General features: G+C 71.1%; 53 protein-coding genes and 1 tRNA gene (2 of these 54 running past the window's edge). 12 read left to right on the top strand and 42 right to left on the bottom strand.

What is annotated here, in order from left to right:
• The 4 genes from Q0P88_RS04560 to Q0P88_RS04575 all read right to left on the bottom strand — a co-directional run.
• Positions 1 to 711 carry the 5' portion of a 5-(carboxyamino)imidazole ribonucleotide synthase gene (locus tag Q0P88_RS04560; protein WP_295011542.1) on the bottom strand. Its footprint begins 414 nt before the window's first position, so only the first 711 of its 1125 coding nucleotides appear in the window; its start codon is at positions 709 to 711; its stop codon lies beyond the left edge, outside the window.
• Between the two features lie 100 nt (positions 712 to 811).
• Positions 812 to 1363 carry a PH domain-containing protein gene (locus Q0P88_RS04565; RefSeq protein ID WP_295011544.1) on the bottom strand — a complete coding sequence of 184 codons (552 nt, stop codon included), beginning with the start codon at positions 1361 to 1363 and terminating at the stop codon, positions 812 to 814.
• 72 nt (positions 1364 to 1435) lie between these two features.
• Complete coding sequence (locus Q0P88_RS04570; protein ID WP_295011546.1) at positions 1436 to 2104, bottom strand: O-methyltransferase; 669 nt, start codon at positions 2102 to 2104, stop codon at positions 1436 to 1438.
• A gap of 51 nt (positions 2105 to 2155) precedes the next feature.
• Entirely contained in the window at positions 2156 to 3115 is a 960-nt protein-coding gene (locus Q0P88_RS04575) for a CPBP family intramembrane glutamic endopeptidase (RefSeq protein WP_295011548.1), read from the bottom strand.
• 276 nt (positions 3116 to 3391) lie between these two features.
• On the opposite strand from Q0P88_RS04575, the gene Q0P88_RS04580 reads away from it, so the two are divergent.
• Positions 3392 to 3883 carry a DUF4442 domain-containing protein gene (locus Q0P88_RS04580; protein WP_295011550.1) on the top strand — a complete coding sequence of 164 codons (492 nt, stop codon included), beginning with the start codon at positions 3392 to 3394 and terminating at the stop codon, positions 3881 to 3883.
• Here Q0P88_RS04580 and Q0P88_RS04585 read toward each other — a convergent pair.
• Positions 3843 to 4640, bottom strand: a complete 798-nt coding sequence (locus tag Q0P88_RS04585; RefSeq protein WP_295011552.1) for a helix-turn-helix domain-containing protein — start codon at positions 4638 to 4640, stop codon at positions 3843 to 3845. The two genes, Q0P88_RS04580 and Q0P88_RS04585, sit on opposite strands and share 41 nt — an antisense overlap.
• A 96-nt stretch (positions 4641 to 4736) precedes the next feature.
• Here Q0P88_RS04585 and Q0P88_RS04590 point away from each other — a divergent pair, with 96 nt between their 5' ends.
• Positions 4737 to 5273 carry a glyoxalase/bleomycin resistance/extradiol dioxygenase family protein gene (locus Q0P88_RS04590; RefSeq protein ID WP_295011554.1) on the top strand — a complete coding sequence of 179 codons (537 nt, stop codon included), beginning with the start codon at positions 4737 to 4739 and terminating at the stop codon, positions 5271 to 5273.
• Here Q0P88_RS04590 and Q0P88_RS04595 read toward each other — a convergent pair.
• The 4 genes from Q0P88_RS04595 to nhaA form a co-directional block, all read right to left on the bottom strand.
• The gene (locus Q0P88_RS04595; RefSeq protein WP_295011556.1) at positions 5254 to 6135 is read right to left on the bottom strand and encodes an SGNH/GDSL hydrolase family protein; all 882 of its coding nucleotides are present in this window, start codon (positions 6133 to 6135) and stop codon (positions 5254 to 5256) included. The genes Q0P88_RS04590 and Q0P88_RS04595 overlap by 20 nt on opposite strands.
• Before the next feature lie 78 nt (positions 6136 to 6213).
• Positions 6214 to 7494 carry a HisS family protein gene (locus Q0P88_RS04600; protein WP_295011727.1) on the bottom strand — a complete coding sequence of 427 codons (1281 nt, stop codon included), beginning with the start codon at positions 7492 to 7494 and terminating at the stop codon, positions 6214 to 6216.
• A 67-nt stretch (positions 7495 to 7561) separates the two neighbouring features.
• Positions 7562 to 8254, bottom strand: coding sequence for a MazG family protein (locus Q0P88_RS04605; protein WP_295011558.1), 693 nt, complete (start codon positions 8252 to 8254; stop codon positions 7562 to 7564).
• Complete coding sequence (nhaA, locus tag Q0P88_RS04610) at positions 8244 to 9449, bottom strand: Na+/H+ antiporter NhaA (protein WP_295011560.1); 1206 nt, start codon at positions 9447 to 9449, stop codon at positions 8244 to 8246. The genes Q0P88_RS04605 and nhaA overlap by 11 nt, the downstream gene beginning before the upstream one ends.
• A gap of 146 nt (positions 9450 to 9595) precedes the next feature.
• Between nhaA and Q0P88_RS04615 the strand changes: the two genes are divergently transcribed.
• Positions 9596 to 12196 (top strand): phosphoenolpyruvate carboxylase, encoded by a 2601-nt coding sequence (locus Q0P88_RS04615; RefSeq protein ID WP_295011729.1) that lies wholly within the window; start codon positions 9596 to 9598, stop codon positions 12194 to 12196.
• 111 nt (positions 12197 to 12307) lie between these two features.
• Here Q0P88_RS04615 and Q0P88_RS04620 read toward each other — a convergent pair whose 3' ends face one another.
• The 7 genes from Q0P88_RS04620 to mfd form a co-directional block, all read right to left on the bottom strand.
• Positions 12308 to 13741, bottom strand: a complete 1434-nt coding sequence (locus tag Q0P88_RS04620) for an APC family permease (RefSeq protein WP_295011562.1) — start codon at positions 13739 to 13741, stop codon at positions 12308 to 12310.
• 131 nt (positions 13742 to 13872) lie between these two features.
• Positions 13873 to 16839: an aminotransferase gene (locus Q0P88_RS04625; protein ID WP_295011564.1), complete on the bottom strand. Its 2967-nt coding sequence runs from the start codon at positions 16837 to 16839 to the stop codon at positions 13873 to 13875.
• 37 nt (positions 16840 to 16876) lie between these two features.
• Complete coding sequence (locus tag Q0P88_RS04630; RefSeq protein WP_295011566.1) at positions 16877 to 17473, bottom strand: gamma carbonic anhydrase family protein; 597 nt, start codon at positions 17471 to 17473, stop codon at positions 16877 to 16879.
• Positions 17474 to 17501: 28 nt separating this feature from the next.
• Positions 17502 to 17660, bottom strand: coding sequence for a hypothetical protein (locus Q0P88_RS04635; RefSeq protein WP_295011568.1), 159 nt, complete (start codon positions 17658 to 17660; stop codon positions 17502 to 17504).
• A 61-nt stretch (positions 17661 to 17721) separates the two neighbouring features.
• Positions 17722 to 18492, bottom strand: coding sequence for a class I SAM-dependent methyltransferase (locus tag Q0P88_RS04640; protein ID WP_295011570.1), 771 nt, complete (start codon positions 18490 to 18492; stop codon positions 17722 to 17724).
• 59 nt (positions 18493 to 18551) lie between these two features.
• A complete protein-coding gene (locus tag Q0P88_RS04645; RefSeq protein WP_295011572.1) occupies positions 18552 to 19112 on the bottom strand; it encodes an NUDIX hydrolase in 561 nt (186 codons plus the stop codon).
• Complete coding sequence (mfd, locus tag Q0P88_RS04650; RefSeq protein WP_295011574.1) at positions 19109 to 22696, bottom strand: transcription-repair coupling factor; 3588 nt, start codon at positions 22694 to 22696, stop codon at positions 19109 to 19111. The genes Q0P88_RS04645 and mfd overlap by 4 nt, the downstream gene beginning before the upstream one ends.
• 89 nt (positions 22697 to 22785) lie before the next feature.
• Here mfd and Q0P88_RS04655 point away from each other — a divergent pair, with 89 nt between their 5' ends.
• Positions 22786 to 23325: a hypothetical protein gene (locus Q0P88_RS04655; protein ID WP_295011576.1), complete on the top strand. Its 540-nt coding sequence runs from the start codon at positions 22786 to 22788 to the stop codon at positions 23323 to 23325.
• A gap of 43 nt (positions 23326 to 23368) precedes the next feature.
• Here the strand turns inward: Q0P88_RS04655 and pth are convergent, their stop codons facing one another.
• Positions 23369 to 23950, bottom strand: a complete 582-nt coding sequence (gene pth, locus Q0P88_RS04660) for an aminoacyl-tRNA hydrolase (protein ID WP_295011578.1) — start codon at positions 23948 to 23950, stop codon at positions 23369 to 23371.
• A 107-nt stretch (positions 23951 to 24057) separates the two neighbouring features.
• Complete coding sequence (locus Q0P88_RS04665; RefSeq protein ID WP_295011580.1) at positions 24058 to 24678, bottom strand: 50S ribosomal protein L25/general stress protein Ctc; 621 nt, start codon at positions 24676 to 24678, stop codon at positions 24058 to 24060.
• 205 nt (positions 24679 to 24883) lie between these two features.
• Between Q0P88_RS04665 and Q0P88_RS04670 the strand changes: the two genes are divergently transcribed.
• Positions 24884 to 25009 (top strand): hypothetical protein, encoded by a 126-nt coding sequence (locus Q0P88_RS04670; protein ID WP_295011582.1) that lies wholly within the window; start codon positions 24884 to 24886, stop codon positions 25007 to 25009.
• A gap of 63 nt (positions 25010 to 25072) precedes the next feature.
• Here the strand turns inward: Q0P88_RS04670 and Q0P88_RS04675 are convergent, their stop codons facing one another.
• The 11 genes from Q0P88_RS04675 to Q0P88_RS04725 all read right to left on the bottom strand — a co-directional run bounded on the left by Q0P88_RS04675 (position 25073) and on the right by Q0P88_RS04725 (position 36485).
• Positions 25073 to 25780 carry an ABC transporter ATP-binding protein gene (locus tag Q0P88_RS04675; protein ID WP_363316498.1) on the bottom strand — a complete coding sequence of 236 codons (708 nt, stop codon included), beginning with the start codon at positions 25778 to 25780 and terminating at the stop codon, positions 25073 to 25075.
• Positions 25773 to 26681, bottom strand: a complete 909-nt coding sequence (locus tag Q0P88_RS04680) for an ABC transporter ATP-binding protein (protein WP_295011586.1) — start codon at positions 26679 to 26681, stop codon at positions 25773 to 25775. The genes Q0P88_RS04675 and Q0P88_RS04680 overlap by 8 nt, the downstream gene beginning before the upstream one ends.
• Positions 26678 to 27877, bottom strand: a complete 1200-nt coding sequence (locus Q0P88_RS04685) for a branched-chain amino acid ABC transporter permease (RefSeq protein ID WP_295011588.1) — start codon at positions 27875 to 27877, stop codon at positions 26678 to 26680. The genes Q0P88_RS04680 and Q0P88_RS04685 overlap by 4 nt, the downstream gene beginning before the upstream one ends.
• Positions 27874 to 28890, bottom strand: a complete 1017-nt coding sequence (locus tag Q0P88_RS04690; protein ID WP_295011590.1) for a branched-chain amino acid ABC transporter permease — start codon at positions 28888 to 28890, stop codon at positions 27874 to 27876. The genes Q0P88_RS04685 and Q0P88_RS04690 overlap by 4 nt, the downstream gene beginning before the upstream one ends.
• A 99-nt stretch (positions 28891 to 28989) precedes the next feature.
• Positions 28990 to 30207: a branched-chain amino acid ABC transporter substrate-binding protein gene (locus Q0P88_RS04695; protein ID WP_295011592.1), complete on the bottom strand. Its 1218-nt coding sequence runs from the start codon at positions 30205 to 30207 to the stop codon at positions 28990 to 28992.
• A 179-nt stretch (positions 30208 to 30386) separates the two neighbouring features.
• On the bottom strand, positions 30387 to 31418 hold the full coding sequence (locus Q0P88_RS04700) for a zinc-binding dehydrogenase (RefSeq protein WP_295011594.1): 1032 nt from the start codon (positions 31416 to 31418) through the stop codon (positions 30387 to 30389).
• Between the two features lie 67 nt (positions 31419 to 31485).
• On the bottom strand, positions 31486 to 32214 hold the full coding sequence (locus Q0P88_RS04705; RefSeq protein ID WP_295011596.1) for a fumarylacetoacetate hydrolase family protein: 729 nt from the start codon (positions 32212 to 32214) through the stop codon (positions 31486 to 31488).
• Positions 32214 to 33005 carry an SDR family oxidoreductase gene (locus Q0P88_RS04710; RefSeq protein WP_295011598.1) on the bottom strand — a complete coding sequence of 264 codons (792 nt, stop codon included), beginning with the start codon at positions 33003 to 33005 and terminating at the stop codon, positions 32214 to 32216. Before Q0P88_RS04710 ends, Q0P88_RS04705 begins: the two co-directional genes overlap by 1 nt.
• Positions 33002 to 34414 carry an MFS transporter gene (locus tag Q0P88_RS04715; RefSeq protein WP_295011600.1) on the bottom strand — a complete coding sequence of 471 codons (1413 nt, stop codon included), beginning with the start codon at positions 34412 to 34414 and terminating at the stop codon, positions 33002 to 33004. The genes Q0P88_RS04710 and Q0P88_RS04715 overlap by 4 nt, the downstream gene beginning before the upstream one ends.
• A gap of 188 nt (positions 34415 to 34602) precedes the next feature.
• Complete coding sequence (locus Q0P88_RS04720; protein ID WP_295011602.1) at positions 34603 to 35400, bottom strand: IclR family transcriptional regulator; 798 nt, start codon at positions 35398 to 35400, stop codon at positions 34603 to 34605.
• A gap of 23 nt (positions 35401 to 35423) precedes the next feature.
• Positions 35424 to 36485: a D-2-hydroxyacid dehydrogenase gene (locus Q0P88_RS04725; protein WP_295011604.1), complete on the bottom strand. Its 1062-nt coding sequence runs from the start codon at positions 36483 to 36485 to the stop codon at positions 35424 to 35426.
• Positions 36486 to 36597: 112 nt separating this feature from the next.
• On the opposite strand from Q0P88_RS04725, the gene Q0P88_RS04730 reads away from it, so the two are divergent.
• Positions 36598 to 37503: an NAD(P)-dependent oxidoreductase gene (locus tag Q0P88_RS04730; RefSeq protein ID WP_295011606.1), complete on the top strand. Its 906-nt coding sequence runs from the start codon at positions 36598 to 36600 to the stop codon at positions 37501 to 37503.
• Positions 37504 to 37597: 94 nt separating this feature from the next.
• The gene (gene gndA, locus Q0P88_RS04735; RefSeq protein WP_295011731.1) at positions 37598 to 39001 is read left to right on the top strand and encodes an NADP-dependent phosphogluconate dehydrogenase; all 1404 of its coding nucleotides are present in this window, start codon (positions 37598 to 37600) and stop codon (positions 38999 to 39001) included.
• Positions 39002 to 39072: 71 nt separating this feature from the next.
• On the opposite strand, the gene Q0P88_RS04740 is transcribed toward gndA, so the two are convergent.
• Positions 39073 to 39777: an ABC transporter ATP-binding protein gene (locus Q0P88_RS04740; protein WP_295011607.1), complete on the bottom strand. Its 705-nt coding sequence runs from the start codon at positions 39775 to 39777 to the stop codon at positions 39073 to 39075.
• A gap of 49 nt (positions 39778 to 39826) precedes the next feature.
• Complete coding sequence (locus Q0P88_RS04745) at positions 39827 to 41380, bottom strand: ABC transporter permease (RefSeq protein WP_295011609.1); 1554 nt, start codon at positions 41378 to 41380, stop codon at positions 39827 to 39829.
• Positions 41381 to 41549: 169 nt separating this feature from the next.
• Between Q0P88_RS04745 and Q0P88_RS04750 the strand changes: the two genes are divergently transcribed.
• A complete protein-coding gene (locus tag Q0P88_RS04750) occupies positions 41550 to 42284 on the top strand; it encodes a response regulator transcription factor (protein ID WP_295011611.1) in 735 nt (244 codons plus the stop codon).
• A gap of 4 nt (positions 42285 to 42288) precedes the next feature.
• The gene (locus Q0P88_RS04755; RefSeq protein WP_363316496.1) at positions 42289 to 43893 is read left to right on the top strand and encodes an ATP-binding protein; all 1605 of its coding nucleotides are present in this window, start codon (positions 42289 to 42291) and stop codon (positions 43891 to 43893) included.
• 72 nt (positions 43894 to 43965) lie between these two features.
• On the opposite strand, the gene Q0P88_RS04760 is transcribed toward Q0P88_RS04755, so the two are convergent.
• The 6 genes from Q0P88_RS04760 to Q0P88_RS04785 all read right to left on the bottom strand — a co-directional run bounded on the left by Q0P88_RS04760 (position 43966) and on the right by Q0P88_RS04785 (position 49458).
• Entirely contained in the window at positions 43966 to 45495 is a 1530-nt protein-coding gene (locus tag Q0P88_RS04760; protein ID WP_295011613.1) for an FAD-dependent oxidoreductase, read from the bottom strand.
• On the bottom strand, positions 45492 to 46364 hold the full coding sequence (locus Q0P88_RS04765; RefSeq protein WP_295011615.1) for an FAD:protein FMN transferase: 873 nt from the start codon (positions 46362 to 46364) through the stop codon (positions 45492 to 45494). Before Q0P88_RS04765 ends, Q0P88_RS04760 begins: the two co-directional genes overlap by 4 nt.
• Entirely contained in the window at positions 46365 to 46850 is a 486-nt protein-coding gene (locus Q0P88_RS04770) for an FMN-binding protein (protein WP_295011616.1), read from the bottom strand. It lies immediately after the preceding gene.
• A 56-nt stretch (positions 46851 to 46906) separates the two neighbouring features.
• On the bottom strand, positions 46907 to 47944 hold the full coding sequence (locus Q0P88_RS04775) for a ribose-phosphate diphosphokinase (protein ID WP_295011618.1): 1038 nt from the start codon (positions 47942 to 47944) through the stop codon (positions 46907 to 46909).
• A gap of 10 nt (positions 47945 to 47954) precedes the next feature.
• Positions 47955 to 49385 (bottom strand): bifunctional UDP-N-acetylglucosamine diphosphorylase/glucosamine-1-phosphate N-acetyltransferase GlmU, encoded by a 1431-nt coding sequence (gene glmU / locus Q0P88_RS04780; protein ID WP_295011620.1) that lies wholly within the window; start codon positions 49383 to 49385, stop codon positions 47955 to 47957.
• A 1-nt stretch (position 49386) separates the two neighbouring features.
• Positions 49387 to 49458 (bottom strand) — tRNA-Gln (locus Q0P88_RS04785).
• Between the two features lie 114 nt (positions 49459 to 49572).
• On the opposite strand from Q0P88_RS04785, the gene Q0P88_RS04790 reads away from it, so the two are divergent.
• Complete coding sequence (locus tag Q0P88_RS04790) at positions 49573 to 50073, top strand: GNAT family N-acetyltransferase (protein ID WP_295011622.1); 501 nt, start codon at positions 49573 to 49575, stop codon at positions 50071 to 50073.
• On the top strand, positions 50070 to 50579 hold the full coding sequence (locus tag Q0P88_RS04795; RefSeq protein ID WP_295011624.1) for a MarR family winged helix-turn-helix transcriptional regulator: 510 nt from the start codon (positions 50070 to 50072) through the stop codon (positions 50577 to 50579). Before Q0P88_RS04790 ends, Q0P88_RS04795 begins: the two co-directional genes overlap by 4 nt.
• Before the next feature lie 6 nt (positions 50580 to 50585).
• Here Q0P88_RS04795 and Q0P88_RS04800 read toward each other — a convergent pair whose 3' ends face one another.
• Together Q0P88_RS04800 and Q0P88_RS04805 are read right to left on the bottom strand one after the other, a co-directional pair.
• Positions 50586 to 51539: an NADP-dependent oxidoreductase gene (locus Q0P88_RS04800; RefSeq protein WP_295011626.1), complete on the bottom strand. Its 954-nt coding sequence runs from the start codon at positions 51537 to 51539 to the stop codon at positions 50586 to 50588.
• A gap of 18 nt (positions 51540 to 51557) precedes the next feature.
• Positions 51558 to 52511: an aldo/keto reductase gene (locus tag Q0P88_RS04805; protein WP_295011627.1), complete on the bottom strand. Its 954-nt coding sequence runs from the start codon at positions 52509 to 52511 to the stop codon at positions 51558 to 51560.
• Between the two features lie 524 nt (positions 52512 to 53035).
• Here Q0P88_RS04805 and Q0P88_RS04810 point away from each other — a divergent pair.
• Entirely contained in the window at positions 53036 to 54010 is a 975-nt protein-coding gene (locus Q0P88_RS04810) for a pseudouridine synthase (protein ID WP_295011630.1), read from the top strand.
• On the opposite strand, the gene Q0P88_RS04815 is transcribed toward Q0P88_RS04810, so the two are convergent.
• The 3 genes from Q0P88_RS04815 to Q0P88_RS04825 all read right to left on the bottom strand — a co-directional run.
• Positions 53997 to 54656: a methionine ABC transporter permease gene (locus tag Q0P88_RS04815; RefSeq protein ID WP_295011632.1), complete on the bottom strand. Its 660-nt coding sequence runs from the start codon at positions 54654 to 54656 to the stop codon at positions 53997 to 53999. The two genes, Q0P88_RS04810 and Q0P88_RS04815, sit on opposite strands and share 14 nt — an antisense overlap.
• Positions 54656 to 55723: a methionine ABC transporter ATP-binding protein gene (locus Q0P88_RS04820; RefSeq protein WP_295011634.1), complete on the bottom strand. Its 1068-nt coding sequence runs from the start codon at positions 55721 to 55723 to the stop codon at positions 54656 to 54658. Before Q0P88_RS04820 ends, Q0P88_RS04815 begins: the two co-directional genes overlap by 1 nt.
• A gap of 133 nt (positions 55724 to 55856) precedes the next feature.
• Positions 55857 to 55881, bottom strand: partial view of a MetQ/NlpA family ABC transporter substrate-binding protein gene (locus Q0P88_RS04825; RefSeq protein WP_295011636.1) — the 3' portion only. 863 nt of this gene lie beyond the right edge of the window; only the last 25 of its 888 coding nucleotides appear in the window; its start codon lies beyond the right edge, outside the window; the stop codon is at positions 55857 to 55859.

Below are 55881 nucleotides of genomic sequence, written 5' to 3' on the forward strand. Positions count from 1 at the left end.
GATCTCGCGGCCGATGCGCTCCGCCTCCGCCGCCTGCGCCGCGTCCACCCCGGGGGCCGGCGCCGTCACCTCGGCGCACACGCCGTCGCGCTGCACGGTCTCGACCACCGGGTAAGCGACGCTCTCGCCGTTCGGCCGCCGGGCGATCTGCTGAGCGAGCTCACGGACGAAGGGCACGAGCTCCTCCGCGAGCAGGGCGTCGCCCTCGTCGAGGCCCGCGAACCAGTCGGCCGCCTCGTCCGCCCGGGAGACGACGCGCACCCCTTTGCCGTCGTAGCCGCCGCGCGGGGTCTTCACCACGCCCCGGCCGCCGTGCGCGTCGAGGAAGGCCTGCAGCTCGTCCGGTCCGGCGACCCTGGCCCAGTCCGGCTGGGGCGCTCCGAGCTCCGCGAGCCGGGCGCGCATGTCGAGCTTGTCCTGCGCGAAGCGCAGCGCATCCGGGCCGGGATGCACCGCCACCCCTTCCGCGACGAGGGCGCGCAGCACGTCCTGCGGGACGTGCTCGTGGTCGAACGTGACGACGTCGACGTCCGCGGCGAAACGGCGCACGGTGTCGAGATCGCGATAGTCGCCGACCTCGGTCGCGGCGAGCTGCGCCGACATGCCCTCGTCCTCGGCGAGCACGCGGATGTCGATCCCCAGCTCGACCGCCGGGGCGATCATCATCCGCGCCAGCTGTCCTCCGCCGACCACACCCACACGCAACGCCATCGGATCTCCGTTCCTCGGCATCCATTGTTCCGCATCCGCACCGCGCCGCCGTCCGTGGTCGAGCGAGGGCGTGCTCCGGGGGCGTCCGTCGGGGCGGTCGTCAGTCGGCGTAGGGGTTCTGCGCGGACTGCGCGTCACGATGCGCCAGGATCTGCCCGACCTCGATCTGATCGGCGAGGGTCTCCTGCACGAGCACGACGTTCGGCACGTCGCGGAGGCGGAGCGGGGCGTCCACGCCGTTGGACAGCAGGATCGTCCCTGCGCCGACCGAACGCTGCAGGGGTCCGCGCCGCACGGTGATCGTGTAGCCCCTGGCGTGCGACATCTCCGTGCTGCGCCGCGATCCGATCCCATCGCGCACGATGACCCGCCGGGTCGTGATCGTGTACCGGCGCGAGAGCCAGACCAGATACGGCACGACGACGAGGAGCAGCACGATCGCGCCCGCGGCCGCCCAGAGCATCCAGTCCGCGAACGGCTTCGGGAGGTTCTTCGTGAGATACCCCGTGGCGCCGGCGACGACGACGAGCACGAGCGCGGACCAGAACAGGTGGCGCGCATGCGGATGGAATCGCGCGATCAGGCGCTCCTCCGCGGGCGCGCCGGGCGGCGGCATCGACGGCCGGCCTCCGAGTCCCACGGGTTGCGTCACGCGTCCATTGTGACAAGAGGACCCCGGATCCGTCGGAGGATCGCGCGGGTGTGTCCGCGTGCGACGGCGGCGTCAGACGACGAGGGCGATCGCGATCCCGTCCCACCCCTTGACCCCGACGGTCTGCAGGGCCGTGGCGTCGAACCGCGGATCGCGGCCCAGCATCTCCAGCCCTTCGCGGGTGCCGCGCACCTTCGGGTCCTCGGAGTCGGCGTGGACGATCTCGCCGTCCCGGCCGATATTGTCGACCACGACGACGGTGCCGCGGCGCCCCAGGCGGGCGGCCCAGTCCAGGTAGAGGGTGTTGGACTCCTTGTCCGCGTCGATGAAGACGAGGTCGAAGGGCTCGCCCCCGTCGAGGATCGGGAGCACCTCGGCGGCGCGCCCGATGCGGATCTCGACGCGCTCTCCCACACCAGCGGCGTCGAGGTTCGCTCGGGCCACGGCGGCGTTGTCGGGCTCCGCCTCGATCGTGACGACCGTGCCGCCCTCTCCCACGGCGCGGGCCAGCCAGATCGTCGAGTAGCCGCCGAGGGTGCCGATCTCGAGGATCCTGCGCGCCCCCGAGATCCGTACGAGCAGGTCGAGCAGCTTTCCGCCGACCGGGGCGACCTCGATCGCAGGCAGTCCGGCCGCGGCCTGCGCCGCGAGCGCGGCCTCGAGCGCGGGATCGTGCCCGACGAGGGTCTCGGCGAGGAATTCGTCTGCGGCGCGCCAGTTCGCGCGGGTGGAATCGGCCATGACGTCAGCTTGCTCGAACCCCGCAGCCGGGGGCAAGGACCGGCGCGCGGATCAGGCGGATGAGGACGCCGACGAGGCGGGAGGGGCCGGCGTCGCGACGGGGCGCGGCCGCGGAGGCGCCAGGGGCGGCTGCGCACGGAACTGCCGGGTGAGCGCGAGCACGACGATCACGAGCCCGCACACGATCCATCCGGACACTCCCAGCGGGCCGGCGAGCGCGAGATCCGTCTGCGTCGCCCCGAGCAGCACGACAAGGCCCGCGGCGGCGTTGAGCGCGCCGTGTGCGAGCACCGCGGGCCACACCGAGCCGGAGCGCAGCCGCAGCCAGCCGAAGAGGACGCCCCAGCCGACGCAGCCGACGATCATCAGCAGCACGCCGGTCGCGTCCATGCGCCCGAAGTTGTAGCCCAGCAGGATGACCGGCGTGTGCCAGAACCCCCAGATCGCGCCGCTCAGCAGCAGCGCGGGCCAGGTGCCCAACGGTCGGAGGGCGGGAAGCAGCCACCCGCGCCATCCGAGCTCCTCCCCGAAGGCGAAGACGGCGTTGAGGATCGCCGCGAGCGGGATCGTGGCGACCTGCGCGAGCACGATCACGGACGTGGGCGGCAACGCGGTTCCGGGCGGGACCTTCGCGGCGAGCTCGGCGGCGAAGGCCGTGAACGCCCAGTCGGGGTGCACGAAGCCCAGTGCCACGGCCACGACCACCGTCAGCACCACGATCACGGGCGGGGCGAGCCACCCCAGCACGATCATCCCGACGACGCGCTTCGCCGGCCGCAGCGGCCAGAGGCCCAGGCCGCGCAGACGCATGCCCGGCGCCGGGGTGCGCAGCGCGAACGTGACGACGAGGGCCGCGAGCATCGGAGTCAGCATCATCGCCGGAAGGAGCACGGCGGCGAGCGGGGCGACCAGCCCGTCACCGATCCACAGGGGCAGGCAGACGAGCCAGGCCAGCGCGCACGCCAGCACGGTGTAGAGGATCACGGCACCCCAGCGCACGCGTCCGGGCACTCCCGGCGCCTCCCCCGCATCGGACGCCGATCTTTCCTGCGCACTCATCGTCTCTCCCCTCGCACGTCGATTCTTCCCCTCGCGCGTTCTCGGCGACAGTGTGACGGGGCGGAGTGTCCGTAAGTCAAACGGCGCGTGTCGCCGCCGCTGAGGGGGCGCCGGCGCGGCGAGGGCCTGTCCGACCTCCTCAGCGTGCGGCGTGAAGACGCGCGGCAGGATTGTGGACGTTATCCACCCGATTCCCCCCGCCGCGGCGGTCGTCGGGAGACTGGGGGCATGCGCATCACTCCCCGCCGCCTCGCCCTGGGCATGAGCCTGTGGCTTCCCAACCTGTTCAGCGGGATCCGTGTCCGTCGCTTCAGCGACGACTGGACGCGGGCGACGGTCGAGCTGCGGGTCACCCTCCTGACCCGCAACTACGTGAAGACGGCGTTCGGCGGATCCATGCAGGCCATGACCGACCCCTACTTCTTCATGCTCGTCATGCATCAGCTGGGCAGGGAGCACGTCGTCTGGGACACCCGGGGCGAGATCGAGTTCCTCCGTCCGGGCACGGGCGTTCTCACGGCAGAGTTCCACGTCCCGCCGGAGCGGATCGCCGCCATCCGCGAGCGCGCGGCCGGTGGGGCGAAGGTCCTGGAATGGTTCGAGACCGAGATCACGGACCGCTCGGGCGCGGTCGTGGCCCGCGTGCGTCGCGAGGTCTACATCCGGGAGAAGAAGCGCGTCACCGCGGCGACGAGAGACGCCGGTACGCCGAAGGGGTGAAGCCGAGCACCGCGCGGAAGTCGTTCGCGAGGTGCGCCTGATCCGCGTAGCCGAGATCCGCCGCGAGCGTGGCGAGATCCGTCGCAGGATCCACCCGGATCCGCTCGGCCGCCTCCTGCAGACGGCGACGGCGGATCATCGCGGCCGGCGAGAGACCGACGTGCCGGTGCGCGAGACGCTGCAGGGTGCGGACGGAGACCGCGAGGCGGGTCGCCGCCTGCTCGGGCGTGCGCACGTCGGGATCGGTCATGAGCATCTCGGACATCGCGTTGGCCTGCTGCGCGGGCGTCGGCAGGCCCGCACCCGGAGTCGCGCCGACCCGGGCGACGAGCCACGCGCACAGGACGGCGGCGGCACGCTCGCGATGTCCGTCCCCCGAGTCCATCGCCGCGACCACCGCGCCGTGCAGCCCCGGCTCGTCGAGCAGCACGGCGCGATCGAGCAGCGCCGCCGGCGCATCGGTGAGCGCGGGGACCGCAGCCGGCCGCAGCAGAGCGCCGACCGCCCAGCCGCGTCCCGCGAGATCGCGATGACTCCCGCGGGTCGTCGCCCCGACGAGAACGACGCCGTTCCGCTCGACCACCAGGTTGAGCGCCGGATACGCCACGACGTCCTGGCGCGAGGAGCGGCCCGGCTCGATGTCCCACTCGGGGATCCAGCACCAGCCGATCAGCTCCCGTGCGGCGGGCGAGGGCGGCAGGCGATGGAACTGCGGCAGTCGCGACGGATACAGCACGCCGCGGGTGGGGTTCACCATGCTCTGAGCCTAGGACGCGGCACCGACGACGAGACCGCGACGGATGTGGCGCGGATCTGCAAGCCGCGGGAGGGTGCGCCTGCCTAGGGTGGCCGCATGAGCACAGACCAGAATGCGGCGCCAGGTCCCGAGCGGACGACCGGCGTCACCGGAGAGCACACCACGCAGGGCCGGCCGAACGGGGCGACCAGCCTGACCCCGTTCCTCGCGATCCCCGATGCGCGCGGCGCGATCGACTTCTACCGCGACGTGTTCGGCGCCAGGGTGATCGATGTCACGGAGTTCGGCGGGGTCGTCGCCCACGCCGACCTCGACTTCGGGCTCGGCACCCTGCAGCTCGGCGATCCGAATCCGGAGTACGGACTGGTCGCCGCCCCGACCGGCGATGCCGACTGCTATTCGATGGGTCTGTACGTACCGGACGTCGACGACGTGGTGCGGCGCGCGGTCGCCGCGGGAGCCACGATCCGCGAGGCGCCCTCGACCTTCGTCTCCGGCGACCGCTATGCGAGCATCCGGGATCCGTACGGGGTGCGCTGGTCGGTCATGACCCGCGTCGAAGACCTCTCCGAGGCCGAGAGCGCGGCGAGGGTCGCGGAATGGGCGGCATCGTTCAGCGCACCGGAGAGCTGATCGCGGCGGCCTCACCCGGGCTCGCACGACGCACGGGCGGGGTCGTCCCGAGGTCGGCGAGCCCTTCCTCGGCCGCCGCGGTCACCGCGGGCAGGAGGGCGTCGGCCGTGCGCCGGTACCCGAGCGCGCTCGGATGGAACCGGTCGAGGCTGAACATCTCGTCCGGCTCGTCCGAGAACATCGCCCCCACGGCACGACGCAGATCCACCGGTGTCGCCCCCTGCTCGATCGCCGCCTGCGCCTGGGCCGCGGCCAGCCGGCGGCTGAGGCGCGCCGCGATGGACCGCAGCGGCTGAGGCACGGGCCGCAGCGCACCGAGATCGGGGCAGGTGCCGACGACGACCGCGGCGCCGAGCGCATGCAACCAGGCGATCGCGTCCTCGAGGTGCCGTACCGAGACCGAGATCGGGATCCGGTGCGTGACGTCGTTGCCGCCGACCACGATCACCGCGACGTCGGGGACGTAGTCGTCCGCAAGACCTGCGAGCTGCGCGTCGAGATCGGGCGACTCGGATCCGACCACCGCGACCGTGCGCAACCGCACCGGACGGTGCGACCGTCGCGCGAGGCCCTTCGCGAGCCGTCCTCCGAGGGTGTCCTTGCGGCGCTCGGCTCCGAGCCCCGCCGCGAGCGAATCGCCCAGCAGGAGCAGGTCGATCGGCTCGCCCGCGAGCCGTGGGCGCCACACCCGGTCGGCGTCCAGCGCGTCCTCGCCCAGGGGCTTGCCGATCCGGCGACGCGCGATGCGCGCCTGCCGTGTGAGCAGCAGCCGCGCCGCGACCGCGGTGGCGCCCAGGAGCAGGGCGGCCGCCACGATCGCCAGTGGCCGGGAGCGGATCCGTTCGACAGTGCGCGCGGGCATGCGCCGATCTCACCGCACCGAGGTGAACGGCGCGTGACGGTGGACGGTCCCGCGGGTCGGGCCGGCCCCGGCGATATCTCAGCTCAGCGGCTTGACCTCGAGGGAGCCCACGGCGTCGCCGGAGCGGAGGCTCGCGAAACCGGTGTAGCCGTCGGCGGCCGCGCGTTCGAGCAGGGCCTTGAGGTTCTTCGTGCGTCGCTCCAGGCGGACGCGTGCTCCGGCCGCGATCAGGGCGGCCTTGTGCGCGACGAGCTCCGCCACGGGAACGTCCGGGTCGTGCACGAGCACCACGGTGGACGCGGAGCCCTCGTCCGCGGACTCCAGCAGATCCACGATGCGCTCGAACCCGATCGAGAAGCCCACAGCGGGCACCGGCTGTCCGAGGAAGCGGCCGATCATGCCGTCGTATCGGCCGCCGCCGCCGAGCGAGTAGCTCACCGAGGGATGCGCGAGCTCCATGATCGTGCCCGTGTAGTAGCCCATCCCCCGCACGAGGAACGGATCGAACCGCAGCGGGATCGGATCGATCTCCGCGGGGGCGTCCGGGTCGGCGGGGCGTGCGGCGGCGACCGCGTCGCCGAGCGCGACGAGGTGATCGACGATCTCGTCCGGAGCGCCCTCGGGCAGCGCCTTGCGGATCTGGCGCTCGCCGTACGAGTTGTACTCGAGCGTCTGCGGGCGCCGCAGGAACGCCGAGAACGCGTCCACCGCCGACGCCGTCGCCCCGCGCTCGCGCAGCTCGGCGATGATGCCGTCCGTCCCGACCTTGTCGAGCTTGTCGATCGTGATGAGCACCGCGGGCCGCTCGTCGGCGGTGAAGCCGAAGGAGTCGAGCATCCAGTCCAGCACACGACGGTCGTTCACGCGCACGACGCCGCCCGCGAGCCCGAGCGCGTCGATCGTGTCGAGCGAGGCGACGATGAGCTCCGCCTCCGCGCGTGCGGAGTCGTCGCCGATGATGTCGATGTCGCACTGCACGAACTGGCGGTAGCGCCCCTTCTGCGGACGCTCGGCCCGCCAGACCGGACCGATCTGGATCGAGCGGAACACACCGGGGAGCTGGCCGCGGTTGGTCGCGTAGAACCGGGCGAGCGGGACGGTGAGGTCGTAGCGCAGGCCCAGGTCGCTCAGCGCCGCGGGATCCTCGGCGCCCGCGCGGATCGCCTCGGGGTCCAGTCCGCGGCGGACGATGTTGAACGAGAGCTTCTCGTTGTCGCCGCCGATCCCGGCATGCAGCCGGTCGTACTCCTCGACGACGGGGGTCTCGATCTCGTCGAAGCCGTGCGCGCGATAGCGCTCGCGGATGACGGAGAGCACACGCTCACGACGTGCCTTGTCGGCGGGGAGGAAGTCGCGCATCCCGCGCGGAGGATTCACCGTTGCCACGGCTCCATTCTTCCAGGTCGCCCGACGCGCGCCCACCGACTCAGTCCGTCGCCGGACTCTCCGTCGCACGCACCTGGTCCTCCAGGAAACGGACGCGCTCGCGCAGCGCACGCTCGGCGTCCCACCCGCGTGTGCGCGCCGTCTCGACGAGCGCGAGCAGCATCTCCCCGAGCTCGGCCTCCGACGCCGGCGTCGACGTCGGCGTCGCGGACGACGGATCCGCCGCCGAGGACGGGCGGGCTACCGCCTCCGCCTTCGCCGCGCGTCCCAGGACCTTCTGCGCGAGCGCCAGCGCCGGCATGCCTCGGGGGATCCCGTCGAGCACGCTGCGGCGGGACCGCTTCTCCGCGGCCTTCGCGGCGTTCCAGTGCACGAGCACTTCCTCCGGCGTGCGTGCGACGGCATCGCCGAACACGTGCGGATGACGGCGCGTCATCTTCTCGGAGAGCGTGCGCGCGACGTCGTCGATGTCGAAGGGATCCTCCGGGTCCTGCGCCGCGATCGCGGCGTGGAAGAGCACCTGCCAGAGCAGATCGCCCAGTTCCTCGCGCAGCTCCGCACGATCGCCGCGCTCGACCGCGTCGATGAGCTCCCAGGACTCCTCCACGAGGTAGGGCACGAGCTCCCGGTGGGTCATGGCCCGGGACCAGACGCAGCGCTCCCTGACCTCCCGCATGACCTCGGCGGCCTGGCGGAGCGGATCCGGATCGCGCCCCGTCGTCTCAGCGCTCATCCTCGGCCTCCTCGTCCTCGTCGCCCCACTCGTCGTCGGAATCGCCCGCCCTGCGATGCGCCCTGGCCCGCCACGAGACGAGCACCGCCCCGAGCACGAGCGAGACCATCGACCCGAACAGCACCGCCAGGATCGCCTGGTCCCGCACGCCCGGCGCGCCCGCGAAGGCGAGGTTGGCGAGCAGCAGCGACACCGTGAAGCCGATGCCGCCGAGAGCTCCGGCGGCGAGCAGGTCGGGGAAGCGGATCGCCGGATCCGATCCCGGCGGGCGCACCCGCTGCGCCAGCGCCCCGAAAAGCGCGATGCCCACGAGCTTGCCGATCGGCAGCGCGAGCAGGATCCCGAAGAACGCCGGGGACAGCTGGTCCACCGGAACCTGCGGGATGACCACGAACGCCGCGACGAAGGCGAACAGCGGCAGGACGAGCCCGTTCACCCAGGGCTCGAGCACGTGCCTCGCCCTGTCCGCGGGGCGGGGCGCCATGACGAGCCCGAGCAGCACGCCGGCGATGGTGGCATGCACACCCGACGTGGCGAAGAGGCCCCAGGCGACGACTCCGACGACGGCCATGAGCACACGGAGCAACGCGGAGGGGCGTCGCTGCAGCATCCGGCTCAACACGGCGAACACCGCGACGGCCACGACGCCGAGGACGAGCAGCAGCACGTTCAGCCCGTGCGCGAACAGCACCGCGATGAAGACGATGCCGACGATGTCGTCGAGGATCGCGAGAGCCAGCAGGAACGCCCGCACGGCGGACGGGAGGCCCCGACCGAACACCGCGAGCACCCCCAGCGCGAAGGCGATGTCCGTCGCGGTGGGGATCGGCCAGCCGGTCGCGCTCGCGTCCCGTCCCGCGATGAGGAGGTAGAGGGCGATCGGCACCAGGATCCCGCCCGCGGCGGCGATCGCGGGCTGGATCGCGACCCGGAGGCTGTTCAGTTCCCCGCGGGTCAGCTCGTACTGCAGTTCGAGCGCGACGACGAAGAAGAACAGTGCGAGCACGCCGTCCGAGACCCAGTGCGCGACGGACAGATCGAGTCCGGTGCCTGGCACGGCGAGATGCGCGTCGAGCAGTCCGGCGATCGCGTCGTGCGAGCCGAGATTGGCGAGCAGCAGGCCGAGGGCGGCGGCCGCGAGCAGCAGCACGGCGGAGAACGGGGCGGAACGGAGGGAGCGGGACAGGCGGCTCATCCCCTCCACCGTATCGCGGGACGTCACGCGTTCGGACCCGGAGGCGCGACCGGTCTACTCTCGGAATCGTGACCCCCGACACGACCCATACCGAAGCCATCCGCATCGTCGGCCGTTTCGAAGCCGGACGCGAGCTCCCCGAGGCGATGCGCGCCGACGTGCGCATGCTCGGCGCACTGCTCGGACAGGTGCTGCGAGAATCCGGCGGCGAGGAGCTGTTCGACGATGTCGAGCGCCTCCGTCAAGCCACGATCGAGGCGTACACCGACGAATCCGCGGAGGCGTTCGACCGCGCGACCCGCATCGCCGAGGAGTTCTCGGTGCAGCGCGCCGACGAGGTGGCGCGCGCCTTCACCGCGTACTTCCACCTGGTGAACCTCGCGGAGGAGCACCAGCGCGTGCGCGTGCTGCGCGAGCGCCCCGACCCGTCCGACTCCTCCGGCACCGAACTGCGCACGGACACGGTCGCGGGCGCCTTCGCCCAGTTGACGGCGGAGGTCGGGGACGACGAGGCACGCCGACGCCTCGGCGCACTGCGCTTTCACCCGGTCTTCACCGCGCACCCCACCGAGGCCCGCCGTCGCGCGGTCTCCTCCAGCATCCGCCGCTTGGCCGAGCTGCTCAGCGCGCACGACGCCGCGGCCCCGGGCGGCGCGGAGGCGCACCGCGCGCGCCGCCGCATGCTCGAGGAGATCGACACCCTGTGGCGCACCGCTCCCCTGCGCGCCCAGAAGCCCGCACCCACCGACGAGGTGCGCACCGTGATGAGCGTCTTCGACGAGACGCTGTTCACGACCGTGCCGCATGTCTACCGCCGCATCGACGACGTCCTGCGCGGCGAGGAGTCCGGATCCACGGCTCCGATCGTCCCCGCCTTCGTCCGGGTGGGCACCTGGGTCGGCGGCGATCGCGACGGCAACCCCTTCGTCACCGCGGCCGTCACGCGGGAGGCCGCGGGGATCGCGTCCGACCACGTGCTGCGCGGACTCGAGCGCGCGCTCGAGCGGATCGGGCGCACCCTCACGCTCGACGCGGAGAGCACCCCTCCCTCCGATGCCGTCCTCGGCCTGTGGGATGCGCTGAGCGAAGCGGATCCGGACGCCGCCGCCGAGATCGCGGCCCGCTCCCCCGAGGAGCCGCACCGCCGCGTCACACTGCTTCTCGCCCGCAAGGTCGCCGCCACCCGCCAGGGCGAGGGCGGTTACACCGACCCGGAACAGCTCCTCGCCGATCTGCGGACCGTCCAGCGGTCGCTCGAGGCCGCCGGAGCCACCCGGCACGCGTTCGGCGGCGTGCAGCATCTCATCTGGCAGGTCGAGACCTACGGATTCCACCTCGCAGAGCTCGAGGTGCGGCAGCACTCCGCGGTGCACGCCAAGGCCCTCGCCGAGCTCGACGCGGCGGACGGCACGGTGAGCAGCCAGACCGAGGAGGTGCTCGAGGTCTTCCGCGCGGTGCGCGACATCCAGCGCGCGTTCGGCCCCCGCGCCGCGGGGCGCTACGTCGTCTCCTTCACGCAGTCGGCGGAGGATCTCGCGAACGTGCACCGGCTCGCCGCCTATGCCTGCGGCGAGGACGTCCCCGTGCTCGACGTGGTCCCGCTGTTCGAGACGTTCGCCGACCTGCAGGCCGCGCCGGGGATCCTCGCGGAGATCGTCGAGCATCCGGCGTTCGCCGCGCGGCTGGAGGCGACCGGCCGCCAGCTCGAGGTGATGCTCGGCTACTCCGACTCCTCGAAGGACGTGGGCCCTGTCGCCGCGAACCTCGCCCTCTACGAGGCGCAGGCGGAGATCGCGGCCTGGGCGCAGCGCGAGGGCATCGAGCTCACGCTGTTCCACGGACGCGGCGGCGCTCTCGGACGCGGCGGCGGACCGGCGAACTCCGCGATCCTCGCCCAGCCGCCGCACTCGGTCGACGGGCGCTTCAAGCTGACGGAGCAGGGCGAGGTGATCTTCGCCCGCTACGGCGAGCCCGCGATCGCGATGCGGCACATCGACCAGGTCACCGCCGCCACCCTGCTCGCCTCCTCCCCCGGCGTCGAGCAGCGCAACAGCGCGGCCGCCGAGCGGTTCGCGGAGGTCGCGGCGACGATGGATCGCGCCTCCCGGGAGCGGTTCTTCGCGCTCGTGAAGGCCCCCGGCTTCGCGCCGTGGTTCGCGACCGTCACGCCGATGGAGGAGATCGGCCTGTTGGCGCTGGGCTCGCGGCCGGCCCGCCGCGGACTCTCGGTCGAGTCCCTCGAAGACCTCCGCGCGATCCCCTGGGTGTTCGCGTGGACCCAGGCGAGGATCAACCTCGCCGGATGGTTCGGCCTGGGCACGGCGCTCGAGGCCGTGGGCGACGAGGAGCTCCTGCGCACCGCGTATCGCGAGTGGCCGCTGCTGCGCACGATGGTCGACAACGTGGCGATGAGCCTCGCCAAGACGGATCCGCGGATCGCCCGCCGCTATCTCGCCCTCGGGGATCGGGACGACCTCGCCGGGCTCGTGCTCGAGGAGATGGAGCTCACCCGCTCCTGGGTGGTCCGGCTGACCGGCGGCGAGCGCCTGCTGGAGAACAAACCGATCCTCCAGCGCGCCGTCGCCATGCGCAGCCCCTACGTCGACGCCCTGTCGCTGCTGCAGCTGCGCGCGCTCCGGGCTCTCCGCGACGTCGACGAGGATGCCCCCGCCACGGATCCCGACCTGCAGCGGCTCCTGCTGCTGTCCGTCTCCGGCGTCGCCGCCGGCCTGCAGAACACGGGCTGAGCGGCGCCGCCTCACGGTCTCCCCGGGACCGGCGCGTCCGGGGAGACCGCGAGGTTCGTCGTGCCCTCCCCGGTGCGCCGCTCAGCGTTCGGCGGATCAGCGTTCGGCGGATCAGCGCTCCGCGACGGTGTCCGCCTCCTCGTCCATCCCCTCGGGCAGCTTGTTGTACCCGGTCACGGGCTGGTTCTCGTCGAACGAGGCGACCTTGCGCCGGAAGCCGCGCGTGATCACGAGCAGGTAGAGGAAGCCGAGCACCGCCCAGACGCATCCGCCGATGAGCGCGTCGGCGCTGAGGTTGATCCAGAGCAGCCCGGTCAGCGCCGTGCCGATGAGCGGCATTACGATGTAGCGGAAGACGTCGGAGAAGGTGTGACGACGTCCGTTGCGCACCGCGAACCACGCGATCACCGACACGTTCACGAACGTGAAGGCGATGAGGGCGCCGAAGTTGATGAACGAGGCGATCAGGTCGAGGCTGAACGACATCGCGAACAGGCAGATCGCACCGATGAGCACGATGTTGAACGTCGGCGTGTGGGTACGGGGGTTGATGTAGCCGAACACGCGCTTCGGGAGCACGTTGTTGCGCCCCATCACCAGCAGCATGCGCGCGACGGAGGCGTGCGAGGCGAGCCCCGACGCGACCGTCGCCGCGAATCCGGCCGAGGTCAGGATGATCTGGAACGTCTTGCCGCCCACGACCTCGCCGATCTGGGTCAGCGAGCTGTCGCTGAGGGAGGCGTCGTTGAACATGTGCCAGTCGGGGAAGCGCAGCTGGGTGAAGTAGCTCGAGACGAGGAAGATCGCCCCTCCGAGCACGACGGTCCACAGGATCGCCTTCGGCATGATGCTCGGGTGCTTCGCCTCCTCCGCATACATCGTCACGGCGTCGAAGCCGATGAAGGAGAAGCAGACGACCGTCGCCCCCGCCAGGACCGCGCCGAACTCCATGCCGCCGTGGAAGAACGGCTGCACCGACACCACCGTGCCGGCCCCGGCGCCCTGCGCGAGCTGCATCCAGACGAGCACGACGAACAGGACGATGACGATCATGGCGAACACGATGAGCACCATGTTGAGATTCGACGTGCCCCGCATCGTGAGGTAGATCACGGAGGTCGCGAAGAGGCAGTAGAGGATCACCCAGACGCCGGGCCAGATCCCCGGGATGAGCTGCTCCAGGTAGTTGCGGATGATGAGGCAGTTCACCATCGGCAGCAGGATGTAGTCGATCAGCGAGGTCCAGCCGACCATGAAGCCCAGGTTCGGATGGATCGACTCCCGCACGTACGTGTACGCGGACCCGGCACTCGGGATCGCCCCCGCGATCTTGCCATAGCTCACCGCGGTGAACATCATCACCACGAGCGCGAGGACGTAGGCGAGCGGCACGAGGTTGTCGGTCTGCTGCGAGACGATGCCGAACGTGTCGAACACGATCGTCGGAGTCATGTAGCCCAGGCCGAGGCCGACGATGGCCCACAGGCCGAGGTTGCGTTTCAGGCTGCCTCCGCCTTGCGCGAGCGGCTGGATCTTGGTGCCCATGGTCTCTCCTTCGGGAACGAGGGTTCACTCGACGGATCGGGGGCTCCGCACTGCGACGGTTCATTATGCCTCTCGGCCCGGCCCGAGAGGAACACCGAGTCGTCCGGCCCGAGGCAGGGGCGCCGGGGGTGTCACCAGCCTTCGGTCAGGACCCTGTCGAGCGCCGCGATCACGGCGTCCGCACTGTCGGCCGTGAGGCAGAGCGGGGGCTTGACCTTCAGCACGTTCGAGCGCTCCGACGTGGTCAGCATGATCACGCCGAGCTCGCGCAGCCGTTCGCTGATCGCGGCCGCCTCGGCGTCCGCGGGCTCCCTGTTGTCCCGGTCCCTGACCAGTTCGACGCCGAGGTAGAGGCCGACGCCGTGGACGTGACCGATGAGCGCGTGACGCTCCGCGAGCGCGTGGAAACCTTCGACGAGTCGGGATCCGACGATGCGGGCGTTCTCCTGCAGCCCCTCGTCCCGCATTGCATCGAGCACCGCGATCCCGACCCGGCAGCTGAGCGGGTTCCCGCCGGCCGACGAGAAGAACTGTCCCTGCGTCGCGAGGGCGTCGGCGACCCGCCGGGAGGTGATCACCCCGCCGATCGGGAATCCGTTGCCCATCGGTTTGGCGATCGCGATGAGATCGGGCACCACCCCGGACTGCTCGAAGCCCCAGAACGTCGTGCCCATCCGGCCGAAGCCCACCTGCACCTCGTCCGCGATGCAGAGCCCTCCTGCCGCGCGGACGCGGGCGTAGGCGTCGGCGAGGTAGCCGTCCGGGAGCACGACGCCGCCGGCGTTGCCGAGCACCGACTCGCAGATGAACCCGGCCACGGGGCGGCCTTCGCGGGCGAGCCCGTCCAGATCCGCCCCGAGGTCCCGTCCGTACCGTGCCCCGGAGTCGGCTCCGCGATACGTGCCGCGGTAGGCGTTGGGGACGTCGGCCACGTGCACCCAGTCGGGCCGGGTGTCGAGCGCCTCGGGATTGTCGTAGGCGCTCGTGGTGACCGCGTCGCTGGCCATCGTCCAGCCGTGATACGCCTCGCGCAGGGCGACGATCGTGCGCCGTCCGGTCGCGGCCTGAGCGAGTCGCAGGGCCAGATCGACCGCCTCGGAGCCGCTGTTCACGAGCAGCACGGTGTCGAGCCCGCTGTCGGGCGGGAGGAGGGCGAGCAGGCGCTCGCTGTACTCCGCCAGCTCGCGGTACAGGAAGCGCGAGTTGGTGTTCAGGATGCGGATCTGCCGGTCCACCGCGTCCGCGACGCCGGGGTGGCCGTGCCCGAGCCCTGCCACGTTGTTGACCATGTCGATGTACGCGCGACCGGTCGTGTCGACGAGATGGTGGCGCCAGCCGCGCTCGATCTGCGGCGGGTTCTCGTAGTAGCGCTCCTGCGCGCGGGCGAAGATGCGCTCGCGTCGGGCGAGCTCCGCCGGGGCCGTGTCGTGCCGGGCGAGAGCGGGCAGGCCGAGCAGCGGTGCAGGATCCGCGGTCAGGCGTCGCCAGGCGGGCACGCGGTCGGGCGCGACGAGCGCCGCACCCTGCGCATCGGCGACCGGTCCTGGCGCGTCGCGGCGCCGGATCGACACGACGACGGTGCGCACGTCGTCGCTTGCGGGGATCTCGCTCACGCCCTGACCGGCCTGGATCTCTGTGCCGGGCTCGGGGCCGAGCTGCGCCCCCGTGATCTCGCACGTCCACCCCTCGCCGAATGCGATCGTCATCGAACCGTGCGAGGAGGCGACGATGCGGCCCGAGACCGGGGCGACGAGCAGCAGACGCGGGCCCGCCGACAGGTGGATCGTGGTGCCCGTGGGCCAGGTGGCCGCGGCGTCGCTCGCGTCGATCGCCGTGCGGGTCAACCGAGGCACGCCGTAGGGAAGCACGACAGCGCCCGCGCCGCGGTCGAGCGCCTCCTGGACGAGCTCGGCCTCCGCCTCGGGGCGCAGCCATACGCCCCCGGCGAGCGCCTCGGACTCCACGCCCAGGTCGAGGAGGACGACCTCGGCGTCCAGTCCGGGCAGCAGGGTCGCGAGAGGGGGATCCGTCGTGACCTCCGCCGCCGGCGCCTCGAGCGCGGGGACGGCTGCCGGCATGCCCAGCGCGTCGAGCACCTGCTCGACGGCCTCCACGAGCGGGATCGAGGTCGCCGCGTCGAAGATCGCCTGCTCCCCCGCCACCCGCTCGCGGGCGTAGTCGTTCTCGCCGTCGATCGCGAGCTGCTGCCAGCCGCTTGCGACGAGCAGCGCGGCGCGCAGCACGATGAGCGGCCAGAGCGCGCGGGCCTCGGGCTCGCTCAGCGGGGCGTCCGCATGGAATGCGCGGATGGTCTCGCACGCGCGCAGCGGACGCTCCGGCTCGTGGTGCAGCATCGAGGCCGCGCAGACCGCGAGCTCCGCGACCCTCCAGCCGAGCGAGAGGTCGCCGAGATCGAGCACGGTCCGCGGATGCAGGCGCGCATCGGCGCCGCGCTCGCCCATCACGTTGTCGTCGGTGAGGTCGCCGTGGATCGCCTGGACGGGCAGCTCGTCCGCGAGCGCCGCGACCGCACCAGCGGCCGTCGCGGCATGCGCTCGCACTCTCTCGCGCAGCGCCTCGTCGGTGATCGAGGGCAGCAGCCGTTCGACCTCCGCCGCGGCGACGCGCATGTCCCACATGTGCGGACGGTCGATCCCCGGATGCGCGAGCTCGGCGAGCGCGTTCACCGACGCGGCGGCCAGCGCTCCGAACTCGGCGAGCACGACGGGGGCGAAGTAGCCGGCGTCGACCATCGTCTCGCCGTCCGCGAAGGCGCTGCGACGCACCGCGAACCCGCCCCAGCGCTGGGTGAGCGCACCGTCGAGGCCGACCAGCGCATCCGGCGCCGCCACACCACCCGCCCGGTACGCATCGAGAGCCGCGTGCTGCGCCTCTCGGGCGCTGTCGGGAAAGACCGGGTTGTCGATCCGGAGCACGCTGCGCGTGCCGTCGCGCGCGGTGAGCAGGTAGTTGCGGTCCTGATTGCTTCCGAGCTCGGTGGCGGTCACCTCGATTCCCCAGCATTCGCGGGCGATCGCGACGGCGTCGTCGGCGCTGACTTCCGGACGGATCAGTCCTGAGGTCTCGGCAGCGGACATGGCTCTCCTTCGGGCCTGGAGTCGGATCGTGCGGGCTTCAGAGCGCCCGGTCGTCGCCGTGTCGTGCCAGCGACCTCGCGTAGCGCTCGGTCAGCTGCACCATGAGATCGGGCGTGGAGCGGTCCACCCCGAAGACGTATCCGGGGAAGTCGAGCTCGTGCTGCGCCTCCCAGATCTCCTCATGACGGTTCGGAGGCAGGATCCGCAGAGGATCGCCGACGGCGACCCAGCCGATCGGCACGACCGTTTCCGGAGGCAACGTCGTACGCAGGTGCACGACGGCGTTGATCCGCACCTCGCTGTGCTCGCCGATCCGCGCGCCGTTGAAGACGCGCGTGCCCGTCGCGAGGAAGACCTCGTCGTCGATCGTCGCGCCGGAGATGCTCGCCATGGGCCCGACGAGTACGTGGGCGCCGATGTGCACCGGGTTCGCCGCGGTCGCCCGGATCAGGGCGTTCTCCATGACGATGACATGCTCACCCAGGGTGATCGGGCCGCCCTCCGCCGTGATCACGGCGCCGTGCAGCACCTGGCAGTCCTCGCCGATGGTCACATCGCCGGAGATGACCGCAGAAGGGGCCACGACGGCGGTGTCGTGGATGCGGGGGCGAGCCCCCAGGTGCTCGTAGATCATGCGGCCAGACTAGCGGCCGCCGCCGCGATCAGCTCTTGTTCGTGCGGCCCCGGATGATGCCGAACACGAGGGTCAGCAGGAACAGGACGACGCCGATCACGGCCAGCCAGATCAGCCCCTTGATGGCGAAGCCCAGGACCGACAACACGAGCCAGACGACGAGCAGGATGATCACGAGAGTCCACATGCCTTCATCATGCTCCGCGGTCCGCCCCGCCGCGCCCGGTTGACGGCCCGGCGGGGATGCGCTACGAATCCGTGCCGGCGGAGGGTTTGCGCGCCTCCACGAGGTGACGGGTCGAGTGCGCGATGAACGGGCCCTCGGTCCGAAGGAGCCGATCGAGTTCGCGGAGCCGGTCGAGGTGGCCCTCCACGGTGAATCCCGGAACCCACCACACCAGCTTCCTGAGCAGGTAGACGACCGCCGCGACGTCCCGGATCTCGATGCGCAGCCGCGCCTCTCGGAGCTGCACGATCTCGAGCCCCGCGGATCGTGCCGCGGCTGCCTCGTCGCGGGGGTCGCGCGCACGCCGCGCCTCGGGCTGCGGGCCGAGGAAGTACTCGATCAGCTCGAAACCGCTCGCCGGTCCGACGTGCTGGGCGAGATACGTGCCACCGGGGACCAGAACGCGTGCGATCTCCGCCCAGTCCGGCGCCACCGGGTGCCGGCTGCTCACCAGATCGAACGCCGCGTCGGCGAACGGCAGCGCCGCCTCCGCGACGGTGCGCACCACGGCGACGCCCCGTGGGCGGAGCAGAGCGGTGGCTCGCGCCGCGTTCGGCGGCCATGCCTCGGTGGCGACCGCGACGGGCGGGAACCTCGAGGCCTCGGAAAGGACCTCCCCGCCTCCCGTGTCCAGATCGAGCGAGGCCGTGGCCGTGCTCAGACGACCGGCCAGCAGATGCGCGTACCCCCAGGGAGGGCGCTCCTCGCTCGCTCTCCCGTCGAGCCAGTCGAAGCCCCAGCCCGTGACGTCCGCCGCGGAACCGCGGGCGAGCAGCTCCTCGAACGTATCCATCCCTCCATCTTGCCCGCTCCCGGGGTCACTCACGCAGCGGGCCGGAGGAGGCATGGACCTCAGCGCCCGAGCGGAGGGAGCAGTCCCTTCGCCGCTGCCGCCGCACGGGCGATCAGCAGCGCCGGATCCAGGATCTCGCCCTCGGCGATCAATCGGTCGAGCTCGGTCAGCGGCAGCCGTGCGACGGAGACCTGCGCTGTCGTGTCCCCCGTCGTCGCACGCCCGGGCCGGGCCGCAGGGGCGAAGAAGAGATGGGTCTTGGCCACGCGGCGTCCGGGATCCGTCGCGAACACCTGCAGCGGGGAGAGGTCGTCGGCGATGAGGCCCAGCTCCTCCTCGACCGCGCGGCGTGCCGCGGACTCGGGGCTCTCGGACAGACGTCCCGCCCCACCGGGAAGGTCGAGGATCCAGCGATCGATCGGATAGCGGTACCGCCGGGCGAGGACGACGTCCCCGCCGGTCGCCAACAGCGTGGCCACCGCATAGGGGGCGCTGCGATCGACCTCGTAGGTGAGCCGCTCGCCGCCGGGCAGTTCGACCTCGTCCGCGTCGATCCGCACCGTCCCCCGGTGCACCTCGCGCGTGGACAACCAGCGCCAGCGGGGCTCCGCGGCGCTCATCGCGTCGCCGCCTCGGCCTCGCGCTCGGGCGCCGGCACCGGGGCGGCGGGCTCGGGGAACAGCGCCGTGAGCAGTTGCGCCGTCCACTCGATCGGGTCGGCGCGATCCGCCCCCGGCATGGGCACGACGAGGGCCTCGGAGCCGCCGACGAGCTTGGCCTGCGGGTAGAGGCGCTGCAAGCGCACCTTCATCGAATCCTCGAACCGCGCGGGGGCGACCCTCAGATTCGACCCCATCGCGACCACGTCGGTGAGACCCGCGCGCGCAGCCCTGCGACGCAGCCGCGCGATCGCGACGAGTCCTTCCACCTCGGCCGGAGGGGCGCCGTACCGGTCGGTGAGCTCCTCGACGACGTGGTCGATCGCGTCGTCGGGCGCGGTCGCCGTCGCCGCGGACGACAGCTTCTGGTACGCCTCGAGCCGCAGGCGCTCGCTGTCGATGTACGCGTCTGGGATGCGCGCGTCGACGGGGAGCTCCAGACGCAGCTCGGCACCCGTCTCGGTCTCCTCGCCGCGGAACGTCGCCACGGCCTCCCCGATCATGCGCAGGTACAGGTCGAAGCCGACGCCGGCGATGTGCCCCGCCTGCTCCGCTCCGAGCAGGTTGCCTGCTCCGCGCAGCTCGAGGTCCTTGAGCGCGACCTGCATGCCGGATCCGAGGTCGTTGTTGACCGCGATGGTCTGCAGCCGGTCGGCCGCCGTCTCGCTGAGGGGCTTCAGCTCGTCGTAGAGGAAGTAGGCGTAGGCCCGTTCGCGTCCTCGCCCGACGCGGCCGCGCAGCTGGTGCAGCTGGCTCAGACCGTACCGATCCGCGCGGTCGATGATGATCGTGTTCGCGTTCGAGATGTCGAGGCCGGTCTCGATGATCGTGGTCGACACGAGCACGTCGTACTTGCGCTCCCAGAAGTCGTCGACGACCTGTTCGAGCTGGTGCTCGCCCATCCTGCCGTGCGCGACCGCGATCCGGGCCTCTGGCACGAGCTCGGCCAGGTCCGCCGCGACGCGCTGGATCGACTGCACCCGATTGTGCACGTAGAAGACCTGGCCCTCGCGAAGGATCTCGCGACGGATCGCCGCCGCCACCTGCTTGTCGCTCCTCGGCCCCACGAAGGAGAGGATCGGATGCCGATCCTCGGGCGGGGTCTGCAGGGTGGACATCTCCCGGATCCCCGTGACCGCCATCTCGAGCGTGCGCGGGATCGGCGTCGCGCTCATCGCGAGGATGTCCACGTTCGTCTTGAGCTTCTTGAGCGCGTCCTTATGCTCGACCCCGAAGCGCTGCTCCTCGTCGATGATCATGAGGCCCAGATCCTTGAACATCACCTGATCGGTGAGGATCCGATGGGTCCCGATCACCATGTCGACCGAGCCGTCCAGCAGGCCCTCGAGCGTGAGCCGCGCCTCCTTGTCGGTCTGGAAGCGGGACAGCGGACGCACCTTCACGGGGAAGCCCGCGAATCTCTCGTTGAACGTCTCGAGGTGCTGCTTGACGAGCAGGGTCGTCGGCACGAGCATCGCGACCTGCTTGCCCTCCTGGATCGCCTTGAACGCGGCGCGCACGGCGACCTCGGTCTTGCCGAAGCCGACGTCGCCGCTGAGCAGCCGGTCCATGGGGATGGGCCGTTCCATGTCGGCCTTGATCTCGTCGATCGTCTGCAGCTGGTCGGGCGTCTCGGCGAAGGGGAAAGCCTCCTCCAGCTCACGCTGCCAGGGGGTGTCGGGGCCGAAGGCGTACCCCTTCGCGGCCATCCGCGCGGAGTAGAGCTTGACGAGCTCGACCGCGATGTCCCGCACAGCCCTGCGCGCCTTGCCCTTGGCCGCGGCCCAGTCGCTGCCGCCCATCTTCGACAGCTGCGGCGCCTCGCCGCCGACGTACTTCGAGAGCAGATCGAGCTGGTCGGTGGGCACGTAGAGCTTGTCGCCGGGATAGCCCCGCTTGGACGGCGCGTATTCGAGCACGAGGTAGTCGCGCATGGTCTTGACGGCGTTGCGTCCGCCCGAGGAGACCTCGCGCTGCGTCATCTCGACGAACCGCGCGATGCCGTGGGTCTGATGCACGACGAAGTCGCCGGCCTTGAGCTGCATCGGATCGACGACGTTCTTGCGCCGCGACGCGAGCTTCTTCACGACGCGGGTGTCGCCGCCGATCGTCCGCCCATAGAACTCGTTCTCCGTGAGCACGGCGATCTTCGCGTCGGCCACCTGGAAGCCCGACTCGACCGTTCCGCACACGAGCGTCGCGACACCCGGATCGGGGACCCCCGGAAGGTCGTCGACGACGCGCGCGGCGATCCCGCGATCGGCGAGCACGTCGCGCGCCCGGTCGACGAGTCCCAGGCCGGACGCGATGAGCACGACGCGCCAGCCGTCTGCGACGCGGGCGCCGGTGAACTCGATCGCCCCGTCGACATTGCCGTGGAACGAGGGGATCGGGGTGGCGCTCACGCCGTCGGCGCCCTGATCGAACGCCGCATCCTCCGCCCCCGCGTCGAAGGCGCTGAGCCGCCACCACACGCCGCCCCTGGCATGCACGGCCGCACGCAATTCTGCGATCGAGAGGAAGTCCCCGGTCTGCAGGTCGATCGGGGCCGAGGCTCCTGCCGTCGCCGCGCTCCACGCGGCGTCGAGGAACTCGCGATTGGTCTCTCCCAGGCTGGCTGCGCGGGCCCCGCTGCGCTCCGGGTCGACGAGGGCGACGGCCGCCCCCTGAGGAAGGTAGTCGGTGAGCGGCACCACCGGACCGGCCACGACCGGGAGCAGGGACTCCATGCCCTCCACCGGGATGCCCTCCGCCATCTTCTGCAACATTCCGGCGATCCCGGGAAAGGCCTCCACGAGCGCTCCCGCCCGTTGCCGCACCTCGTCGGTGAGCAGCAGCTCGCGGCTCGCGGGGAGCGCGACGCGCGCGGGCGCGGCGGGGAGCGAGCGCTGGTCCGCGACGGAGAAGAGCCGGATCTGGTCGACCTCGTCGCCGAAGAACTCGACCCGTGCAGGGTGCTCCGCCGTCGGGGGGAACACGTCGAGGATCCCGCCTCGCACCGCGAACTCGCCGCGGCGCGACACCATGTCGACACGGGAGTACGCCCGTTCGACGAGCGACGCGGCGACTCCGTCGAGATCGTAGCCGCGTCCGCCGAGCGTCAGTTCGAGCGGCTCGACGTCGCCGAGCCCTGCGGCCACGGGCTGCAGGGCAGCCCGCACCGAGGCCACGACCACGAGGGGCCTCTCCCCCGACCACACCGTCATGCGCCGCAGCACGTCGAGTCGGCGCCCGACCGTGTCGGGGCTCGGGCTGAGGCGCTCGTGCGGCAGCGTCTCCCAGGCCGGGAAGGAGAGGATCTCCGCGTCCGGGAGATACGAGTCCAACGCCGCCGCGAGCGACTCCGCGCGGCGACCGGTCGGCGCGACCACGAGGAGCGCGGCGGGCTTGCCGCCGGCCGCACGGCGCTCGAGCAGGCCTGCGATCGTCGGAACGTCCATGCCTGCGCTGGCGAGCAGGTCGGCGTCGGTCTGCGCCCAGGTCAGGGCGTCCCGGAAGCCGGACGCCTCCTCTTCCAGAGCGCGGATGATCCCCTGCACAGTCACCGGACGAGTCTACGTGCCGGCGCCGACATCGGGCCGGGCCCGGTGCACGCGAACGGTCGCCCGCCACGGACCGCGCCTAGGATGAACGCGTGACCGATCCGCAGCAGCAGCGCCCGTCCTTTCCGCCGTACGGAACACCCGGTTCCGCGCCGGCGCAGCCCGCCGCTCCGCTCTATCAGGCCCCTCCCGGTGCGTTCGCCGGACCGGCCGGCGGCTACGCGATCGCCGCCCCCGCGATGCCCGAGCGCCCGGGGCTCGGGCGTTTCGCCCTGGCCCTCTCCCTGTTCGCGACCGTCGTGCTCTCGGGCGTCGCAGTGGTGCTCGCGGCTCAGATCGCCGAAGGCGCGGGAGCCTCGATCGACACGGCCACCCTGGAATCGGGTTCTCTGTCGTTCCTCACGCCGGTGCGCGATCTCGTGCTGTGGCTCGAGATCACCGGCTGGGCCGCGACCGCGATCGGCATCTGGGCCCTGATCCAGGGCATCGTCGCGACCGTGCGACGTCGCGGACGCGGCACGGGCATCGCGGCGATCGTCGTCTCCGCGATCGGACCGTTCGTCTTCTTCTTCCTCGTCTGGATCGGCGTGTTCATCGGCGGCGCGACGGCCGCCGCCTCCCGCTACGCCTGACCCGCGCGGCAGGCCCCGAGCACGTCGGCGCGACGCGCCTCCGTCACCGGGGCGCGTGGTGCGTCTGCTGCGCCGCGAGCAGTCCTTCCCCGATCACCTGCTCCACCGCGTCCGCGGCGTCCGAGACGAGGACGGGGAGGTTCTGCCGTTCGGCCGAACCGAACGGTGCGAGAACCCAGTCCGCCGGATCCTGTCGCCCCGGCGGACGTCCGATCCCCACGCGCACGCGCGGGAAGTCGGGCGTGGACAGCGCCCGAGCGACATCCCTGATGCCGTTGTGGCCGCCGTGCCCCCCGCCGGACTTGAGCTTGATCGTGTCGAACGGGATGTCGAGCTCGTCGTGCACGAGGATCACGTGCCCGGGGTCCACCGAGTAGAACTTCGCGAGCGCGGCGACCGGGGTCCCTGACACGTTCATGTAGGAGTTCGGCTTCGCCAGCACGATCCGATCGGCGCCGGGGCGGAGCCAGGTCTCGACCACGCGCGCACCTCCCTTGTGCTCGCGGAACGTCTCGCCCCGTCTCGCGGCGAGCTCGTCGAGCACCATCTGCCCGACGTTGTGCCGCGTCGCCGCGTACTTCGGACCGGGATTTCCGAGCCCCACCACCAGCCACGTCTGCGCCATGGCAACCATCCTTCCGGATCCTCGGATCGCACGCGCGGTGCGCCGGAGACGGGAGAAGGGGGCGCGACCGCGTCGCACCCCCTTCTGAGTCGTTCAGCCGCGCGGGATCACTCCGCGGCGGCCTCCTCGGACTGCTCCTCGGCGACGGCCTCGTCGGCCTCGGCGATGGCCTCTTCCTCGGCGAGCGTGTCGACCGGGACGGAGATCGCGACGACGAGCGTCTCGGGATCGGCGGCCAGGGTGACGCCCTTGGGCAGCTTCACGTCGGCGGCGGTGATGCGCACGCCGTCTTCGAGGCCCTCGACGTCGATCTCGACGTTCTCCGGGATGTGGGTGGCCTCGGCCTCGACCGAGAGGCTCGCGGTGTCGAGGTTGGCGATCGTGCCGGCGAAGGGCTCGCCCACGATGACGACGGGGAGCTCGACCGCGACCTTCTCGCCCTTCTTCACGACGAGGAGGTCGATGTGCTCGACGATCTGGTGCACCGGGTCCTTCTGCACGTCCTTGACGAGCGCGAGCTGGCTCTTGCCCTCGATGTCGAGCTCGAGCAGCGCGTTGGCACGGCGGATGAGCAGCGAGACCTGGTGGCCCGGGAGGGCGACGTGCACCGGCTCGGTGCCGTGACCGTAGAGGACGGCGGGGATCTGGCCGGCCGCGCGCAGACGACGGGCGAAGCCCTTGCCGAAGCTGGTGCGCAGCTCCGCGGTGACCTTGGTGTCTTCGGACATGATGTTCTCCTTGCAGGACGCGCGGCTCGGGCTGCGCGGTGGTCTGGGATGGTCGTCTCGACACGACGCAAGGAGAGCACGGAACCGGTGGAGCGCCGGGCTCGCCGCGTCGATCACGGATGAGCGCGCGGACGCGCCCTCCCTCGCCGAGGACCCGTCCATGCTACCCGACTTCGCCGGGAGCCGCGGACGGTACTCTGGAGTCATGACCGAAGGTGCAATCCTCTCCGAAGCGCTGGCCTGGCTGATCGGCCTGATGACGATCGGCGCCGCCGTGCTCTGCTTCGGCGCGCTGTTCTCGCTCGGCCGCTCCGGCTACCGCAAGGACTGACCCGACCACGAAGAACCGCGCCGCCCGAAAGGGACGACGCGGTTCTTCTCGCGTGTGCGCCGGTCAGCCGACGCCGAGGTAGGCCTCCTTGACGGCCGGATCCGCGAGCAGCTCCTTGCCCGTCCCGGTGCGGGTGATCGCCCCGGTCTCCAGGACGAAGGCGCGGTGCGCCCGCGCGAGCGCCTGGTTCGCGTTCTGCTCCACGAGCAAGACCGTCGTCCCCTGCGCGTTGATCTCGGTGATGATCTTGAAGATCTGCCGGATGAACTGCGGGGCCAGTCCCATCGAGGGCTCGTCGAGGAGCAGGACGCGCGGCTGCGACATGAGGGCCCGCCCGATCGCGAGCATCTGCTGCTCGCCGCCGGACATCGTCCCGCCGAGCTGCTTCTTGCGCTCATCGAGCCTCGGGAACAGCGAGAACACCCGCTCGTAGGACTCCGCGATGCCGGACTTGTTGCGCAGTCCGAACGTGCCCATGTCGAGGTTCTCCATCACCGTCATGCCGGGGAAGATCCCCCGGCCCTCGGGCGACTGCGAGATCCCCTTGACCACCCGCAGGTGGGCCTTCATCTTGGTGATGTCCTGCCCGTCGAACGTGATGGATCCGCTCGACGGGTTCAGCAGGCCCGAGATCGTCCGCATGGTCGTCGTCTTGCCCGCGCCGTTCGCGCCGATGAGGGAGACGATCTCGCCCTCGTCGACCGAGAACGAGATGTCGTGGATCGCTTTGATCCGGCCGTAGTGGACGGAGACGTCCTTGAGCTCAAGCAGCGTCATCTTCGGGCTCCCCCAGGTAGGCGGCGATCACGCGCGGATCGTTGCGGATGGCGAGCGGCACGTCGTCGGCGAGCTTGCGCCCGAACTCGAGCACCACGATGCGGTCGGTGACGCCCATCACGAGCTTCATGTCGTGTTCGATGAGCAGAACCGTGTACCCCTCGTCCCTGATGGACCGGATGAGGGCCATCAGATCCTCCTTCTCCGCCGGGTTGAAGCCCGCGGCGGGCTCGTCCAGGCAGAGCAGCTTCGGATCGGTCGCGAGGGCTCGGGCGATCTCCAGACGGCGCTGGGATCCGTACGACAGGTCGCGCGAGCGCTTCTGCGCGTGCTGTGCGATGCCGACGAACTCCAGCAGCGCCATGGCGCGCTCGACCGAGCTCTTCTCCTCCCGCACGTGCCGCGGCAGGCGCAGCAGCGCACCGGGGACCGACGTGCGGTGACGGGCGTCCAGGCCCACGACCACGTTCTCCAGGGCGGTCATCTCGCCGAACAGGCGGATGTTCTGGAACGTGCGCGCCAGGCCCATCCGGGTGATCTGATGCTGCTTGCGCCCCTTGACCGACACGCCCTCGAGGAGCACGTCGCCGCTCGTGGGCTTGTAGACGCCGGTCATGGCGTTGAAGCAGGTCGTCTTGCCCGCGCCGTTCGGCCCGATGAGTCCGAGGATCTCCCCCCGCTTGATGTCGAACGTGACGTCGTCCAGGGCCGTGAGGCCGCCGAACTTGATCGTCAGGTTCTTCACCTCGACGAGCTTCTCGCCCACCTCGACGTCGATCGGACGCTCCGACTCCGCACCCTCGACGAGAGGCGGCTCCTGACCGGGCACGATCGCCGGCTCCGCGGGGTCGAGGACGGGCTCGACGTTCTCCGGCTGCGCGCTCTGGTCGCTCATGATGCGCTCCCTTCCGTGCGCGGCGCGGCCGGTGGTGCCGCGTTCTTGGGCACCTTCGGCGGCATGATCCACTCGCCCGCCTTGCGTCCAAAGGCCATCAGGCGCATCTTGGCGGGGATCAGACCCTGCGAACGGTAGATCATCAGGATCACGAGGGCGACGCCGAAGATGAGGTACTTGTAGTCGGCGATCGCCGTGAAGCGCAGCGGGATGTACGCGACGATCGCGCCACCGAGGATCGCACCCACCTTGTTGCCCGTACCGCCCAGGACGACCGCGGCGAGGAAGAGGATCGAAGTCTGCACATCGAACTTCTGGTTGTTCACGAAGCCGACCTGACCGGCGAACAGCGCCCCGGACAGACCGCCGACGCTCGCGCCGATCGCGAAGGCCCACACCTTGTACTTGAAGGTGGGCACGCCCATCGTCTCCGCGGCGTCCTCGTCCTCGCGGATCGCGATCCAGGCGCGGCCGACGCGCGAGCGCTCCAGGTTGCCCACGAGCAGCAAGATGATGATGAGGATCGTGATCGTCAGCCAGTACCAGGGCGTGCCGTTCGAGTTGGCGAAGATCGGGATCCCGTTGGGACCGTTCCCCGGAGGCCGGCCGACGTTCTGGAAGCCGACCTGGCCCTTCATCGCGGGGATGATCGTGGCGAGGATGCGGACGATCTCACCGAAGCCGAGCGTCACGATCGCGAGGTAGTCGCCCCGCAGACGCAGCGTCGGCACGCCGAGCACCACGCCGAAGATCATCGCGATGACCATCGCCAGCGGCAGCGTCCACAGGTACGGGATCTTCAGATACGGCGAGTCCGGGCTCGTGAACATCGCCGCCGTGTACGACCCGACCGCGAAGAACGCGACGTAGCCGAGGTCGAGCAGACCCGCGTAGCCGACGACCACGTTCAGGCCGACGGCGACGAGTGCGTAGACCGCCATCGCGAAGAGCGCGAGCGGCCAGTCGTTGCCGGGCGAGGTGGTGAGCGGGAAGAAGTTCAGGTAGGGCATCGCATAGGCGATCGCCACCACCGGGATCATCCACGCCCACTGCATGGGACGCGAGAGGCCGTTCCAGCGCTCGCGGAAATCCCGGAACGGTCCGCGACGCGGGGTCGCGATCGATTCGGTCTCGATCGCCTCGCGGGCGGATTCCGCGGTCGGGAGGGGACGGGGTCCGTCGGCCGAGGTGCTCATGCCTTGCTCCTTCCGAGGGTGGTTCCGAGGATGCCGGTCGGCCGCACGAGGAGGACGAGCACGAGGATCACGAAGGCCACGACGTCGGCCCACTGCGCGTCGCCGAGCAGGATCTGCCCGTAGTTGCCGACGACGCCGAGCAAAATGCCGCCGAGCAGCGCTCCGCGCACGTTGCCGATGCCGCCGAGCACCGCCGCCGCGAACGCCTTGACGCCGAGGATGAAGCCGCCGTTGTAGATGACGCCGGACGGGACCAGCATCACGTAGAACAGGGCCGCAGCGCCGGCGAGCAGACCGCCGATGATGAACGTGATCACGATGGTGCGCTCCTTGGAGACGCCCATCAGGGTCGCGGTGTCGGGATCCTGCGCGACCGCGCGGATCCCGCGGCCGGTGCGGCTGCGCCGGATGAACAGGTCGGTGCCGACCATGAGCAGCACGGCCGCGACGACGATGATGATCTGCTGGTTCGTGATGATCGTCCCGAACACGTCGAACACGGGCGTCGGGATGAACATCGTCACCGCGGGCTGCGCGTTCGCCCCGCCGATGAACGGCAGGAAGATCAGGTACTGGATCGCGAACGAGACGCCGATCGCTGTGATGAGGAACGCGAGTCGCGGCGCGTTCCGTTTGCGCAGCGGTCTGTAGGCCACGCGTTCGACGATGAACGCGGTGACCGCCGAGGCCAGCATGCCGACCACGAGGGCGAGCAGCAGGTCCATGATGATCGCGGCGGGGCCGATCGTCGGCGCGCTCGGGCCGAAGCCGAGAGAGGTGAGGGTGATGACGACGCCGTAGGCGCCGACGATGAAGACCTCCGAGTGGGCGAAGTTGATGAGGCTCAGGACGCCGTAGACGAGCGTGTAGCCCACGGCGATGAGTCCGTAGACGGCCCCGAAGGTGAGGCCGTCGAAGGTGGCGCTCCAGAAGTTCTGGAAGAGCGCGTTGACGTCAAAGTTGATCCAGGAGGAGTCCGCGTGCACGACGGACAGGGCGAAGAGATCGAGCATTCAGGGTCGCTTCCAAGCGGGCGCGGGTCTCGCGCCGGGAACGAGCGGGGGAAAAGGATCCCGCGACGCGGTGGTGTCTGCGTCGCGGGATCCCGTCGGTCACTTTCCGATCTGTCCGATGTAGACGATCTTGCCGTCCTCGATCTTGTAGCCGTAGACCGCCGGAGCCTGCAGTTCACCCGTGGAGTCCCACTTGTAGTGCTTGCTCAGGCCGTCCTTGTCGTAGTCCTTCACCCAGGACTTGAGGTCGGCGCGGCTGGTCTTGCCCGCGTCGATGCCGCTCAGCAGCACGGTGGCCGCGTCGTAACCCTCGATGGAGTACGTGCCGGGCTCGGCGCTGAACGCCGTCTTGTACTGGCCCTCGAAGTCCTTCAGCAGCTCGCCCGGGATGCAGGGGCAGGTGAAGAAGGCGTTCTTGGACGCGTCGCCGGCCAGCTTGATGAACTGGTCGTCCTTGACGCCGTCGGGGCCGACGAACGAGCCGGTGAAGCCCTTGGCGACTAGCTGCTGGTCGAACGGGGCGGCCTCGGCGTAGTAGCCGGCGTAGTAGACCGCGTCGGGCTTGGCGTTCATGATCTTGGAGATCACGGCCGAGAAGTCCTTCTGGCCCGTGGTGACCTTGTCGCTGCCGATCTTGGCGGAGCCGAGCGCGTCACCGGTCGTCTTGGCCAGGCCGATGCCGTAGTCGGAGTCGTCCTGCACGAGGTAGACCTTCTTGGCCTTGAGCGTGTCGGTGACGAACTTGGCGGCGGCGGGACCCTGCTGCGAGTCGTTGCCGAGGCCGCGGAAGAACGTCGACCAGTCGTTCTTGGTCAGGTCGGGGTTCGTCGCCGAGGGCGTGATGTGCACGAGGCCCTGCTGCTCGAAGATGTTGCCCGTGGCCTTGGACTCGCCCGAGAAGGGGAGGCCGATGACGCCGACGATGTCGGACTCGCTGACCGCCTGGGTCACCGGGCCCGTCGCCTTGTTCGGGTCGCCCTCGGTGTCGAACTTCTTGAACGCGACCTGGCAGCCGGGGTTGGCCTTGTTGTGCTGGTCGATCGCCAGCTGGACGCCGTTGAAGATGTTGATGCCGAGCTGGGCGTTGGGGCCGGTCTCCGCACCGATGTAGCCGATGGTGAGATTCGAGCACGTCGCCTTGCCGTCGCCCGCGGGCAGGACCGCGTCCTTCGGGGTCTCGACGGACGTCACCGTGGGGACGTCGACTCCGCCGCTGCCGGAGGAGGACGACGGCGTGGCCGCCTGGTTCGCGCAGCCCGCCAGCAGCAGCAGCGCTGCCGCAGCCGCGACACCCGCGATGGCCTTCTTTCGCAACATGTGATTGCCTTCCGATTCGGGTCACCGGTCGACCACTTCGTGGACTCCGGCGTCATCAAGGTGTGGTGAGCGTACAACGCTGTGGCCGCTCCGCGCACGACATTAGTCCGACGGAGTCCAGTTTTCGCGTGATAACGCGGGATGGATGTTCGGATCGTTACCTGCGCGACTTCTGCGCGTCATCTGTCGAAGGCGAGGAGGACTTTTCCGGAGCGGGAGGGATCGGCGGCCAGGCGGAACGCCTCGGCCGATTCCGACACGCCGAGCACGTGCGTGACGATCCCCTCGACGTCGAGCGATCCGTCCGCGAGGGCCGCGATCACCGCATCCAGCTCGCCCGCGAAACGCAGGGATCCGATCAGGCGCAGCTCCCGGACGATCGCGGTCGCGATCGGGACGGGGACCTCACCGGCGCGCTGGAGCCCCAGCAGGACGACGGTCCCTCCCGGTCTGGCCGCGGAGATCGCTGCGGCCAGACCCTGCGGCGTCCCGCTCGACTCGACGACCACGTCGGCGTACAGCCCCGAGATCGTCGACGCGTCGCGCGCGTCGATCGCCGTGGCCCCGCGGCGGGCGGCGAGTGCGAGCGGGAGGGGATGCAGGTCCGTGACCGCCACGGACGCCGCTTCGTGGTGCCGCGCGACCGCCGCGACGAGTTGACCGATCGGACCTCCGCCGATGACCACGACGCTGCGCCCTCGGACGTCGCCCGCCTGCCCGAGGCCGTGCCAGGCGACCGCGGCGGGCTCCGCGACCGCGGCGAGGGCCGGATCGAGTCCGGCCGGAAGCGCGCGCAGCATGCGCGTCGGCACCGCGACCCGCCGCGCGAACGCGCCCTGCGTGTGCGGGAGGTGCATCGCGGAGCCGAGATAGGTCGAGGCCGGCGCCAGGTTGGGCCTGTCCTGCGGCCAAGGCGTCACGCCGTCCCCGTGCGGGGTGAGCGGGTGGACGGCGACGGCCGTCCCTGCCGCAGGACCGGATCCGTCCGCCGCGGCGACGAGCACCGTGCCGGAGACCTCGTGCCCCAGGATCATCGGCTCGCGTAGGACGGAGGCCCCTGCGGCGCCGTGCTGGACGTAATGCAGATCGGAGCCGCAGATGCCGCCGAACGCGATCTCGACGACGGCCTCGTCGGGGCGCGGTGCCGGCTCGGCGATCTCCTCGACGCGCAGGTCGCCCGCGGCGTGGACGACGACGGCGATGTTCGGCATGGGTTCCTCCTCGAGTGGGGTCCGGTCCTCTGGGACAGGACGGGTCTTCAGCGTCGCCGGCGTGCGTTCAGCGCAGCGGCGTCTCCAGTCGCACGCCGCCCACGGTCACCGCGACGACCTGCCCCGGACGCACCGCGTTCTGCGAGAACGGGGCACCGGTCATGACGACGTCTCCCGGCCCGAGCGGCGACCACGCCGCCACGTAGGCGAGACACCGCCGGATCGGGACGGGCAGAGCGGCGGCCCCCGTCGCGGCGACCGTCACGCCGTCGATCTCGAGCCTCAGCGCGACGTCGTCGAGGTCGAGAGCGGTGTCGATCCACGGCCCGAGCGGGGTGTACCCGGCACCGGACTTGGACTCGAAGTTGCGCGGATCGAAGGACGACCTGTCCGGGCTGGACAGGTCGTCGACCGCCGTGATCCCGAGCACGTACTCGTGCGCGTTCTCCGCGGTGAGCCCGTCCGTCCCGCGACCGAGCACGACCGCGATCTCCCCCTCCGCGACTACCTGGCCGGCGTCTCGACGCAGCAGCACGGGGACCCCAGAGCCCACGATCGTGCGCGGGCTCTTCAGCCACGCCTGCACAGGCGAGACATGGTCGGGGCCGTTCTGCGCGATCCCCACGACGACGAGCGGATCCGAGGGCGCCAGGAGCACTCCCTCGGCAGGGCCGAGATCGGCCGGCTCCCTGCCCGCGGCGAAGGCGCGGTAGGGGTCCTCGATGCGGACGAGGCCCTCCCCCTCCTCGCGCACGAACACGGTGCCGTCGTGGGTCGCCGCACGCCCGATCCGCATCAGACCACCGCCGTCATTCCGCCGTCCACGTAGAGCGTCTGTCCGTTCACGAAGTCGCTCGCGGCACTGGCGAGGAAGACCGCGGCACCGACCAGATCGCGAGGATCGCCCCATCGCCCGGCCGGGGTGCGTCCGCGCACCCAGGCCGAGAACGCCTCGTCGTCGACGAGGGCGCGGGTCAGCGCCGTCTCGAAGTAGCCCGGCGCGATCGCATTCGCCTGCACGCCGTGCGGACCGAGATCGGCGCAGAGCCCCCGCGTGAACATCACGATCGCCCCCTTCGTGGCCGCGTAGGCCGCGATCGACGGACGGGCGAGCTGCGACTGCACCGATCCGATCTGGATGAGCTTGCCGGATCCCCGTGCGATCATGCCTCGCGACACCGCCCTGCTGAGCGCGAACACCGCGCCGAGGTTGGTCTGCACGAGCGCGTCCCAGTCCTCGTCGGCGAAGGCGTCGATGCGTGCGCGGCGCTGGATCCCCGCGTTGTTCACGAGCACGTCGATGCGGCCGTGACGCGCCTCGATCCTCGCCACGGCGGCGTCGATGCCCGCGGTCTCCGTGAGCTCGAAGGCCTCTGCCGCCGCAGGCACCCCCGTCGCCGCCGCGATCTCCTCCGCGACCGCCTCCGCCGACCGCAACGAGCGTCCGTGCACGATCACCGTCGCCCCGGCCGCGGCGAGCCCCTCGGCGATCGTGCGGCCCAGTCCTCGGGTGGAGCCGGTCACGAGCGCGACGCGCCCGGTGAGGTCGAAGGCGGACAGTCCCGCGGGGAGGTCGATCGCGCTCATGCCCGCACCGCCGAGAGGGACACGGTCGTGGCGTCGACCCCTTCCCCGGTCTCGTCGCGCGACACCTTCACGGCGTCGTCCACCCGCGTCAGGTCGCGGCGCAGCGTCTCCGGGGCGAGGAAGGTCGATGCGGTCGTGATGAGCGCGAGCACGGCCATGTAGGTCGCGAGCAAGACCCAGTTGTTGCCGCTCACCGCGAGCAGGTAGGCGCCGAGCACACCGGCCAGACCACCGGCCAGCACCGCCGAGATCTCCCGGGCCATCGCGACGCCGAGGTAGCGGTGCCGGTTGCCGAAGAGCTCGGGGAGCATGGCGCACTGCGGACCGAGCATCGAGTTGACGGCGACCCCGATGCCGATGGCGATCACGCCGACCGCGAGGAAGGGGTTGCCGAGCGACAGCATCCACCAGGCGGGGAACGCGTACGCGAGCATGAACACCGCTCCGAACCGGTACACGGTGCGCCGGCCGAACCGGTCGGAGAGATAGCCGGTGAACGGCACGGAGAACACGCCGATCAGGGAGCCGATCGTCACGCCCCAGGTCAGCAGGCTCTTGTCCGCGATGGGGCCCACGACGGCCACGAAGAACGCCAGGCCGAGGGTCTGGAACATGTACGAACCGCCGTTCTCCGCCATGCGCAGTCCGATGCCGACGATCACGCCGGGCAGGCCGTGGCCGAAGATCTCGCGGAACGGGTGCTCTGCGACCTGCTCGTGCTTCTCCAGCTCCACGAAGGTCGGGGTCTCGCGCAGCCGCATCCGGATGAACAGGGCGAGCAGGATCAGCACGAACGAGAAGAGGAACGGAACGCGCCAGCCCCAGCTCAGCAGCTGCTCCTTCGGCAGCGTCGAGATGCCCGCGAAGACGAGGGCGGCGAGCACCGTGCCGGCCTGGATCCCGATGAACGGCAGCGCCGCGAAGTAGCCGCGCCGGCGCACGGGCGCGTACTCGGCCATGAGCACCGTCGCCCCGGCCTGCTCCGCGCCGGCGCCGAACCCCTGGAGCAGGCGCATGAGCACGAGGAGGACCGGCGCCCACAGCCCCACCGCCGCGTACGTCGGCAGCAGCCCGATCGCGGTGGAGGCGCCTCCCATCAGCACGATCGTCGCGACGAGCACCCACTTGCGCCCGAGCTTGTCGCCGAGGATCCCGAAGAACAGACCGCCGAAGGGCCGGGCGAGGAAGCCGACGCCGAAGGTCGCGAACGCGGCGACGGTCGCCATCCCCGGGTTGCCCTGGGGGAAGAACAGGACGTTGAAGATGAGCGCCGTGGAGAGGCCGTAGAGGGCGAAGTCGAAGTACTCCAGTGCGCTCCCGATGCTCGAGGCGAGCGTGGCCCGACGCAGATTCGCTGCGTACTCCGGATCCTCCGACGGTGTCTGCGCGGCGGGGTGCGTGGTCGTCATGCCATCTCCTTCGATCGGCTCGCCTCGGCGATGGGATGACAATACCAACCCGCTGGTCCTTGTTCAACCCTGTGGACGGACCTTCCGCGGCACTCGACAGTCCCTCCCCGATCGCGTCACGATCGAACGCGCGCACGAATGCGGCGCGAGAGGGATCCGGGCGCGGGCCAGGCGCGGATCCGAGCCGTTCAGCGCGAGCGCGCGGCGCCGCTGAACGGGTTCGTCAGCGCCTTCGCGGCATCCTGCAGCGCATGACCGACGCGTTCGATGCGGTCGTATCCTGCGTCGGCGGCCGGGATCGCGACGCCCAGCGCGAGCGCCGGATCCGACGGGGACCATCCGTCCAGCGGCACGGCGACGCCGACGATCCCACGGAACGACTCCTCGCCGTCGATCGTCCACCCGCGCGTCCGACCCGCCCGGAGCGCCTCCCACAGAGCTTCCAGGCCCGTGGCGCTGCGCTCCGTGAGCGCGGGGAAGGAGGCGTCCGCTCCGAGCAGCGCCTCCACCTCGGCGTCGCTCAGGGCCATGAGCAGCGCACGACCGGCCGCCGAGAGCGCGGCGGGCAGCCGGGAGCCCAGAGGCGTGCCCAGGCGCATCGTGCGCGAGCCCTCGTACCGGGCCAGGTACAGCGCGTCGGTGCCGTCGAGCATCGCGACCTGGACGAGCTCGCCGGACAGGACCGGCGACGCCTCGCAGACGGCGTAGAACTCGCGGACCTGATTGAACTGCGCCGCGAAGGCACCGCCGAGCTCGGCCGTCCGCACCCCGAGACGATAGCCCTGGGCGCCTCGTTCCACCATGCCACCCGCCTCGAGGGCGAGGCAGAGGTTGGCGGTCGACGACTTGGCGAGACCGAGGCCGCTCGCGAGCTCCGTCAGCGTCCGCGGCCCCGCCGCCTCGGCGAGCAGGCCGAGCAGACGGATGCTCCGGGTCACGGCGGGCGCCGGATCGCGTCCTTCGCGGACGTCGCCCTCATCGGCCATGCGGAACTCCCTCGGTGATGCGGTCAGTAGAACTCGACCGTATCGACCACGGCGCGCGGAGCACCGCCGTCGAGCAGGCGCGTCGCGTCCGCCGCGAACCGCCGCGCGATCCGCTCCTCCTCCTTCGCGCTCAGCGCGGCCGTGTGCGGGCTGACGAGCACGTGCGGATGCGACCACAGTCGGGAGCTGCGCGGAAGGGGCTCGACCTCGAAGACGTCGAGGGCGGCGAACGCGATGCGACCGTCGTCGAGGGCGCCGAGAAGGGCCTCCTCGTCGATCACCGTCCCGCGCCCGACGCTCGCGAGGATCGTCCCGGGACGCACCGCCGCGAGCACCTCCGCGCCGATGAGGTGGTGCGTCTGCGCGGTGCCGGGAAGCGTGACCACGATGGCGTCGACGTGCGCGACGGCGTCGACGAGCTCCGCGAGCGGGACGAGCCGGTCGACCCCCTCGACGGGAGCCCCCGAGCGCGTGGTCCCCCACACCCGCGCCCCGAGCGCATGGAACCGGCGCGCGCATTCCGCGCCGATGCCGCCGAGCCCGACCACCAGCACGGTCATCTCGTCGAGTTGCCGCATCTCCCAGCGCTCCGGCCAGCTCCTCTCGCGCTGATCCGCGAGGAGGCGCGGGAGGCCCTTCGCGCCGGCGAGCACACCGAACACGGCGAACTCGGCCAGTGGGGAGCCGTGCACTCCCGCGCTCGTGCTGAAGACGACCCTCTCCAGGTCGGCGCGCTCCAGTTCGGCGGCCTTGATCTGGGCGCCGCCGCCGGCCGCGGTCGTCATCACCCACCGCAGCCGCGGATTGGCGCGCACGGTGCGGGCGAGGGCCGCGGGGTCCACGTCGGGGATCCCGAGAAGCGCATCGGCGGAGTCCACCATCTGCTCGAACGCCCGCTGCTCCGCGTCGGTCCTGTGGTGCTCCGGGTCGCCGGACCAGTCGGCGGGACCCCGCATCGGGCGCATGAGCGAGGGGTCGCGCACCATCTCCACGCGCGGCTCGAGCTCCTCGATCAGCCGGCAGAGCGCGTCGTCCAGCGGCACCGCGGCGACCGCCCGCAGTCTCGTCGTCGCCTCATCGACCATCGCGGCCTCCTTCGTCACGCCGTCTTTCCGTCGCCACTTCCGTCGTCACTGTAGCGCGAATCCAACCCAATGAATACTGTTCCACCCAATGGATCTTCGCTACCATGACACCATGAGCGACGCGAACGACGATGTCACGGTCGGCATGCTGGGCCTGGGAGCGATCGGGCACCCGATGGCGCGACGGCTGCTGGACGGCCATGGGCGACTGCTGATCTCCTCGCGTCGTCCGCAGACCGAGCTCTCCGCCGCCGGGGCGACGGAGGTGCCGACCCCGCGCGAGCTGGGCGCCCGCGCGGACGTCGTCCTCGCCATGCTCCCCGACCTCCCCGAGCTGGAAGAGGTGCTCGCAGGATCCGACGGACTCCTCGCGGATGCGGGCGACCTCCTCCTGCTGATCGGATCCACCTCGTCCGCACCCGGCGTCCGCGCCCTCGCCGAACGGATCGCCGTGCAGACCGAGGGCCGGGTGCGCGTCGTCGACTGCCCCGTCTCCGGCGGCGTGGACGGCGCCGTCGCCGGGACGCTCTCGATCATGCTGGGCGGCGAGGACGCGGACGTCGCCCTCGCCGCCCGCGTCCTCGCCCCGTGCGGGACCCCCGTCGCTCTGGGGCCGCTCGGGTCGGGAGAGGTCGCGAAAGCGTGCAATCAGCTCGTCGTCGCCGCCACGATCCTGGCCCTGGGCGAGGCCACCGTGCTCGCCCACCGTTCCGGCCTCGACCTCGACGCGCTGTGGACGCTGCTGGCCGGGGGCTACGCGGGATCGCGTCTGCTCGACAGCCGCCGCGCGCAGCTCGTCGCCGGAACCGATGAACCGAGCGGCATCGCCCGCTACATGGTCAAGGACCTCGGCTTCGCCCAGGCGATCGCCGAGGCGACCGGGACCGACCCGGCGCTGCTGCCCGCGCTGCGTGCGGCCTTCGACGACATCGTCGCCTCCGGCCTCGGCGAGAGGGACATCTCCGTCACGCGACGGTACGTCGATCAACGACAGCCGCAGAATGGAACCAGGGGATGACAGCGATACGCTGAACCCCTTCCCCCATCGGACACACGAGGAGATCACCGTGCCCACTCCCGCAGCCAACATCGGAGTCGTCGGACTCGCCGTCATGGGCTCGAACCTCGCCCGCAACCTCGCCAGCCGCGAGGGCAACACCGTGGCGATCTTCAACCGCAGCCCCGAGAAGACCGAGGCGCTCGTCTCGGCGCACCCCGAGTCCGGATTCGTGCCGACGTACTCCTACCAGGAGTTCGCCGACGCGCTGCAGAAGCCGCGCACCGCGATCATCATGGTCAAGGCCGGGGCCGGCACCGACGCAGTGATCGACGAGCTCGTCAAGGTCTTCGAGCCCGGCGACATCATCGTCGACGGCGGGAACGCCTACTTCCCCGACACGATCCGCCGCGAGAAGGCGGTCCGCGAGACCGGGATCAACTTCGTGGGCGCGGGGATCTCCGGCGGCGAGGAGGGCGCCCTGCACGGTCCGTCGATCATGCCGGGCGGATCCGACGAGTCCTGGGTCACGCTCGGCCCGATCCTCCGCTCGATCGCGGCCGTCGCCGAGGGCGAGCCATGCGTCACGCACGTCGGCCACGACGGCGCGGGCCATTTCGTCAAGATGGTGCACAACGGCATCGAGTACGCCGACATGCAGCTCATCGCGGAGGCCTACGACCTCATCCGCCGGGGCACGGGCAAGAGCCCCGCCGAGATCGCCGACATCTTCGCCGAGTGGAACAAGGGCGAGCTCGAGTCGTATCTCATCGAGATCACGGCCGAGGTCCTCCGCCAGGTCGACGCCGAAACCGGCAAGCCGCTCGTCGACGTCATCCTCGACCAGGCCGGCGCCAAGGGCACCGGCGCGTGGACCGTGCAGACGGCGCTGGCCCTGGGGGTCCCGGTCTCCGGCATCGCCGAGGCCACGTTCGCCCGTTCGCTCAGTTCGCACCCGGAGCAGCGCGCGGTCGCGACCGACCTCCCGGGCCCTGACCACGCGCTGACCGTCGCGGACCCCGATGCGTTCATCGAGGACGTGCGCCTCGCGCTCTACGCATCGAAGATCGTCGCGTACTCCCAGGGCTTCGACGAGATCCGCGCCGGCGCCGCCGAGTACGGCTGGAACATCGACCTCGGCGCCATCGCGAAGATCTGGCGCGGCGGCTGCATCATCCGCGCGCAGTTCCTCAACCGGATCGCGGACGCCTACGCCGAGACGCCGGATCTGCCCGTCCTGATGACCGCACCGTACTTCGCCGAGGCGATCGGGCGCGCACAGTCGGCCTGGCGCCGCGTCGTCGTCGCGGCCGCGGAGGGAGGGATCCCCGCCCCCGCGTTCTCGTCCTCGCTCTCGTACTACGACGGGATCCGCGCCGACCGCCTGCCCGCCGCGCTCGTGCAGGGTCAGCGCGACTTCTTCGGCGCACACACCTACCAGCGCGTCGACAAGCCCGGCACCTTCCACACGCAGTGGTCCGGCGACCGGACCGAGGTGGATGCCGTCGACACGCACTGACCTGCGCCCTCGCACCGAAAGGCCCCTGCATCCCTCCGAGGGTGCAGGGGCCTTTCGGTGCCGCCGGCGGCTCAGACCTCGGTCACGTGCCCGTTCTTCAGCCGGAGGCGCCGATGCGCCCGGCGGGCGACCGCCGAATCGTGCGTCACCACGATCAGGGTGAGCCCGCCGGCGCACAGCGATTCGAGCAGGTCGAGGATCTCGTCGCGCATCTCCTCGTCGAGGTTCCCGGTGGGCTCGTCCGCGAGCAGCACGCGCGGGGTCTTCACGATCGCCCGTGCGATCGCGACGCGCTGCTGCTGTCCGCCGCTGAGCTCGCCCGGCAGGTGGTCGCCCCGATCCGCGAGACCGACCTGCGCGAGGGCCTCGTCCACGAGGCGCCGACGCTCGGCGGGAGCCGTCTTCGTCGGGACGAGGGCCATCGCGACGTTCTCCCTCGCCGTCAGCGTCGGGATGAGGTTGAACCCCTGGAAGACGAAGCCGATCTCCTCGGCGCGGATCCGGCCGAGCTCCCGATTCGACGCGGAGGACAGCTCGGTCCCCGAGAGCTCGAGCGATCCGCCGGTCGGGCGGTCGAGCGCGCCGAGGAGCTGCAGCAACGTCGACTTGCCGCCCCCGGTCGGCCCCTGGATCGTGACGAACTCGCCGGATCCGATCTCGACGTTCACGCCGATGAGCGGCGTGACGGTCTTCCCGTTGCCCTTGTAGGTGCGGGTGACGCCGGTGAGGCGGTAGAGCGCGGGCGTCTCGACCGGGGCGTTCTCGATGGTGCTCATGTGTTCTCCTGTGTTCTGCTACGCCGTGGATCTCGTTCGGATGTCCGCGTCACGCCGCGGAACGGAGGGCTTCGGCCGGGCTCAGCCGCGCGGCACGCCAGCCGCCGACCGCACCGGCGACGAGACCGCCGAGGATCGCGAGCCCCACGGCGGCGACGAGGATCTCCACGCTGAGCGGCGCGTGCAGCACCACGTCCTGCACCGACCGCCCGAATCCGCCGAAGCCTCCGCCGCCCGGTGCACCGGCACCGGCGCCGCCCGCGAGACCGCCCGCGGATTCCGCGCCCCCCGATCCCGCGGATGCCCGGCGCGCCAGGCCGCCCGCGCTCGCCCCCGAGATCGTCGGATGCACGAGATTCACGACGAGCACGCCGACGAGACCGAGCGCCAGGCCGGCGCCCCCTCCGATCACGCCCTGGACGAGGGACTCCCCCGCGACCTGTCGCACGATCCGTCCGTTCGACCAGCCGATGGCCTTGAGCGTCCCGAACTCGCGCGTACGCCGCGTCACGCCCGAGAGCGTGAACAGCACCGCCAGCAGCACGGCGACGGCGAGGACGATGATCGACAGCCAGGTGCCGAGGCCGGAGATCATCCCGGCCGCGCTGGACAGGGCGCCCGAGACGGTCGAGGCGAGCTCGGCCTGCGAGCTCACGGTGGCCGTGGGCACGGACTTCGTCAGCGCGGCCTGGACCGCGTCGATCTGCGCGGCGGAGGACGCCTTGACGTAGACCGTCGAGACGACGTCTCCCGTGCCGGCGATCTTCTGCGCGGTGCCCAGCGGCAGGTACACGTTCGCGGCGGTGTCTGCCGTGTCCGACGTGGAGGACACCACCCCGACGATCGTGACGGTCGACCCGCCGACGTCGAGCGTGCTGCCGACGGACAGGCTCTTCGAGGTGGCGTACGTGCTGTCGACGAGCGCGACGAGCTGGCCGTCGTCGGCGGTGCGCAGCGTGCGCCCCGACGCGACCTTCACCGACGACAGCGGCCCCACCGTCGATCCTGCGGCCGGGTCGACCCCGAGCACCGTGAACGAGTTGATGCCGAAGCTGCCTCCGCCGAAGCGCGGGCGCTCACCCGAGCCGGATCCTTCGCCCGAACCGCCCTGTGCCGAGCCCTCCTGCCCGGTACCCCCGGCCGAGGGCTGCTGCGCCGTGCCGCCGCTCTGCGTGCCCTGCTGGACCTGGCCGTCGAAGTTCAGGTTCGTCAGGCTGAGCGCGCCGGTCGACGCCGCGACCCCCGAGGTCTTCGCGACCGCGGCGACCGTGGCGGCGTCGAGGGTGCCCCGCGCCGGCGACGTGCGCAGGACCGAGGTCTTCAGGGTCGTGCTGCTTCCGTCGCTCCCCTGCCTCCCCCCTCCGGCTCCGAAGTCGAAGCGCTGACCGCCGTCGCTGCCGCGCTCCGCCTGGGCGCCCGTGACGGTGAGGTCCGTGCCGACGCCGTAGACGCTGGCGAGCGCCTGAGTCTGCGCGTCGCGGACCCCCGCGGACAGGGCGTTCACGACGATCACCAGGGCGATCGCGATGGCCAGACCGACGGCGACGATGACCGTCTGCTTCTTGCGACCGGCCAGTTCGCGGCGCAGGTATGTCCCGTACATGCTTCTCCTCATCATCACGGTGATGAGGAGAAGCTAGGAGCCGGTTCTGGGGCCGGATGATGACGGACCTATGCGCGCGCTAAGCGCCGACGTCCACCTCCGACCGGCGGGATCACCGAGACCTCGGTCTTCATAGTTGGTTCATAGGCAATTGAGGAGAATGGTCTTCATGAACGATCACGCGCCCGAGTTGCGCCGCCCTGACGGCTCTCCCCTGCGGATCCTCGCGGTCGACGATGAGCCGATGCTCACCGACCTCCTCGCGATGGCGCTGCGGATGGAGGGCTGGGAAGTCCGCACCGCCGGATCCGGTCTCGATGCGCTGCAGGTGGCGCGCGATTTCGGTCCCGACGCCCTCATCCTCGACGTCATGATGCCCGACCTCGACGGCCTCGGCGTGCTCAGACGCCTTCGGGAGCAGGGGAACATGGTCCCTGTCCTGTTCCTCACCGCCAAGGACGCGGTGGGCGACCGGATCGCCGGTCTCACCGCCGGCGGCGACGACTACGTCACGAAACCGTTCAGCCTGGAGGAGGTCGTCGCACGCCTGCGGGCGGTGATCCGCCGCTCCGGCGGCGCGACCGCGGACGCGAGCGACTCGATCCTGCAGGTCGGCGATCTCACCCTCAACGAGGACAGCCACGAGGTGGTGCGGGGCAGCGACGAGATCGAGCTGACCGCCACGGAGTTCGAGCTGCTGCGCTATCTCATGCGCAACGAGCGCCGCGTGCTGTCGAAGGCGCAGATCCTCGACCGGGTCTGGAGCTACGACTTCGGCGGACGGTCCAGCGTCGTCGAGCTCTACATCTCCTACCTGCGTAAGAAGCTCGACGCCGGTCGCGAGGTGCCCCTGATCCACACGGTGCGCGGCGTCGGCTACATGATCAAGGCGCCGCAGCAGTGACGTCGTGCCGCTCGACACCCCGGCGACCATGAACCCGTCCTCCGCGCGCGGCCGCGGGCCGCTCTCGCTGCAGGCGCGCCTCATGGCCGCCGTGACCGGCTTCGTGTCGCTCGTGCTCGTCGTCATCGCGATCGCGACGAGCGTCGTGCTCGGCAACGTGCTCAACGGGCGTCTGCAGGACGAGCTCGTGTCGGCGGGCAAGGGCATCGCCGCGGTGGCGATGCAGCGCACCGTGCTCAGTCATTCGCTTCCCGACGCCTCGGATCTCGTCGTCGGGCAGACGGGCGTGCAGACCGGGACGCTGGTCATGGTCGTGACCGAGAACTCCGCGACGGGCACCTTCGTGAGCGCCGACCACGTCGCGCAGGATCTCAGCCCGCTGCAGATGAACCAGGTCATCACCGCTCTCTCGCAGAACCGCTACGCCCAGGAGATCGCAGGGCTCGGCGACTACCAGTTCTCGCACCAGACCATCCGCGCCGCACCGGGCTACCAGATCATCACCGGGCTGCCCCGTGCGGCCACCGAGGCGCAGATCACCACGCTCTTCTCGGTCATCGCGATCACCACGATCGCGGGGCTGATCCTGCTCGCGCTCTCCACCGCGATCACCATCCGCCTCGCCCTGCGACCGCTGCGCGAGGTCGCGGCGACCGCGAACCGGGTCGCGAACCTGCCGCTGGACCGGGGAGACGTCTCGATCTCGGAGCGCGTCCCCGCCTCGGAGGCCGACCCGCGCACCGAGACGGGACTCGTGGGCGCCGCGCTGAACACCCTGCTCGACCACGTCGACGCCTCCCTCTCCGTGCGCCAGCGCAACGAGGAGCGGATGCGACAGTTCGTCGCCGACGCGAGCCACGAGCTGCGCACCCCGCTGTCCTCGATCCGGGGCTACTCCGAGCTGTCGCTGCGGGCGCTCGCCTCCCGGGATCCCGGCGTGCCGGAGGATCCCGCCACCGCGTCCGCGCACACGGCGCTGGAGAGGATCCAGGCGCAGTCGCTGCGCATGACGAGCCTCGTCGAGGATCTGCTGCTCCTCGCACGCCTCGAGGAGGGTCGGGAGCTGACCCTGTCCACCGTCGACCTGTCCCGGCTCGCGATCGAGGGCGTCGAGGACGCGCGCCCCACCGCACCCGAGCACCACTGGGCGATCGAGGTGCCCGAGGAGCCCGTCGAGATCATCGGCGACACAGGCAGGCTCCAGCAGGTCGTGACCAACCTGCTGGCCAACGCGAGGACGCATACGCCGGCCGGCACGCGGATCGCGATCGCCGTGGCCGAGGACGGCGATCACGCCGTCCTGCGCGTGAGCGACGACGGGCCGGGCATCGATCCGGCCGTCCGCGACGAGTTGTTCTCGCGGTTCGCGCGCGGCGACCGCTCGCGGAACAGGGCTACGGGCGGATCGGGCCTCGGGCTCTCGATCACCAAGGCGATCGTCGACGGTCACGGAGGGACCATCTCCGTGCAGAGCGAACCGGGATCGACCGTGTTCACGGTGCGCCTGCCGCGCACGCCCGAGACGGCAGCCGAGACCGCGGTCGCGGAGGGCACGGATCGACCCTCCCGCGGTGGCCACGACCTCGACGGAAGGCTCGGCGGACGCTGAGGACCGCCGGGAGCGTCGCTGCGGGCCTGTCGCCCGTGCGGCACGGCCGCAGGCGCGCGATAGCCGGCGGCCTCAGTAGCCGGCGAAGGCGTCCGTCCGGACGCTGCGGGCACCGCGCAACGCCGGTGCGATCTCGGCGATGAGGCGCGGAGGACCGGAGACGTAGGCGTGCCGGCGCGCGAGATCCGGCACCAGGTTCCGCAGCAGCGCGGCGTCGAGGCGGCCGCCGCCGGCCCATTCTGCGCGATCGGGAAGGATCTCGGGGCGCTCGGGCGTCACGACCAGCACGCGCGAGGCCGACGCGGCGAGCTCGGGCAGATACGCAGCCTCGTCCGCCGAGGAGGCGACGAGCACCACCACGGCGTCGCCGCGGTCCCCGGCCGCGAGCTGTGCCACGAGCGGCGTCACGCCGATCCCGGCCCCGACGAGGAGAACCGGCTCGTGACGTCGTCGTGGCAGCACGAAGTCGCCCCACACGCCCGTGGCGGTGAGCACGTCGTCGCGCTGTGCGGCGCCGAGCGCCCGCTTGTACGACGAGGAGCGCTCGGCCTGCCGATAGGCGATGCGCACGATCGGCAGCTCGGCCGGCGTGGACACGATGCTGAACTCCCGCCGCGTCCCCCGGGCGTCAGGGCGCCGGTGCGGCACCTGCAGCTCGAGGTACTGGCCGGCGACCGCACGGAACGGACGCCGTGCCCGGAACGTCAACTCCTGCACGGTCGGCGTGACCGCCCGGCTCCCCTGCAGCACCAGCCGGATGCCGGATCGCGCGACGAGCACGGCCGCGACGAGGTTGCCGACGAGGAGCGCGCGCTCCTGACCGAGTGTGATCGGACCGAGCGGGATCGGCCACCCCACGAGAGCGCCGACGATCACCGCCACGAGGAGCTGCTGCCACCTCCGCGCGGGCAGGGTGAGCGGCTCGGAGAGCATGAACGCGCCGAGGAAGAGCAGCGGGGACTGCACCAGGAGCAGGCTCAGCGTCCCGAGCGGATCCACGGGAAGGCCTGCGGCCGCCGACTGCAGCGCGAGCCGGGTCGTGCCGACGGCGAGGGCCACGACGGCGAACACGAGCGCGACCAGGATCCGCTCCGTCCGCCAGAGCACGAGCAGGCCCAGGATCAGCACGGGCAGGGCGAGGGCGGGAGTGCCGACCCACCAGGCCGAGAAGCCCAGACCGGTGAGCGTCAGCACGGTCGCCCCGACGGCGGCAGGGTTCAGCAGATGCCGCCCCCGCCAGACGAGCACGTACTTGGACAGGGCGGCGGCCACGCCCGCGAGCGCGATCCCGCCGATCTGGTCCGGATTGGCGCCCGGCTGCACGACGAACAGCAGGATGAACGCCGTGATGAACGAGGACTCCGCGCGGCGCGGAACCCGCAGCAGGGTCTGCGCCACCGCGTCGGTCGCGGAGGTCGCGAGCACGAGCAGGGCGAGGGTGGCGAGAAGGTCGAACGGCGTCGGCGAGATCGCCCCGACGGCGGAGAGCACCACCGCGATCACCGTGAGGAGCATCAACGCGAAGAGCGTCAGGCGGTACATCGAGAGGCGGCCGAGCAGGCCGAGCACCCGCTCGCGGGCGCCGATCAGCGATGCGATCATGCGAAGACCTCCACCCGGCCCCCGGCCGACCCTTCGACCACGCCGTCCGTGGTCATCCGCACCCATTCCACACCGTGCCGGCCCGCGAACGCCTCCCCGCCGTCGAAGAAGAGCGCCGTGGCGGCCGCGTCGGCGAGCATCGCGACGGACGCGATCGCCCAGGTCGCCGCGACCGTCCGCACCGGCTCCCCGGTGCGGGCGTCGAGCACGTGATGCAGCCCGCCGTGGATCCCCGGCCAGGAACGACGGTTCACCGCGGATGCGCACAGGGCCTCGTCGGCGATCGTCGCAATGCCGATCGCCCGGGTGGGATCGAACGGATGCTCGAGCCCGACCCGCAGGGGGCGCCCCGTCGTGCGCAGGTCGCCGCCCGCGTCCACGGTCCGCACGGCGTGGCCGAAGTCACCGAGCACGTCGTGCACGATGTCCACGAGACGCCCCTTGCCGACCGCGCCGACGTCGATCGTCGACGGCGTGCGCAGACGGAGCGCGCCGTCCGTCCAGGTCAGCGACGCCTCCCAGGCTTCCGGCGCGGGGAGCGCGCCCCGATCGCGCAACGAGTACGCGGCGTCGTACCCGCGCGCCGCGAGACTGTCCCCCACGAGCGGCTGCACCGCGCCGCCCGTCGCCGCGGAGAGCTCCTGGTACGCGTCGAACATCGCCCGGCCGTCCGCCGGCAGCGGGACCTCCTGGGGCTGCTGCGCGAGCGCGCGGACGAGCGAGTCCGCACGGAAGCGCGACCAGGTGCGATCGAAGTCGTCGATGACGGCGAGGATCGCGTCGCGCTCACCGGATGCCGGCGCGCGCGCCTCCGCTCCGACGCCGACCTCCCAGACGGTGCCGATGGCCTCGAACCGCCAGGCGTCCACTCAGCCCTTGGCCTCGGAGCGGATCGTGTCGAGCGCCTGGTTGAACCCCTTGCCCGTCAGCGACGACCCTGCGACCTTGTCGACGCTCAGACCGTCGAGCTTCTTGCCGACCACGACGGCGGAGATCCCGTCGATGAACTGGCCCTGGTAGTTCCTGGTCTCCGGCGCCTGCGGATCGCCCGTCACCGTCACGGCGGTGACCGTGTCGTCGGCGACCGTGAGGGAGACCGAGATCTTCTCGACCGTCTCGGGGGTCTGGTACGAGCCGTCGGCCGCGTACGTCCCGTCCTTGTACTCGGTCGTGGACGTGGCCGCGGAGGTGGAGGAGACGGACGGAGTGCTCGTCGCCGACGTCTGCGGGGTGCTCGACGCCGAGGAGGCGGGGGTCTCCGCGGAGGACACCTCGGCGGCGCACCCGGACAGCAGCAGCGCACCGGCGATGCCGACGAAGGCGGATCCTTGACGGACGGCGGGTGAGATGTTCATGGGCACAGCCTGAGCAATGCAGCTGTGTATCGGCTTTGAGGCGTCGTTGTGCGACGTCAAGCCGCGCCGTCGAACATGCTCGTGACCGAGCCGTCCTCGAACACCTGGCGGATCGCCGTGGCGAGCAGCGGCGCGATCGGGAGGATGCGCAGACCCGGGAATCGGCGCGATGCGGACAACGGGATGGTGTCGGTCACGACCACCTCGTCGATCGCGGGATCCTGCAGACGCTCGCTCGCCGGATCCGAGAAGATCGCATGCGTCGCCGCGACGATGACCTTGCGTGCCCCGTTCGCCTTGAGCGCCTGCGCCGCCTTGACGATCGTGCCGCCCGTGTCGATCATGTCGTCCACGAGGAGGCAGGTGCGCCCCTCCACCGTGCCGACGATCTCGTGCACGGACACCTGGTTGGCGACCTTGGGGTCGCGGCGCTTGTGGATGATCGCGAGCGGCGCGTCCAGGCTGTCGGACCAGGTGTCGGCGACCCGCACACGGCCCATGTCGGGCGAGACGATGGTCAAGGTCTCCCGATCCTCCGCCGTGAGGGTCTCCTCGAAGTGCTTGAGCAGCACGGGCTTGGCGAAGAGGTGGTCGACCGGGCCGTCGAAGAAGCCCTGGATCTGCGCCGCGTGCAGGTCGACGCTCATGACCCGGTCGGCGCCGGCGACCTTGAGCATGTCGGCGACGAGGCGGGCCGAGATCGGCTCGCGCCCCCGGCCCTTCTTGTCCTGGCGGGCGTAGGGATAGTAGGGGGCGACGACGGTGATGCGCTTGGCAGAGGCGCGCTTGGCGGCGTCCAGCATGATGAGCGTCTCCATGAGCCACTCGTTGATCGGATTCCCGAAGGACTGCACGATGAACAGATCGCAGCCGCGAATCGACACCTCGAAGCGTGCGTAGATCTCGCCGGATGCGAACGTGCGGTGCTCCACGGGGGCGATCTCGGTGCCCAGCGCTGCGGCGACGGCGGCCGTCAGGTCGGGGTGCGAGCGGCCACCGGCGACGACGAGCCGCTTCTTGGTCTTCGCGACCAGACCGGGCGCGATGTCGTTGTCGCGATCCAGCTCGACCGTCGTGTTCTTCTTGCGCCCCATCGGACCCGCCTTATTCCGCCGAATCGGCCCGCGACGCGGCCTCAGCCGCCGCGGTGCCTGCTCTGTTCTTCTCGACCCACCCCTCGATGTTGCGCTGAGGGGCGACGCTCATGGCGAGAGCACCGGCCGGGACGTCCTTGCGGACGACGGCTCCTGCACCGGTCTTCGCACCGTCTCCCAGCCTAACGGGCGCGACCAGCACCGTGTGCGACCCGGTGTGCACCTCGTCGCCGATCTCCGTGCGGTGCTTGTTCACGTCGTCGTAGTTCGCCGTGATCGTGGAGGCTCCCAGGTTGACGCCGCGCCCGACCGTCGCATCGCCCACGTAAGAGAGGTGTGGCACCTTGCTGCCGTCCCCGATCTGCGCGTTCTTCGTCTCGACGTAGGCGCCGATCTTGCCGTCCGCGCCCAGGGTCGTGCCCGCGCGCAGGTAGGAGAACGGTCCCACCGTCGCCCGCGGCCCGATCACGGCGAGCGTCGCCTCGGAACGGCGCACCTCGGCGTCCTCGCCCACCTCCGTGCTCACGAGAGTGGTGTCCGGCCCGACGGTCGCGCCCGTCGCGATCGACGTGGCGCGGTGCAGATACGTGTTCGGCAGGATCGTGACGTCGGGGGCGAGCGTCACGTCGTCGTCGATCCACGTCGTCGCCGGATCCTGGATCGTCACGCCCTCGCGCTGCCAGCGGCGCAGGATCCGCTCGTTCATGATCCGCCCGACCTCGGCCAGCTGCACGCGGTCGTTCACGCCGTACGTCACGGCGACGTCGGCGACGACCGAGGCGGCCACGCGCGCACCGTCGCGGCGGAGCAGACCAGGGACGTCCGTGAGGTACATCTCGCCCTGCGCGTTTTCGCTGCCGACCTCGGGGAGGTAGCGGCGCAACGTCTCCACGCGGAACACGTACATGCCCGCGTTGATCTCGTGGATCGCTGCTTCCTCCGGTGTCGCGTCCTTCTGCTCGACGATGCGGTCGACGTCGCCGTCCGCGTCCCGCACGATGCGCCCGTACCCGGTCGGATCCGCCACGACGGCGGTCATCAGGGTCGCCGGGACGTCGGCGGCGCGATGCTCCGCGACGAACGCGCCGAGCGTGTCGGCATCCGCGAGGGGGCAGTCACCGGAAAGCACGAGCACGTCCCCGGCGAAGTCCGCGGGCAGGGCGTCGACGGCGAGCTGCACGGCCCGGCCCGTGCCGGGGATCTCGTCCTGATCGACGAAGAGCACGCCGGGGTGGTCCTCGGCGAGCGCCGCGACGATCCGGTCGCGCTCGTGCCGCACGACGACCTCGATGTACTCGGCGTGCAGGTGACCGGCCGTGGCGAGGACGTGACCCACGAGCGGACGTCCCGCGATCGGATGCAGCACCTTCGGAAGGCGCGACTTCATGCGCGTGCCCTGACCGGCCGCGAGCACGATGATGGCGAGCGTGTTCTGCGTCATGCTCCGCCGCCAGGATTCGAACCTGAACCTCACAGCTCCAAAGGCTGTCGTGCTGCCGTTACACTACGGCGGACCGCGGCCGTCGCCCTGCGACGCCCGCGTCTCAAGTCTGCCATGCGGGCGCGGTGTGATCCGGACGGAACGAGACGGACATCGCTCCGCAACACATCCCGGCGATGCTGGAGGCATGACCCTCACGATCGCCCGCGTCCGGACCGGCACTCCCGAGCTGTCCGGTTTCCTCGCCGATCACCTTCGCGACCTGGAGCCGACGGCACCTCCCGAGAGCCGCCATGCCCGCCCGCTCGCGGCGTTGCTGTGCCCGGACGTACGGCTGTTCGCGGTGACGCTCGACGGCGTCCTGGCCGGCACGGGTGCCCTCGCGGCGCTCGAACCGGACCACGAGGAGCTGAAGTCGATGCGCACCGCACCGTCGTTCCGAGGCAGGGGCGTCGCGGTCGCCCTCCTCCGAGCACTCCTGGCCGACGCCCGCGCACGCGGCATCCAGCGCGTCTCGCTCGAGACGGGGAGCTCCGACTTCTTCCGGCCCGCACGCCGTCTGTACGAGCGAGCAGGGTTCCGCCCCTCCGGCCCTTTCGGCGGCTATGCGCCGGATCCGCACAGTGTGTTCCTGACCCTCGCGCTCGCCCCGGCCCCCGATCGCGCTTCTGTCATGATGGCCGGATGAGCATCGCCGACGAGCGCACCGGAGACGAGGTCGACCGCATCGTCGCGGCATGGAACACGCAGCGCCCTGATCTGGACTTCTCGCCGCTCGAGGTGCTCTCCCGCGTCGACCGGCTCTCCCGGCTGCTCGACCGCGCGCGCCGCGACGTGTTCCGCCGCAGCGACCTGGAGCCCTGGGAGTGGGATGTGCTCTCGGCGCTGCGACGCGCCGGCTCCCCCTTCCAGTTGAGTCCCAAGCAGCTCCTGCAGCAGACGCTCGTGTCGAGCGGCACCATGACGAACCGGATCGACCGCCTCGTCGGACGCCGCCTCGTGCGCCGCGAGGCGGATCCCGACGACGGACGCAGCGTGCACGTCACGCTCACCGACGACGGCCGGGTGCGCGTCGACGCGGCGATCACGCGGCTCGTCGACGCCGAGGCGACCCTGCTCTCCGCACTTCCCCGCGGCGACCGCGAGCGACTCGCCACTCTGCTGCGAAAGCTCAGCCTCAGCTTCGACGCCTGAACCGGGTCAGGCGTCGGCGTCCGCATCGACCAGGACGACGACCTTGCCGGTCACCCGGCCGGTCTCGACGCGCTCCTGCGCTGCGGCAAGCTCGTCGAGCGGATACGTCGCGTCGAGGTGCACCGTCAGCGCTCCGGCGTCTGCGAGCGCGGCGATGCGCGCGAGCTGAGCGCCGTCGGCGGAGACGAGGATCCGCGTGACCGGATCCGCTCCTGCCTCGCGCAGCCGCTCCTCCTGCTCCTTCGAGAGACCGGTGATCGTGACGACGGCTGTGCCCTGCCCGATCGCCCCGTGCGGGGGTGCACCGTCCACCGTGACGATGACGGCATCGACGGGCCCGATCGCGGACAGCGCCGCCTTGTCCCGGTAGTCCACGACCTCGGCGGCGCCCCAGCCGGCGACGAGCGCGCTCTTGGCAGGGCTCGCCGTGGCGATCACGTGCGCTCCCCGCGACGCGGCCAGCTGCACGGCGAGGTGCCCCACTCCCCCGGCGCCCCCGAGCACGAGCACGCGGCGCCCCTCGGCACGGTCTCCGATCCCTGCGGCGTCGAGCGCCTGCCATGCGGTCAGCGCGGCGAGGGGCGCCGCCCCGGCCTGCGCCGCGGTCCAGCGGCGAGGAGGCGCGGCCAGATCCGTCGCCGGTACGACCGCGTACTCGGCGAGCGTGTGCGCGGCCTCGGGGAACGCGGCGAGCGCGAACACCCTGTCGCCGGCACTCCACTCCTGCACGCCCTCTCCGGCGGCGACGACCGTCCCTGCGACGTCCCATCCGGGATGCGCAGAGTAGCGGATCGCGCCGAAGTCGTGGCCGGCGGCGCGGATCTTGACGTCGACCGGGTTGAGCCCCGCCGCCGCCACCTTCACGAGCACCTCGCCCGGCCCGGGCTCCGGCGTCGCGATCTCCTGGATCGAGACGACCTCCGCCGCGGATCCTGCTCCGGTGTATGCCGCTGCACGCATGTCTCTTCCCCTTCGCCGTCAGGCCTGCGCCGGGGACCACTCGGAGACGCGACGCAGATGGTCGATCTCGTCCGGAGCGAGCTCCAGACGTCCTCCGACGAGCAGATCCGGCACCTGGTCCACCGTGCGAGCGCTGGCGATCGGCGCGACGACCGCCGGCTGCGCACGCAGCCAGGCGAGCGCCGTCGACGCGATCGAGGCTCCGTGCGCGTCGCCGATCTCCTCTAGGGCATCGATGATGCGCAGTCCGTGCGCCGTGGCGTACTTCGCCGCGCCTCCGGCACGCGGTGAGGTCTGGCCCGCGGTGTCCGTAGAGCGGTACTTGCCGGTCAGGAAGCCGCTCGCGAGCGACGAGTACGGGACGAGCCCGAGGCCCAGCTCGGTCGCGAGCGGGGCGATGCTCTCCTCGACGTCGTTGCGGTGCACGAGGTTGTAGTGCGGCTGCACGGCGACCGGGCGTGCGACACCGGTCTCGCGAGCGATCCGATCCCACTCGCGGATCCGGTCCGCCGAGTAGTTCGAGACGCCGACGTACCGCACCAGTCCGTCCGAGACGAGCCTGCCGAAGGCCGCGACGGTCTCCTCGAGCGGCACGGACGGGTCGTCGAAGTGGGCGTAGTACAGATCGATCGCGTCCACGCCGAGCCGCCCCAGCGACGCCTCCGCGGCGCGGCGCACGTTCGCCGCGGACAGCCCGGGGAACTGCGGATGCTGGCTCACCTTCGTCGCGACGACGGTCCCTGCGGGGCGGCGCGAGGCGAGCCATTCACCGAGGATCGTCTCGCTCTCCCCGCCGCTGTTCCCCGGCGCCCAGGCGCTGTACGAGTCGGCGGTGTCGACGAAGTCCCCTCCGCCGGCGGTGAAGGCGTCCAGCACCGCGAAGGACGTGTCCCGGTCGGCGGTCCAGCCGAACACGTTGCCTCCGAGGGAGAGGGGGAAGACGGAGAGGTCACTGGATCCGATGCGCGTCATACTCGGCGCAACCGCCGGACCCCGATGACTATTTCCTGGCACACCGCTCGGGCTCGCCCCTGGCTCTGGCCATCGGCGCTGGTCGCTGGTCGCTGGTCGCTCGCTCTTGCCGCTCGCTCTGGGCCTTCTTCGCCCGCGATATGTCGGCCCGGTGCAGGAAGGCAGGACTGGTGCGCGGATCCCGGCCGATATACCGAACCCTGGCCGACATATCGCAGCGTGGTGGCGAGTGACAGGCGAGGCAGTGGCGAGGCGAGGGAGCGACGGAGGCCGGGCCGCGGTCCCAGACGGAGGGGCGGCGTGATGCACGAATGTAGGACCGCTGCACCGATCAGGACCGACACACCGGACCCTGGCCGACATATCGCGCAAGTCACGGGGAGCAAGCCGGACCACGGACTCGGAACAGACCAACAACCCAACAGACCAACAGACCAACAGACCCGACAACCCCACAATCCCACAACCCAACGGACCCAACAACCCCACAGATCCGACACCCCGACAGAACTAGGCTGGGCGGAATGGCGATGCGCTCTCCCCTGCCCGTGCGCGACGGCGTCGGCGCGACCCGGCTGCGCGTGCCCGCAGAAGGGCCGTGGCCCACGGTGGGCGCCTACATGGTCGAGCGCTTCTTCCACCTCGACCCCGAGCGACTGCTCGGCCGGTTCGACCGGGGCGAGATCGTGACGTTCGACGGCACGCCGCTCTCCCGCGACACTCCGCTGGGCGTGCACGATTTCGTCTGGTACTACCGCGAGCCCCCGGTCGAGAAGGAGATCCCGTTCGAGGTCGAGATCCTCCACCAGGACGCGGATCTCGTCGTCGTCGACAAACCGCATTTCCTGCCGACGACGCCCGGGGGCAAGTACCTGCAGAACTCTGCGCTCGTGCGGCTGCGCAACGCGCTCGACAACCCCGACCTCACGCCGATCCATCGCCTCGACCGCGCGACGGCGGGCCTGCTCATGTTCTCGACGCGGCCGGTCACCCGCGGCGCGTACCAGCTGCTCTTCGAGCGGCGCGAGGTCGCGAAGGTCTACGAGGCCGTCTCATTGCTGCCGGAGGGCTGGGATCCGTCGTCCCCCGCGCTCGGCGGACGCCCCTTCCCGCTCGTGCACCGCAACCACATCGAGAAGCTGCGCGGGAACGTGCGCGTGCACGTCGATCCGACCAGGGAACCGAACGCCGAGACTCTCATCGAGCTCCTCGGCTCCGACGATCGCGTGCTGCACACGCTGCTGCGCCCGCACACGGGCCGGATGCACCAGCTGCGCGTGCACCTCGCCGAACTCGGCGCAGGGATCCTGCACGACGGGTTCTATCCCGACCTCCTCCCCGAGGCGCCGGACGACATCGCCCGCCCCCTGCAGCTGCTCGCCCGCGAGCTGCGCTTCACCGATCCGCTGACGGGTGCGCCGCGGGCGTTCGTCACACGGCGCACCCTGCAGGACGCTCCGCGGAGCGGATCGGCCCGATCCGGCGTCAGCGGCGCATGATCCGCCGGGCGAGCCACGTGCCCAGCGTCTGCACGAGATGCACGAACACGACGATGAGCACGATCGCCGCCCACATCACGTACGGCTCGAACTGGCGCAGACCGTAGTCGAGGGCGAAGGCGCCCAGGCCGCCGCCGCCGATCGCCCCGGCCATCGCCGTCATGTCGATGAGAGCGACCACCACGAACGTGTAGCCGAGGATGAGCGGTCCGAGCGCCTCCGGGATGGCGACCGTGAAGAGGATCCGCCACGGGCCGGCGCCCATGGCTCTGGCCGCCTCGAGAACCCCGGCCGGAACCGAGACGAGGTGCTGCTCGACGATGCGGCCGATCGCGAAGGACGCGGCGATCCCGATCGCGAAGGCACCGGCGTTCACGCCGATGCTGGTGCCCACGACCACCCGGGTCAGCGGGGTGAGCACGACGATGAAGATCACGAACGGGATGGGTCGGAAGAAGTTCACGACCAGTCCGATCACGCCGTACACGGCGCGGTTCGCGAGGAGCCCCCCGGGGCGGGTGACGTAGAGCCCCGCGCCGATGATCGTGCCGAGGATGCCGCTCATCACCAGCGCGATCGTCGCCATGTAGAGCGTTTCGACGGCGGCCTGCCAGAACTCCGGCTGCAGTTCGAAGAGCCGATCCATCAGCGCACCTCCTCGTCGGACGCGGAGGTGTCGACGGCATCGACGCCCTCGGTCACGGTCGCGTGCGTGCGGATCGTCGCGAGCGCCCGATCGATCACCTCGTCCGCACCGCGGATCGCGAGCGTCAGATGCCCGAAGGCCCGCCCGCGGATGTCGTTGATGCCGCCGTAGACCAGCTCGAACGGCAGCCCGGCCTGGGCGAGATCCAGGAACACCTGCGCCTGCGAGGAGTCGCCGTCGCGGAAGGAGAACGTGACGAGGCGGCCCTCGTGCCGTGCGGCCAGCGAGGACCGTTCGGTGGGGCTCGGCACCCCCTTGATGACGGTGCCGACGAAGCGCTGCGAGGCCGGGTTCTGCGGCGCCGAGAACACCTCGAACACGTCCCCCTGCTCGACCACGCGCCCCGCCTCCATGACGGCGACCTTCGTCGCGAGGGTCTGGATCACGTCCATCTCGTGCGTGATGACGACGATCGTGACGCCCTGCTCCCGATTCACGCGCGCCAACAGCTCGAGCACCTCGTGCGTGGTCTGCGGATCGAGTGCGCTGGTCGCCTCGTCCGCGAGCAGGATCGCGGGACGCGTCGCGAGGGCCCTGGCGATCCCGACGCGCTGCTTCTGACCCCCGGAGAGCTGCTCGGGAAAGGATCGGGCCTTGTCCGAGAGACCGACGAACGCGAGGAGCTCTGCGACCCTCGCCTCGATGTCGGCCTTGGCCCAGCCCGCGAGCTTGAGCGGGTAGGCGACGTTCGCCCGCACGCTCTTCGCGGCGAAGAGGTTGAACTGCTGGAAGATCATCCCGATGCCGCTCCGGACGTCGCGCAGCTCCCGCTCGGAGAGGGTCGTGATGTCGGTGCCGTCGACGGTCAGGCTTCCGCTCGTGGTCGGCTCCAGCGCGTTGATGAGCCGCACCAGGGTGGACTTGCCCGCACCGGAGTACCCGATGATCCCGAACACGTCGCCCTGCTCGATGTCGAGGGTGACGTCGTCGACCGCGACGACGGGCGCACCATCGCGGGAGGTGGGCGGATAGGTCTTGGTGACGCCTCTCAGGCTGACGATCGGCATGGAGGTCCTTCTCGCTTCGTGAATGCCGTGGCCCGCGCGCGAGCGGGCCGCCGGCGGCGGGCAGAGGGAACCGGGCGACGCAGGAGCGCGACGCCCGGTTCCGCTCTCTGCGGCGGGCAACGGTGGTCCGGGATCAGCTCCGGTGATCCTTCGCGTCC

The sequence above is a fragment of the uncultured Microbacterium sp. genome, assembly GCF_945952435.1.
Taxonomy (GTDB): domain Bacteria; phylum Actinomycetota; class Actinomycetes; order Actinomycetales; family Microbacteriaceae; genus Microbacterium.

Excerpts from the sequence above, each read along its gene's own strand:
- Q0P88_RS04570 (WP_295011546.1), bottom strand. The coding sequence starts at position 2,104 with ATGGCCGATTCCACCCGCGCGAACTGGCGCGCCGCAGACGAATTCCTC.
- Q0P88_RS04580 (WP_295011550.1), top strand. The coding sequence starts at position 3,392 with ATGCGCATCACTCCCCGCCGCCTCGCCCTGGGCATGAGCCTGTGGCTT.
- Q0P88_RS04585 (WP_295011552.1), bottom strand. The coding sequence starts at position 4,640 with ATGGTGAACCCCACCCGCGGCGTGCTGTATCCGTCGCGACTGCCGCAG.
- Q0P88_RS04590 (WP_295011554.1), top strand. The coding sequence starts at position 4,737 with ATGAGCACAGACCAGAATGCGGCGCCAGGTCCCGAGCGGACGACCGGC.
- Q0P88_RS04595 (WP_295011556.1), bottom strand. The coding sequence starts at position 6,135 with ATGCCCGCGCGCACTGTCGAACGGATCCGCTCCCGGCCACTGGCGATC.
- Q0P88_RS04600 (WP_295011727.1), bottom strand. The coding sequence starts at position 7,494 with ATGCGCGACTTCCTCCCCGCCGACAAGGCACGTCGTGAGCGTGTGCTC.
- Q0P88_RS04605 (WP_295011558.1), bottom strand. The coding sequence starts at position 8,254 with ATGAGCGCTGAGACGACGGGGCGCGATCCGGATCCGCTCCGCCAGGCC.
- nhaA (WP_295011560.1), bottom strand. The coding sequence starts at position 9,449 with ATGAGCCGCCTGTCCCGCTCCCTCCGTTCCGCCCCGTTCTCCGCCGTG.
- Q0P88_RS04615 (WP_295011729.1), top strand. The coding sequence starts at position 9,596 with ATGCGCGCCGACGTGCGCATGCTCGGCGCACTGCTCGGACAGGTGCTG.
- Q0P88_RS04620 (WP_295011562.1), bottom strand. The coding sequence starts at position 13,741 with ATGGGCACCAAGATCCAGCCGCTCGCGCAAGGCGGAGGCAGCCTGAAA.
- Q0P88_RS04625 (WP_295011564.1), bottom strand. The coding sequence starts at position 16,839 with ATGTCCGCTGCCGAGACCTCAGGACTGATCCGTCCGGAAGTCAGCGCC.
- Q0P88_RS04630 (WP_295011566.1), bottom strand. The coding sequence starts at position 17,473 with ATGATCTACGAGCACCTGGGGGCTCGCCCCCGCATCCACGACACCGCC.
- Q0P88_RS04635 (WP_295011568.1), bottom strand. The coding sequence starts at position 17,660 with ATGTGGACTCTCGTGATCATCCTGCTCGTCGTCTGGCTCGTGTTGTCG.
- Q0P88_RS04640 (WP_295011570.1), bottom strand. The coding sequence starts at position 18,492 with ATGGATACGTTCGAGGAGCTGCTCGCCCGCGGTTCCGCGGCGGACGTC.
- Q0P88_RS04645 (WP_295011572.1), bottom strand. The coding sequence starts at position 19,112 with ATGAGCGCCGCGGAGCCCCGCTGGCGCTGGTTGTCCACGCGCGAGGTG.
- pth (WP_295011578.1), bottom strand. The coding sequence starts at position 23,950 with ATGGCGCAGACGTGGCTGGTGGTGGGGCTCGGAAATCCCGGTCCGAAG.
- Q0P88_RS04665 (WP_295011580.1), bottom strand. The coding sequence starts at position 24,678 with ATGTCCGAAGACACCAAGGTCACCGCGGAGCTGCGCACCAGCTTCGGC.
- Q0P88_RS04670 (WP_295011582.1), top strand. The coding sequence starts at position 24,884 with ATGACCGAAGGTGCAATCCTCTCCGAAGCGCTGGCCTGGCTGATCGGC.
- Q0P88_RS04680 (WP_295011586.1), bottom strand. The coding sequence starts at position 26,681 with ATGAGCGACCAGAGCGCGCAGCCGGAGAACGTCGAGCCCGTCCTCGAC.
- Q0P88_RS04685 (WP_295011588.1), bottom strand. The coding sequence starts at position 27,877 with ATGAGCACCTCGGCCGACGGACCCCGTCCCCTCCCGACCGCGGAATCC.
- Q0P88_RS04690 (WP_295011590.1), bottom strand. The coding sequence starts at position 28,890 with ATGCTCGATCTCTTCGCCCTGTCCGTCGTGCACGCGGACTCCTCCTGG.
- Q0P88_RS04695 (WP_295011592.1), bottom strand. The coding sequence starts at position 30,207 with ATGTTGCGAAAGAAGGCCATCGCGGGTGTCGCGGCTGCGGCAGCGCTG.
- Q0P88_RS04700 (WP_295011594.1), bottom strand. The coding sequence starts at position 31,418 with ATGCCGAACATCGCCGTCGTCGTCCACGCCGCGGGCGACCTGCGCGTC.
- Q0P88_RS04705 (WP_295011596.1), bottom strand. The coding sequence starts at position 32,214 with ATGCGGATCGGGCGTGCGGCGACCCACGACGGCACCGTGTTCGTGCGC.
- Q0P88_RS04710 (WP_295011598.1), bottom strand. The coding sequence starts at position 33,005 with ATGAGCGCGATCGACCTCCCCGCGGGACTGTCCGCCTTCGACCTCACC.
- Q0P88_RS04715 (WP_295011600.1), bottom strand. The coding sequence starts at position 34,414 with ATGACGACCACGCACCCCGCCGCGCAGACACCGTCGGAGGATCCGGAG.
- Q0P88_RS04720 (WP_295011602.1), bottom strand. The coding sequence starts at position 35,400 with ATGGCCGATGAGGGCGACGTCCGCGAAGGACGCGATCCGGCGCCCGCC.
- Q0P88_RS04725 (WP_295011604.1), bottom strand. The coding sequence starts at position 36,485 with ATGGTCGATGAGGCGACGACGAGACTGCGGGCGGTCGCCGCGGTGCCG.
- Q0P88_RS04730 (WP_295011606.1), top strand. The coding sequence starts at position 36,598 with ATGAGCGACGCGAACGACGATGTCACGGTCGGCATGCTGGGCCTGGGA.
- gndA (WP_295011731.1), top strand. The coding sequence starts at position 37,598 with ATGGGCTCGAACCTCGCCCGCAACCTCGCCAGCCGCGAGGGCAACACC.
- Q0P88_RS04740 (WP_295011607.1), bottom strand. The coding sequence starts at position 39,777 with ATGAGCACCATCGAGAACGCCCCGGTCGAGACGCCCGCGCTCTACCGC.
- Q0P88_RS04745 (WP_295011609.1), bottom strand. The coding sequence starts at position 41,380 with ATGTACGGGACATACCTGCGCCGCGAACTGGCCGGTCGCAAGAAGCAG.
- Q0P88_RS04750 (WP_295011611.1), top strand. The coding sequence starts at position 41,550 with ATGAACGATCACGCGCCCGAGTTGCGCCGCCCTGACGGCTCTCCCCTG.
- Q0P88_RS04760 (WP_295011613.1), bottom strand. The coding sequence starts at position 45,495 with ATGATCGCATCGCTGATCGGCGCCCGCGAGCGGGTGCTCGGCCTGCTC.
- Q0P88_RS04770 (WP_295011616.1), bottom strand. The coding sequence starts at position 46,850 with ATGAACATCTCACCCGCCGTCCGTCAAGGATCCGCCTTCGTCGGCATC.
- Q0P88_RS04775 (WP_295011618.1), bottom strand. The coding sequence starts at position 47,944 with ATGGGGCGCAAGAAGAACACGACGGTCGAGCTGGATCGCGACAACGAC.
- glmU (WP_295011620.1), bottom strand. The coding sequence starts at position 49,385 with ATGACGCAGAACACGCTCGCCATCATCGTGCTCGCGGCCGGTCAGGGC.
- Q0P88_RS04790 (WP_295011622.1), top strand. The coding sequence starts at position 49,573 with ATGACCCTCACGATCGCCCGCGTCCGGACCGGCACTCCCGAGCTGTCC.
- Q0P88_RS04795 (WP_295011624.1), top strand. The coding sequence starts at position 50,070 with ATGAGCATCGCCGACGAGCGCACCGGAGACGAGGTCGACCGCATCGTC.
- Q0P88_RS04800 (WP_295011626.1), bottom strand. The coding sequence starts at position 51,539 with ATGCGTGCAGCGGCATACACCGGAGCAGGATCCGCGGCGGAGGTCGTC.
- Q0P88_RS04805 (WP_295011627.1), bottom strand. The coding sequence starts at position 52,511 with ATGACGCGCATCGGATCCAGTGACCTCTCCGTCTTCCCCCTCTCCCTC.
- Q0P88_RS04810 (WP_295011630.1), top strand. The coding sequence starts at position 53,036 with ATGGCGATGCGCTCTCCCCTGCCCGTGCGCGACGGCGTCGGCGCGACC.
- Q0P88_RS04815 (WP_295011632.1), bottom strand. The coding sequence starts at position 54,656 with ATGGATCGGCTCTTCGAACTGCAGCCGGAGTTCTGGCAGGCCGCCGTC.
- Q0P88_RS04820 (WP_295011634.1), bottom strand. The coding sequence starts at position 55,723 with ATGCCGATCGTCAGCCTGAGAGGCGTCACCAAGACCTATCCGCCCACC.